At 70.4% G+C, this 56,312-nt stretch carries 51 protein-coding genes and 2 tRNA genes (1 of these 53 running past the window's edge); 34 read left to right on the top strand and 19 right to left on the bottom strand.

From position 1 onward, the window contains the following. From purL to CCR97_RS13680, 6 genes are all read left to right on the top strand, one after another. Positions 1-104: the 3' end of a phosphoribosylformylglycinamidine synthase subunit PurL gene (gene purL, locus CCR97_RS13705; protein ID WP_201159569.1), read on the top strand. 2,128 nt of this gene lie to the left of the window's left edge; only the last 104 of its 2,232 coding nucleotides appear in the window; its start codon lies beyond the left edge, outside the window; it ends in the stop codon at positions 102-104. Positions 105-171: 67 nt separating this feature from the next. Beyond that, entirely contained in the window at positions 172-411 is a 240-nt protein-coding gene (locus CCR97_RS13700; protein ID WP_111360591.1) for a BolA family protein, read from the top strand. A 299-nt stretch (positions 412-710) separates the two neighbouring features. Further along, positions 711-1,202: a RidA family protein gene (locus CCR97_RS13695; RefSeq protein ID WP_111358320.1), complete on the top strand. Its 492-nt coding sequence runs from the start codon at positions 711-713 to the stop codon at positions 1,200-1,202. Positions 1,203-1,330: 128 nt separating this feature from the next. Further along, on the top strand, positions 1,331-1,669 hold the full coding sequence (gene grxD / locus CCR97_RS13690) for a Grx4 family monothiol glutaredoxin (RefSeq protein WP_111358319.1): 339 nt from the start codon (positions 1,331-1,333) through the stop codon (positions 1,667-1,669). A gap of 158 nt (positions 1,670-1,827) precedes the next feature. After that, positions 1,828-2,439 (top strand): hypothetical protein, encoded by a 612-nt coding sequence (locus CCR97_RS13685; RefSeq protein ID WP_244670440.1) that lies wholly within the window; start codon positions 1,828-1,830, stop codon positions 2,437-2,439. Between the two features lie 93 nt (positions 2,440-2,532). After that, positions 2,533-2,793 (top strand): high potential iron sulfur protein, encoded by a 261-nt coding sequence (locus CCR97_RS13680; RefSeq protein WP_170145923.1) that lies wholly within the window; start codon positions 2,533-2,535, stop codon positions 2,791-2,793. Positions 2,794-2,890: 97 nt separating this feature from the next. Here CCR97_RS13680 and CCR97_RS13675 read toward each other — a convergent pair whose 3' ends face one another. The 4 genes from CCR97_RS13675 to CCR97_RS13660 all read right to left on the bottom strand — a co-directional run bounded on the left by CCR97_RS13675 (position 2,891) and on the right by CCR97_RS13660 (position 5,785). Beyond that, entirely contained in the window at positions 2,891-4,483 is a 1,593-nt protein-coding gene (locus CCR97_RS13675) for a glycosyltransferase family 39 protein (protein ID WP_170145922.1), read from the bottom strand. Between the two features lie 447 nt (positions 4,484-4,930). Beyond that, positions 4,931-5,005: transfer RNA gene (locus tag CCR97_RS13670), tRNA-Asn, on the bottom strand. 182 nt (positions 5,006-5,187) lie between these two features. After that, entirely contained in the window at positions 5,188-5,394 is a 207-nt protein-coding gene (locus tag CCR97_RS13665) for a hypothetical protein (protein ID WP_111358316.1), read from the bottom strand. 317 nt (positions 5,395-5,711) lie between these two features. Then, positions 5,712-5,785, bottom strand: a tRNA-Cys gene (locus tag CCR97_RS13660). Positions 5,786-6,151: 366 nt separating this feature from the next. On the opposite strand from CCR97_RS13660, the gene CCR97_RS13655 reads away from it, so the two are divergent. The 10 genes from CCR97_RS13655 to CCR97_RS13610 all read left to right on the top strand — a co-directional run bounded on the left by CCR97_RS13655 (position 6,152) and on the right by CCR97_RS13610 (position 16,908). Then, positions 6,152-6,652, top strand: a complete 501-nt coding sequence (locus CCR97_RS13655) for a (2Fe-2S)-binding protein (RefSeq protein ID WP_111358315.1) — start codon at positions 6,152-6,154, stop codon at positions 6,650-6,652. 88 nt (positions 6,653-6,740) lie between these two features. Beyond that, positions 6,741-9,137, top strand: coding sequence for a xanthine dehydrogenase family protein molybdopterin-binding subunit (locus CCR97_RS13650; protein ID WP_111358314.1), 2,397 nt, complete (start codon positions 6,741-6,743; stop codon positions 9,135-9,137). A 117-nt stretch (positions 9,138-9,254) separates the two neighbouring features. Further along, the gene (locus CCR97_RS13645; protein WP_111358313.1) at positions 9,255-10,055 is read left to right on the top strand and encodes an FAD binding domain-containing protein; all 801 of its coding nucleotides are present in this window, start codon (positions 9,255-9,257) and stop codon (positions 10,053-10,055) included. A gap of 244 nt (positions 10,056-10,299) precedes the next feature. Continuing rightward, entirely contained in the window at positions 10,300-11,214 is a 915-nt protein-coding gene (locus CCR97_RS13640; RefSeq protein WP_201159568.1) for an AAA family ATPase, read from the top strand. 106 nt (positions 11,215-11,320) lie between these two features. Continuing rightward, positions 11,321-12,562, top strand: coding sequence for a vWA domain-containing protein (locus CCR97_RS13635; protein ID WP_111358941.1), 1,242 nt, complete (start codon positions 11,321-11,323; stop codon positions 12,560-12,562). A 45-nt stretch (positions 12,563-12,607) separates the two neighbouring features. Next, positions 12,608-12,931, top strand: coding sequence for an XdhC family protein (locus tag CCR97_RS13630; RefSeq protein WP_111358940.1), 324 nt, complete (start codon positions 12,608-12,610; stop codon positions 12,929-12,931). Between the two features lie 7 nt (positions 12,932-12,938). Next, positions 12,939-13,664: an XdhC family protein gene (locus tag CCR97_RS13625; protein ID WP_111358939.1), complete on the top strand. Its 726-nt coding sequence runs from the start codon at positions 12,939-12,941 to the stop codon at positions 13,662-13,664. Then, complete coding sequence (locus tag CCR97_RS13620) at positions 13,661-15,283, top strand: NTP transferase domain-containing protein (RefSeq protein ID WP_111358938.1); 1,623 nt, start codon at positions 13,661-13,663, stop codon at positions 15,281-15,283. Before CCR97_RS13625 ends, CCR97_RS13620 begins: the two co-directional genes overlap by 4 nt. 219 nt (positions 15,284-15,502) lie before the next feature. Further along, on the top strand, positions 15,503-16,336 hold the full coding sequence (locus CCR97_RS13615) for an SDR family oxidoreductase (protein WP_111358937.1): 834 nt from the start codon (positions 15,503-15,505) through the stop codon (positions 16,334-16,336). A gap of 53 nt (positions 16,337-16,389) precedes the next feature. Further along, on the top strand, positions 16,390-16,908 hold the full coding sequence (locus CCR97_RS13610; protein ID WP_111358936.1) for a hypothetical protein: 519 nt from the start codon (positions 16,390-16,392) through the stop codon (positions 16,906-16,908). A gap of 42 nt (positions 16,909-16,950) precedes the next feature. Here CCR97_RS13610 and CCR97_RS13605 read toward each other — a convergent pair whose 3' ends face one another. The 8 genes from CCR97_RS13605 to CCR97_RS13570 all read right to left on the bottom strand — a co-directional run bounded on the left by CCR97_RS13605 (position 16,951) and on the right by CCR97_RS13570 (position 26,492). Then, positions 16,951-17,256 (bottom strand): hypothetical protein, encoded by a 306-nt coding sequence (locus tag CCR97_RS13605; protein WP_111358935.1) that lies wholly within the window; start codon positions 17,254-17,256, stop codon positions 16,951-16,953. Positions 17,257-17,442: 186 nt separating this feature from the next. Then, positions 17,443-18,429: an FAD:protein FMN transferase gene (locus tag CCR97_RS13600; protein WP_201159567.1), complete on the bottom strand. Its 987-nt coding sequence runs from the start codon at positions 18,427-18,429 to the stop codon at positions 17,443-17,445. 4 nt (positions 18,430-18,433) lie between these two features. Continuing rightward, a complete protein-coding gene (locus CCR97_RS13595) occupies positions 18,434-18,988 on the bottom strand; it encodes a nitrous oxide reductase accessory protein NosL (RefSeq protein ID WP_111359259.1) in 555 nt (184 codons plus the stop codon). 11 nt (positions 18,989-18,999) lie between these two features. Continuing rightward, entirely contained in the window at positions 19,000-19,830 is an 831-nt protein-coding gene (locus tag CCR97_RS13590; RefSeq protein ID WP_111359255.1) for an ABC transporter permease subunit, read from the bottom strand. Then, positions 19,827-20,741 (bottom strand): ABC transporter ATP-binding protein, encoded by a 915-nt coding sequence (locus CCR97_RS13585; RefSeq protein WP_111359256.1) that lies wholly within the window; start codon positions 20,739-20,741, stop codon positions 19,827-19,829. The genes CCR97_RS13590 and CCR97_RS13585 overlap by 4 nt, the downstream gene beginning before the upstream one ends. Further along, positions 20,738-22,138, bottom strand: coding sequence for a nitrous oxide reductase family maturation protein NosD (locus tag CCR97_RS13580; RefSeq protein ID WP_420826075.1), 1,401 nt, complete (start codon positions 22,136-22,138; stop codon positions 20,738-20,740). The genes CCR97_RS13585 and CCR97_RS13580 overlap by 4 nt, the downstream gene beginning before the upstream one ends. Further along, the gene (gene nosZ / locus CCR97_RS13575; protein ID WP_201159566.1) at positions 22,138-24,096 is read right to left on the bottom strand and encodes a TAT-dependent nitrous-oxide reductase; all 1,959 of its coding nucleotides are present in this window, start codon (positions 24,094-24,096) and stop codon (positions 22,138-22,140) included. The genes CCR97_RS13580 and nosZ overlap by 1 nt, the downstream gene beginning before the upstream one ends. 26 nt (positions 24,097-24,122) lie before the next feature. After that, positions 24,123-26,492 (bottom strand): NosR/NirI family protein, encoded by a 2,370-nt coding sequence (locus tag CCR97_RS13570; protein WP_111358085.1) that lies wholly within the window; start codon positions 26,490-26,492, stop codon positions 24,123-24,125. A gap of 504 nt (positions 26,493-26,996) precedes the next feature. On the opposite strand from CCR97_RS13570, the gene CCR97_RS13565 reads away from it, so the two are divergent. The 4 genes from CCR97_RS13565 to CCR97_RS13550 all read left to right on the top strand — a co-directional run bounded on the left by CCR97_RS13565 (position 26,997) and on the right by CCR97_RS13550 (position 32,115). Next, positions 26,997-27,839, top strand: coding sequence for a ferritin-like domain-containing protein (locus CCR97_RS13565; protein ID WP_170145910.1), 843 nt, complete (start codon positions 26,997-26,999; stop codon positions 27,837-27,839). A 259-nt stretch (positions 27,840-28,098) separates the two neighbouring features. Continuing rightward, on the top strand, positions 28,099-28,509 hold the full coding sequence (locus CCR97_RS13560; protein ID WP_244670439.1) for a DUF4189 domain-containing protein: 411 nt from the start codon (positions 28,099-28,101) through the stop codon (positions 28,507-28,509). Between the two features lie 529 nt (positions 28,510-29,038). Next, a complete protein-coding gene (locus CCR97_RS13555; protein ID WP_111358220.1) occupies positions 29,039-30,163 on the top strand; it encodes a linear amide C-N hydrolase in 1,125 nt (374 codons plus the stop codon). 299 nt (positions 30,164-30,462) lie between these two features. Beyond that, on the top strand, positions 30,463-32,115 hold the full coding sequence (locus CCR97_RS13550) for a TIR domain-containing protein (RefSeq protein ID WP_111358219.1): 1,653 nt from the start codon (positions 30,463-30,465) through the stop codon (positions 32,113-32,115). Between the two features lie 61 nt (positions 32,116-32,176). On the opposite strand, the gene CCR97_RS13545 is transcribed toward CCR97_RS13550, so the two are convergent. After that, positions 32,177-32,662: an HPP family protein gene (locus CCR97_RS13545; RefSeq protein WP_201159565.1), complete on the bottom strand. Its 486-nt coding sequence runs from the start codon at positions 32,660-32,662 to the stop codon at positions 32,177-32,179. Positions 32,663-33,118: 456 nt separating this feature from the next. Here CCR97_RS13545 and cysS point away from each other — a divergent pair, with 456 nt between their 5' ends. The 6 genes from cysS (at position 33,119) to CCR97_RS13515 (ending at position 38,746) form a co-directional block, all read left to right on the top strand. Continuing rightward, complete coding sequence (cysS, locus tag CCR97_RS13540) at positions 33,119-34,465, top strand: cysteine--tRNA ligase (protein ID WP_111358218.1); 1,347 nt, start codon at positions 33,119-33,121, stop codon at positions 34,463-34,465. Continuing rightward, on the top strand, positions 34,462-34,830 hold the full coding sequence (locus tag CCR97_RS13535) for an endonuclease domain-containing protein (RefSeq protein WP_111358217.1): 369 nt from the start codon (positions 34,462-34,464) through the stop codon (positions 34,828-34,830). Before cysS ends, CCR97_RS13535 begins: the two co-directional genes overlap by 4 nt. Then, positions 34,830-35,330 carry a GNAT family N-acetyltransferase gene (locus tag CCR97_RS13530; protein ID WP_111358216.1) on the top strand — a complete coding sequence of 167 codons (501 nt, stop codon included), beginning with the start codon at positions 34,830-34,832 and terminating at the stop codon, positions 35,328-35,330. Before CCR97_RS13535 ends, CCR97_RS13530 begins: the two co-directional genes overlap by 1 nt. A 204-nt stretch (positions 35,331-35,534) precedes the next feature. Continuing rightward, positions 35,535-37,133 (top strand): citramalate synthase, encoded by a 1,599-nt coding sequence (gene cimA, locus CCR97_RS13525; RefSeq protein ID WP_111358215.1) that lies wholly within the window; start codon positions 35,535-35,537, stop codon positions 37,131-37,133. Between the two features lie 474 nt (positions 37,134-37,607). Continuing rightward, positions 37,608-38,123, top strand: a complete 516-nt coding sequence (locus tag CCR97_RS13520; protein WP_111358214.1) for a hypothetical protein — start codon at positions 37,608-37,610, stop codon at positions 38,121-38,123. Between the two features lie 20 nt (positions 38,124-38,143). Next, complete coding sequence (locus CCR97_RS13515; protein WP_201159564.1) at positions 38,144-38,746, top strand: hypothetical protein; 603 nt, start codon at positions 38,144-38,146, stop codon at positions 38,744-38,746. A 9-nt stretch (positions 38,747-38,755) separates the two neighbouring features. Here CCR97_RS13515 and CCR97_RS13510 read toward each other — a convergent pair whose 3' ends face one another. Together CCR97_RS13510 and CCR97_RS13505 are read right to left on the bottom strand one after the other, a co-directional pair. Continuing rightward, positions 38,756-42,772: a chemotaxis protein CheB gene (locus CCR97_RS13510; RefSeq protein ID WP_111358763.1), complete on the bottom strand. Its 4,017-nt coding sequence runs from the start codon at positions 42,770-42,772 to the stop codon at positions 38,756-38,758. 516 nt (positions 42,773-43,288) lie between these two features. After that, the gene (locus tag CCR97_RS13505; protein WP_111358764.1) at positions 43,289-43,894 is read right to left on the bottom strand and encodes an LOG family protein; all 606 of its coding nucleotides are present in this window, start codon (positions 43,892-43,894) and stop codon (positions 43,289-43,291) included. Positions 43,895-44,125: 231 nt separating this feature from the next. Here CCR97_RS13505 and CCR97_RS13500 point away from each other — a divergent pair, with 231 nt between their 5' ends. The 4 genes from CCR97_RS13500 (at position 44,126) to pssA (ending at position 49,023) form a co-directional block, all read left to right on the top strand. Further along, positions 44,126-46,108 carry an ABCB family ABC transporter ATP-binding protein/permease gene (locus CCR97_RS13500; RefSeq protein WP_111358765.1) on the top strand — a complete coding sequence of 661 codons (1,983 nt, stop codon included), beginning with the start codon at positions 44,126-44,128 and terminating at the stop codon, positions 46,106-46,108. A 305-nt stretch (positions 46,109-46,413) separates the two neighbouring features. After that, positions 46,414-47,151 carry a phosphatidylserine decarboxylase gene (locus CCR97_RS13495; protein ID WP_274611518.1) on the top strand — a complete coding sequence of 246 codons (738 nt, stop codon included), beginning with the start codon at positions 46,414-46,416 and terminating at the stop codon, positions 47,149-47,151. A 483-nt stretch (positions 47,152-47,634) separates the two neighbouring features. Further along, complete coding sequence (locus CCR97_RS13490; protein WP_111358285.1) at positions 47,635-47,898, top strand: hypothetical protein; 264 nt, start codon at positions 47,635-47,637, stop codon at positions 47,896-47,898. A 117-nt stretch (positions 47,899-48,015) separates the two neighbouring features. Then, a complete protein-coding gene (pssA, locus tag CCR97_RS13485; RefSeq protein WP_420826074.1) occupies positions 48,016-49,023 on the top strand; it encodes a CDP-diacylglycerol--serine O-phosphatidyltransferase in 1,008 nt (335 codons plus the stop codon). Between the two features lie 70 nt (positions 49,024-49,093). Here the strand turns inward: pssA and CCR97_RS13480 are convergent, their stop codons facing one another. Then, positions 49,094-49,714 (bottom strand): response regulator transcription factor, encoded by a 621-nt coding sequence (locus CCR97_RS13480; protein WP_111358283.1) that lies wholly within the window; start codon positions 49,712-49,714, stop codon positions 49,094-49,096. Beyond that, a complete protein-coding gene (locus CCR97_RS13475; protein WP_146618799.1) occupies positions 49,707-51,344 on the bottom strand; it encodes an MASE1 domain-containing protein in 1,638 nt (545 codons plus the stop codon). The genes CCR97_RS13480 and CCR97_RS13475 overlap by 8 nt, the downstream gene beginning before the upstream one ends. 152 nt (positions 51,345-51,496) lie before the next feature. On the opposite strand from CCR97_RS13475, the gene CCR97_RS13470 reads away from it, so the two are divergent. The 4 genes from CCR97_RS13470 to CCR97_RS13455 all read left to right on the top strand — a co-directional run bounded on the left by CCR97_RS13470 (position 51,497) and on the right by CCR97_RS13455 (position 55,089). Continuing rightward, positions 51,497-51,976, top strand: coding sequence for a response regulator (locus CCR97_RS13470; RefSeq protein WP_201159563.1), 480 nt, complete (start codon positions 51,497-51,499; stop codon positions 51,974-51,976). A gap of 8 nt (positions 51,977-51,984) precedes the next feature. Then, positions 51,985-53,256 (top strand): putative Na+/H+ antiporter, encoded by a 1,272-nt coding sequence (locus CCR97_RS13465; protein WP_111358280.1) that lies wholly within the window; start codon positions 51,985-51,987, stop codon positions 53,254-53,256. 103 nt (positions 53,257-53,359) lie between these two features. Continuing rightward, on the top strand, positions 53,360-53,980 hold the full coding sequence (locus tag CCR97_RS13460) for a glutathione S-transferase family protein (RefSeq protein ID WP_111358279.1): 621 nt from the start codon (positions 53,360-53,362) through the stop codon (positions 53,978-53,980). A gap of 32 nt (positions 53,981-54,012) precedes the next feature. Then, positions 54,013-55,089: an Ntn hydrolase family protein gene (locus tag CCR97_RS13455; protein WP_201159562.1), complete on the top strand. Its 1,077-nt coding sequence runs from the start codon at positions 54,013-54,015 to the stop codon at positions 55,087-55,089. A gap of 123 nt (positions 55,090-55,212) precedes the next feature. Here the strand turns inward: CCR97_RS13455 and CCR97_RS13450 are convergent, their stop codons facing one another. Beyond that, positions 55,213-55,839, bottom strand: coding sequence for an HAD hydrolase-like protein (locus CCR97_RS13450; protein ID WP_111358277.1), 627 nt, complete (start codon positions 55,837-55,839; stop codon positions 55,213-55,215). Positions 55,840-56,061: 222 nt separating this feature from the next. Continuing rightward, positions 56,062-56,312: transposase (locus CCR97_RS13445; protein WP_201159561.1), on the bottom strand; the 251-nt coding region annotated here is incomplete at its 5' end.

Below are 56,312 nucleotides of genomic sequence, written 5' to 3'. Positions count from 1 at the left end.
GGCACGCACTTGCGATTTCCGGTGAACGCCCGCTTCAATTACAGGGTCTGACCGAGAGGTTCGAGCATTGGCTGCCCGCCTACATGGCGGGTGGCACGATGTGAGCCTGATCGTCCACACCGTCCCGCGTGACCGGGACCGCTGCTGCGACCGAAGGGTGCGAAGACCGCCATGCCGATGAATGCGCACGACATCGAGGCCCTGATCAAGCGCCACATCCCGGACGCCGAGGTGACGATCCGGGATCTGGCCGGCGACGGCGATCATTACGCCGCGACCGTGATCTCCGAGGTGTTTCGCGGGAAATCCCGGGTGCAGCAGCACCAACTCGTCTACCAGGCCCTCAAGGGCGAGATGGGCGGCGCCCTCCATGCGCTGGCGCTGCAGACGTCGGCGCCGCAGAAGGGGTGAGGCGCCACCATCGGTCGTGGGTCAGCCTGGCTGATCGACCAGGCCGCGGCCCGGTGCACGGCCGCGTGTCCCGGACAAGGCGCGTCAGGCCGTCGGCCTGATGCGCCGCAGAGCCGGGACCCAGGGGCGTCATCACGGGCGATTTCGAAACAGCAGCGGCAACCGCCGTCTCCGACGCCCTGGGTCCCGGCTCGCGGTGCGTTGCACCGCGTCCGGGACACGAGGCCGGTTGTTTGGCCCGTCGCTTGCCTGCTCGGGGGTGCGGCGTTCGCCGCATCGGAAAAACTCCCGGAGGTGACATGACCCGGACTGGCTTCGCCGCGGCTGCGGCGCTCGCACTCGCGTTCTCTTTTGGCCCGGCGGCTGCGCCCGCCGCGGTCCAGGATCTCTCTCCCAACGGCGTCAAGACGCTGGCGCCGGCCGGCGCGATCAAGACCACGGGCACCTGGGCGCTCGGCACGCGGGCGGGCGATTTCGTTTTCGTCGCCGGCATGCGCGGCATCGACGCCGCCTCGAACACGCTGGTCGCCGGCGACGAGGCGCGCATCCGCCAGGCCTTCATGAACATGAAGCTGATCGCCGAATCGGAAGGCGCGACGTTGCGCGACGCGGTGCGGCTCGTCGTCTACGTCACCGACATGTACCGGTTCCGGCCGCTGGTGAACAAGGTGCAGGAGGAGCTTTGGGGGAAGGGGCCGTACCCGCCTCGCACCATCGTCGAGGTCGACCGGCTGAACCAGGACGACATCTGCGAGGTCGAGGGCACGTTCTACGCCCCCGCGAAAAAGTGAACTGAAATCCAGCCATCGAATCGTCGCGGTCACGCCGAGGGGCTTGGTCGACCGGGCGATCTGCGATTACATAGGGCGATAAATCGGGTCCGGTCGCGCTTGGGTGGCCGGCCTCCAGGGACGCGACAATGGGCATCGAGCAATTCATCGAGAACGAGCTGAAGTCGAACGACGTCGTGTTGTTCATGAAGGGAACGCCGCAGTTTCCGATGTGCGGCTTCTCCGGCCAGGTGGTGCAGATCCTCGATTATCTGGGCGTGCCCTACAAGGGCCTGAACGTCCTGGAGAACGACGATCTCCGCCAGGGCATCAAGGAGTTCTCCAACTGGCCGACGATCCCGCAGCTCTACGTGAAGGGCGAGTTCGTCGGCGGCTGCGACATCGTCCGTGAGATGTTTCAGGCGAACGAGCTGCAGCAGTTCATGAAGGACAAGGGCATCGACGTGAAGGCGCCGGCGGCGAGCTGAGCCACGCCGACACGTCGGGCTTGGAACCGCGATCTCGCTGGAAAGGCCGGGGCCGACGGGCTCCGGCCTTTTTCGTCGGGAGGCGGGCTGCCAGGTCCGGCGGGCCGTGATCGGTCCCGGCGCGCCGTTCGTATCCGAGCGTCACGACCGGAGGACCCATGCGCGACCACTTGGCCCGCCTGCGCGCCTATGCGACCGTCGACGACCCGCTCGCCGGCGTCGGCGCCACGGTCGCCCTGGTCGTCGTCGGCAACCAGCCCTTCTATCCGCTCTATCTGCACGCCATCGCCGGGCTCGCCGCCTGGCCGGTCTGGCTGACGCTCCTGTCGATGCCGTTCTTCCTGGCCGTGCCGGCGGTGGCGCGCTGGAACTCGTTCACTGGACGGCTGCTGCTGCCGGTGGTCGGGGTCGCCAACACGCTGATCGCCGTGAAGGCGGTCGGCCGCGACAGCGGGCTCGAGCTCTTTCTCGTCCCCTGCGCGCTGCTCGCCGCCGCGCTGGTGCGGCCGCCCGAGCGGCTCCTGTCGCTGCCCGTGCTGGCGCTGCCCTTCGTCGCCTATTTCTGGCTCGTCGAGCGCCTCGGGCCGCCTTTGGTGACGTTCCCGGCCGATCAGCAGGCGAGCATGCTGGTCGTCAACGCCGTCAGCGTCGGCAGCCTCGTCACCTTGATCGGCGTGCTGGTGTCGCGGCTGGTCGTGCCGTCCGCGGCGGCGCCGGCCGGCCTCGCCGCCGAGGCCGCGGCCGCCGTGGCACCGCTCCAGCGGTATTAATACGCCACCCAGATTGGAAACGTTGTAAGGATCGTGTAAGGTCGCAGGCGCAGAGTGGAATAATTCCAATCACGCTCCGACTGGACGATTCTGATGCAAAAGCCGACCGATCTCGACCGCCGTCGTCTCCTCAAGACCGCCGCCACCGCGGCCGGTGCCGCCGCCGTTATCGGCGCCGGCGTGACGACTGCGTCCGCCAAGATGGCCCAGAAGGCCGTCGCCTATCAGGACACGCCGAAGGACGGCAAGCAGTGCGACAACTGCACCAACTGGCGTCCGCCGGATGGCTGCGCCACGGTCGACGGCAAGATCAGCCCGACCGCCTGGTGCCGCATCTACGTCGGCAAGAAGTGACCCGACGCCGGCCGCGCCGACGAGGCAGCTCAATTCGAAGGCCGTCCCGGTCCGGGGCGGCCTTCGTGATTCGTGGGGCAGCGGGGTGGTTCGATGCTCACCGCGCGTCGCCGGTCGCTTCCGGCGGGGCGAGCACCACGAACCACGAGTCGGACTGTCCGCGGACGCCGAACGCCGACCGCTCGGTCGTGATCTCCAAGGTCTCGGCGTACGGCCGCAGCGCCGTGACGGTCGCCACGCAGGCGCGGTCGGCCGCCACGCACACCGCGACGAAGCCGGTCGGCCCGAGTGCGTCTTTGGTCAGCCACGGCGTCAGCTCCGGGTGGCTGGCCGACAGGATCCGCGGGTTCTCCTGCATGTAGAAGGCCAGGTTGGCGGTTTCCTCGATCTCGCCGACCACCACGCGCAGCGGCGAGGTCGCGCGCTCGGCCCACAGGGCGTCCAGCTTGGCGGCGAGGACGTCGTGGCGCGCCGGCAGGGAGTCCGGCTCGAGCCACGCCTTCAGGACCGCCAGGCCCGGCGCGAGCAGCAGCGTCACGGCGGCGTAGATCACCGCGATGGCGAGCGCGCGCGGCACGGCCCGCAGTGGCACGGCGAGCCGTGGCGACGCCAGCACGGCGAGCGGGACCAGGGAGAACAGCGGAATCACCCAGTCGCTCTTGAGCCAGAACTCGAGGCCGATCGCCGCCAGCAGCGGCCCGACCGCCATCACCACGACCATCACCCTGAGCTGGGCGAGCCGTTCGCCCGCCGCGACGGTCGGCGCGGCGGCGGTGCGTCGGATCGGCGGCCAGCCGATCGCCAGCGCGGCCGCCACGAGGGTCGGCAGCAGCATCGCCAGGCCGTGCAGCTCGGCCCGCAGCCCCTGCAGGGTCGCGGTGGTGCGGCCCAACCCGACATACTGCGAGGCATAGCGCAGCGGCGCATAGGCGACGGCGTCGAGCCAGGCGAGATGCGGCGCGACCGCCAGGGCGAAGGTCGCCAGCGCGACGACCGGCATCGGCGACAGGAGCAGCGCCGTGCGGTCCCGCCGCAGCAGCGCCGCGACCGCCACGGCGACGAGCGGCCACGCGCCCCAGTACTTGGTGAGACAGGCGGCCGCGCCGGCGAGCCCGAGGGCGACGCCCCAGGCGGCGGTGCGCCGCTCGGCCGCGACCAGGTAGATCCAGACGATCGCGACGACGAGCGGCAGCTGCAGCACGTCGGGGTTCAGCTTGTATCCTTTGAAGGTGAGGATCGGGTAGACCATCGCCACCAGGGCGGCCAGCACGGCGCGGCGGCGATCGGTGACGAACCCGGCCAGCCCGCGAATGAGCAGGACGGTCGATCCCGTGACCGTCATGGCGAGGGCGTAGAGCGCCCAGTCGCGCGCCGGGAAGAGCACGAACCAGACATGCGTCACCCAGCCGGTGAACGGCGGGTGCTTGCCCGACCCCCAGGACGGGACCTGCCCCCAGAGGAACGCCTCGCTCGAATCGGAATGCAGCACCTGGCCGGACTTCAGGATCGCCAGCGTCACGGTCCACAGGATCGCGAAGGCGACCACCAGGCCGACCATCGCCGCAACGCCGCGACGCGGGTGAAGGAGGAGGGCGGAGACGCGTCGCAGCAGGTGCGGAACGGCAGACAGAAACGCGGGGCGCGGGCGGGCCGCAGCGGCGCGGCGCTCGTCGGTGACGGCGAGGGTCATGAACGTCCGGGGGTGATCGGCACTCGAAGGGGGGCCGAGGTTGGGGGGCAGCACGGAGACGAATCGCCGCCCGTCGGATCGCGTTCGGCCGGGTCGACACCAGGCTCGAACGCGCATCCTCGGACGGCGTCGTCACATTGGTCGAAACGAACAGAAATAAGGTTCGCCGATACTGTCTAGCCGGGCTCGCTTACAACCTCCTTACGAGGCGGTTCATTCGGACAAGGCGCGATGCGTGCGGACCGCCCGTGTGGTCGAGCGGACGTGCGAGGACGGGAGGCGCAAGGATTAGGAAGGCGCAAGAACAGGGAGTCGAAAGGATCGCGCGCCGGACGGAGGGCTCCCGCGGGAGCGTGAGGCCGTGCCGAATCGCCGGCCACCGCGGGTCTCACACGAGCGCGGCGGCTTCGCCGCGACGCGGGCGCCGAAGGTCAGCGCTGAGAAGAGTGGCTCCCCGGGCCGGATTCGAACCAGCGACCAACCGGTTAACAGCCGGTTGCTCTACCGCTGAGCTACCGGGGAACACGCGCCTCACGGCTCAGGCAGGTGGGCGTATAACAAAACCTCGGGGCGATTGCCAAGCCAATTCGGGTCGGCTGTGAACGATCTCGGAAACGGCCGAGGACCGGGGGCAGGGCGCCGAGGCAGGAACGCGGACCGGGGCGCCGCCGACGATGCGGCGAGCCCCTCGATCGAACAAGAGTTCAGCGCTTCGTCCAGCCGTGCACGGCGACGCGCGGCAGATCCTCGCGGGTCAGGCCGATCGCGGACAGCTCGCGATCCGTCTTTGTTTCCAAGGCCTTGTAGCGCGACACCAGCTCCAGTCCCTCGCCGACGGCCGCGGCAACCTCGCGCAGGAACGAGACGACACCACGCCGGGCGGCGTGCCCGGCCGAATACGTGATCGACATGTCTCACCTCTGATCTCTTCGTGCGGTTGATATAGCTCGGGTTTTCGCCTGGTCACAGCAGAATTGCTGCATGGCAGCATAACGTTGCCGCATGGCCCGGGACGGACGCGTTATCAGCGAATTAACCGATGCGTGTGCCGGCGGCGCTCGCTCGCGCAGGGTGGTCGCGTCGATCGTCCCGGATGCGTCTTCGAGGACGGCGCGAGTCGCGCTGGCGAATCGCCGCCGCGGTCTCGCGGCGCCGAGCGCGCGCAGCGGATGCATCGCGGGTGGACGACGTGGAGACGAGGCGCGTTCTGGAGGCGAGGAGAGATGAGTGGAGGCCACGGCCGGAATTGAACCGGCGTACACGGTTTTGCAGACCGTTGCGTAACCACTCCGCCACGTGGCCTTCGGGCGACCCGCCGCAAGGGCAGCCGCACCACCGCGCCCGGCGAGCCGGACTCGGCGGGCGCATGTTTAGCGCCCCTCGCTGAACATGCCAACCGCAATCGCGAGCCGGCCGGCGACGTGGACGAGAGGTGTGGCCGAGAGACGTGGCCGAGACCTGCACCGCCGGCGCAGTCCGGGAGCGGTGGGGCCTGCGCGACCGGAGGTCGCGCCCCCGCGGCGCTGCCTTGGAGCGATTCCGATCTCGCCCTTGACCATGACGGCGAGGGCGGGTCACACTCCGTAAAATTCCAGATACGTCGATGCGCGGTTCGGTGCCTCCGGGGCGCCGGCGGCCGCATCGGTCCGGGAGCGCGTCGGAGGTGCCATGCCTGTCGTGTCGATGACCGTGAACGGCAAGCCCGTGCAGGCCGAGGTCGATACCCGCACCCTTCTGGTGCAGTTCCTGCGCGAGACGCTGCGGCTGACCGGCACGCATGTCGGCTGCGACACCTCGCAGTGCGGCGCCTGCGTCGTGCATGTCGACGGGCTCGCGGTGAAGAGCTGCTCGATGCTGGCCGTGCAAGCAGAGGGCGCCGAGGTGCTGACCATCGAGGGCGTCGCGACCGGCGACACGCTGCATCCGATGCAGGAGGCGTTCCGCCAGAATCACGGACTCCAGTGCGGCTACTGCACGCCCGGGATGATCATGACGGCGCTCGATATCGTCCGCCGGAAGGGTCACGAGCTCGACGATCGCACCATTCGCGAGGAGCTCGAGGGCAATCTCTGCCGCTGCACCGGCTACCACAACATCGTCAAGTCGATCGCCGCCGGCGCCCGCGCCATGGCGGACGGTGATTCCACGCGCCAGGAAGCGGCCGAGTAGCCGCCCCGGCGCGTTTCACATCGCGTCGCCGGCCAAGGCTGCCGGAGAGCGGCCGCCCGGCGACGAGGACGCTCACGGGAGGACGCGCATGAGCGGAACCGGACAGACGCCGAGCGGCAGCAGCGCCACCGGGATCGGCGCCCCCGTGCGCCGCAAGGAGGACTTCCGCTTCGTCACCGGCAACGGCCGCTACACGGCCGACATCGACCGGCCGGGGCAGGCGATCCTGCACTTCCTGCGCTCGACCCATGCGCATGCCCGCATCGTCCGCATCCAGGCCGGTCACGCCTCGCGGCTGCCCGGCGTGCTCGCCGTGATCACGGGCCAGGACCTCGCGGCCGACAAGCTCGGGCCCTTGGTGTGCGGCTGGATGATCCACTCGACCGACGGCTCGCCGATGAAGATGGCGCCGCATCCGGCCCTGCCGGTCGACCGGGTCCGCTATGTCGGCGAGCCCGTGGTGGCGATCGTCGCGCAGACGATCGAGCAGGCGCGCGACGCCGCCGAGGCGGTCGTCATCGACTACGAGGAGCTGCCCGCCGTGGTCGATCCGGCGGCGGCGCAGCGCGACGGCGCGCCGGAGCTGCACGAGGTCGCGCCCAAGAACACGATCTTCCACTGGCAGCTCGGCGACGCCGCGGCGACCAGCGACGCCTTCGCGCGCGCCGCCAGCGTCACCAGCATCGATCTCGTCAACAACCGGCTGGTGCCGAACGCCATCGAGCCGCGCGGCGCGCTCGCCGAATGGGACCCGGGCAGCGACAGCTTCACGCTGTGGAACACGTCGCAGAACCCGCATGTGGCGCGGCTCGTGCTCTCCGCCTTCATCGGCATCGCGCCCGAGCACCGGCTGCGCGTCGTCGCGCCCGATGTCGGCGGCGGCTTCGGCTCGAAGATCTTCATCTATGCCGAGGAGGTGGTGGCGCTCGCCGCGGCCAAGCGCGTGCGCCGGCCGGTGCGCTGGATCTGCGATCGCTCGGAGGCGTTCGTCGCCGACGCGCATGGTCGTGATCACGTCACCCACGCTCAGATGGCGTTCGACCGCGACGGCAGGATCCTCGGCCTGCGGGTGCGGACGATCGCCAATCTCGGCGCCTACATGTCGACCTTCTCGTCGTCGATCCCGACCTATCTGTACGCGACGCTGCTGTCCGGCCAGTACGCCATTCCCGCGATCCACTGCACCGTGGATGCCGTCTACACCAACACGGTGCCGGTCGACGCCTATCGCGGGGCGGGGCGCCCCGAGGCGACCTATGTGATCGAGCGGCTGATGGAGGTCTCGGCCCGACGGCTTCGCATGGACCCGGCGGAGCTGCGCCGGCGGAACTTCGTGCAGAAGTTTCCGCATCAGACGCCGGTGATCATGAGCTACGACTGCGGCGACTACGCCGCCTCGCTCGACAAGGCCCTTCAGCTCGCCGACTATCAAGGCTTCGGTGGCCGCAGGCGCGAGTCCGAAGCGCGCGGAAGACTGCGCGGTATCGGCTTCTCGGCCTATATCGAGGCCTGCGGCATCGCGCCGAGCCAGGCGGTCGGCTCGCTCGGGGCGGGCGTGGGCTTGTGGGAATCCGCCGAGGTGCGGGTCAATCCGACCGGCACCGTCGAGGTGCTGACCGGCAGCCACAGCCACGGGCAGGGGCACGAGACGACCTTTGCGCAGCTCGTGTCGGACCGGCTCGGCATCCCGATCAACAACGTCTCGATCGTCCACGGCGACACCGACAAGGTGCAGTTCGGCATGGGCACGTATGGCTCGCGCTCCGGCGCGGTCGGCATGTCGGCGATCGTCAAGGCGCTCGACAAGGTCGAGGCCAAGGCCAAGAAGGTCGCGGCCCACATGCTGGAAGCGGCCGAGACCGACATCGTGTTCGAGGACGGCGCCTTCAAGGTCGCCGGCACCGACAAGGCGGCGACGTTCGGCGAGGTCGCGCTCAACGCCTATATCGCGCACAAGTTCTCCGGCGCCGAGCTGGAGCCGGGCCTGAAGGAGGGCGCCTTCTACGATCCGGTGAACTTCACGTTCCCGGCCGGCTGCCATGTCTGCGAGGTGGAGATCGATCCGGAGACCGGGCGCGTGAGCGTCGAGCGGTTCACGGCGGTCGACGACTTCGGCAACATCATCAATCCGATGATCGTCGAGGGGCAGGTCCATGGCGGGATCGCGCAGGGGATCGGCCAGGCCCTGATGGAGCAGGCCGTCTACGACGAATCCGGCCAGCTCGTCACCGGGTCCTACAACGACTATGTGATGCCGCGCGCCATCGACCTGCCGCCGCTCACCGTCGACACGACCGTGACGCCGTGCCCGGGCAATCCGCTTGGTATAAAGGGTTGCGGCGAGGCGGGCGCCATCGCGGCGCCGGCGGCCGTGATGAACGCCGTCACGGACGCGCTCGGCACCGAGGACGTGCCGATGCCGGCGAGCGCGCTGACGGTGTGGCGCGCGCTGCAGCGCCACCCGCGCGCCCAGGCGGCGGAGTAGGAGAGGGCGCCGAGCGAGGCGCTGGGCGCCGAGCGGGGCGCCGGTTTTTCCCTCTCCCCGCACGGCGGGGAGAGGTGAAAGACGAGATCGCCGCGAGGCGAAACGTGGAGAGGACGGATGTACGAATTCACCTATCACGGCGCGCGCGCGCTCGACGAGGCGACGGCGCTGCTCGCCGAGAACGGCGACGCCAAGCCGATCGCCGGCGGGCAGAGCCTGCTGCCGATGATGAAGTTCCGCCTCGCCTCGCCCTCCGATCTCGTCGACCTCAACAAGATCGCGGGGCTGAACGGCATCGCGATGGAGGGCGACCTGCTCGCGATCGGCGCGATGGCGCGCCACGCCGAGGTGCACGTGTCGCCGGTCGTCCAGCAGGCGATTCCGGCCCTCGCGGCGCTCGCCGGTCTGATCGGCGATCCCGCCGTGCGCCACCGCGGCACGCTCGGCGGCTCGCTCGCCAACAACGACCCCAACGCCGACTACCCGGCCGCGGCGCTGGCGCTCGGCGCCACCATCGTCACCACCAAGCGCGAGATCGCCGCCGACGACTTCTTCGCCGGCCTGTTCGAGACGGTGCTGGAGCCCGACGAGCTGATCACCAAGGCGCGCTTCCCGGTGCCGCAGAAGGCGGCGTACCAGAAGTTCCGCAACCCGGCGTCGCGCTACGCCATCGTCGGCGTGTTCGTCGCGACGTTCTCGGACGGCGTGCGCGTCGCCGTCACCGGGGCCGGCACCTCGGGGGCCTTCCGGCTGCCGGAGTTCGAGGCGGCGCTGACCGGGCGCTTCGAGCCGGCGGCCCTGGAGGGGATCTCGGTGCCGGAGGACGGCCTCGCCAGCGACATCCACGCCAGCGCCGAGTACCGGGCCCACCTGATCGGCGTGATGGCCCGCCGCGCCGTCGCCGCCGCGAACGGGTGAGGGCGGCGTCTCGCGTGCGGCTCTGGCCCGCGGCGCTCTCCGTGCACCTCTCCCCAGCGGGGAGAGGTCGGACTTCGCGCCGCAGGCGCGAAGTCCGGGTGAGGGGGGGGCCGAGCCATCCGACGGATGCCGTAGATCCTCACCCCGGTCGCGAGCAGCGCGCGCGCCCGACCCTCTCCCTGAGGGAGAGGGTTCGGGGCATACTCGGCGCCGCGTATCGTTGCCCACCGCGAAGGACGTTCCGTTGACCAAGCTGCCCGCGTCGATCGACGCGACCCAGGATCTTCTCGCGCAAGCCGACTACCTGGCCGACCGGTCGCTGGCGACCGTGCTGTTCCTGGCGCTCCGCATGGGCCGGCCGATCTTTCTGGAAGGCGAGGCCGGCGTCGGCAAGACGGAGATCGCCAAAGTCCTGTCGGCCACGCTCGGGCGAAAACTGATCCGGCTGCAGTGCTACGAGGGGCTCGACGTCGGCAGCGCCGTCTACGAGTGGAACTACGCGGCCCAGATGATCGCGATCCGGCTCGCCGAAGCGGAAGGCACGGTCGACCGGGCGCGGCTCACCCACGACATCTTCTCGGACGAGTTCCTGATCAAGCGGCCGCTTCTCCAGGCGCTGGAGCCGGACACCGGCGGCGCGCCGGTACTGCTCATCGACGAGCTCGACCGCACCGACGAGGCGTTCGAGGCCTTCCTGCTCGAGGTGCTGGCCGACTTCCAGGTGACGGTGCCGGAGATGGGCACCGTGAAGGCCGCGCATCCGCCCATCGTCGTGATCACGTCGAACCGCACGCGCGAGATCCACGACGCGCTCAAGCGCCGCTGCCTTTATCACTGGGTCGACTATCCAAGCGCCGAGCGCGAGGTCGCGATCGTCCGCACCAAGGTGCCGGGCATCTCGGCGACGCTGTCGGAGGAGATCGTGCGCTTCGTCCAGGCGCTGCGGCGCGAGGATCTGTTCAAGGCGCCGGGCGTCGCCGAGACGCTCGACTGGGCCGGCGCGCTGACCGAGCTCGACGCCGTCGCGCTCGATCCGGCGACCGTCTCGGACACGCTCGGCGTGCTGCTGAAGTACCAGGACGACATCGCGCGTTTGCAGGGGTCTCGCGCCGGCGAGCTGATCTCGCAGCTTCGCGCCGACATGACGGCGGCGGAGTGATGCGGGTGGCCGCAGCCCGTGCCTCGTCATGCCCGGGCTTGTCCCGGGCATCCACGCGGCGGCCTCGCCGGACGCCAGGACGTGGATGGCCGGGACGAGCCCGGCCATGACGGAGAGCGTGGACGCGCCTCGGGGCGCGACAGCCGGCGCAGAAGGCCGCCTCGCCGACAACATCGTGTACTTCGCCCGGGCGTTGCGCCGCGCCGGGCTGCCGGTCGGGCCGGGGGCCGTGATCGATGCCGTGGAGGCGTTGCGGGCGGCCGGCGTCGGCACCCGCGAGGACTTCTATTGGACCCTGCACGCCGTGCTGGTGAAGCGGCACGAGCACGCCGCCGTGTTCGAACAGGCGTTCCGGATCTTCTTCCGTCGGCGCGGATATCTCGAGCAGCTCATGAGCCTGATGATGCCGCAGGCGCCGGGCGGGGCGCCCGAGATGCCGCGGCCGGCGGCGGCGCGCGTCAACGACGCGCTGTTCGAGGGCGTCAAGAACAAGCTGAAGCCCGAGGTGCGCGAGACCGAGATCGTGGCCAAGCTGACGGCGAGCGACGCCGAGCTTCTGCAGACGAAGGACTTCGCCCAGATGAGCGCCGCCGAGATCGCGGCCGCGCAGGCCGCGATCCGCCGCATGGTGCTGCCGCTCGACGCCGTGAGGACGCGCCGGCTGGTGCCGGACCGCCGCGGCCGGCAGATCGACATGCGCCGCACCCTGCGGGCGAGCCTGAGCGCCGGCGGCGCCTTCGTCGACCTGAAGCGGCTCGGGCCGGGGGAGCGGACGCCGCCGCTCGTCGCGCTCCTCGACGTGTCGGGCTCGATGGGCGAGTACACGCGGCTGTTCCTGCACTTCCTCCACGCCGTCACGGACGCCCGCACGCGCGTGCACTCGTTCCTGTTCGGCACGCGGCTCACCAACGTGTCGCGGGCGCTGCGCACCAAGGATCCGGACGCCGCGCTCGCTGCCTGCTCGGCGGCCGTGCCGGACTGGTCGGGCGGCACCCGCATCGCCACCTCGCTCGCCGCCTTCAACAAGCGGTGGGCGCGCAGGGTGCTGGGGCAGGGCGCCGTGGTGCTGCTGATCACCGACGGGCTGGAGCGCGACACCGACGCGCGGCTCGCCTTCGAGATGGACCGGCTCCACCGGTCGTGCCGCCGGCTGGTCTGGCTCAACCCGTTGTTGCGGTTCGACGGCTTCGAGGCGAAGGCCCGCGGCATCCGCACCATGCTGCCGCATGTTGACGAATTCCGTCCGATCCACAATCTCGACAGCATGGCGGCGCTGGTGCAGGCCCTGTCCGCGCCGAGTGCGGCGTCGGGGCGGACCGGCGCCGGGCGCCGCGGTCTCGCGGCCTGACCGGACGACCACCGAGCGCGGCACGCCGAGCCAAGGAGCCGAAAGATGCTGGCACGCGACGAGGACATTCTCCAGGCCGCCGAGACCTGGCGGGCCGAAGGCAAGGGCGTGGCGCTCGCCACCGTGGTCGAGACCTGGGGCTCGGCGCCGCGGCCCATAGGCTCGAACCTGGTGATCGACGAGGACGGGCGCTTCCTCGGCTCGGTCTCGGGCGGCTGCGTCGAGGGCGCCGTGGTGTCCGAGGCGCTCGACGTGATCGAGAGCGGCGCGCCCAAGATGCTCGAGTTCGGCGTCGCCGACGAGACCGCCTGGAAGGTCGGCCTCTCCTGCGGCGGCACCATCCGGGTTTTCGTCGAGAAGGTGGAGTAGCGGCGCCGTGAAGCTCGAGATCCTCAAGAACCTGAACGCGGAGCGGACGGCGCGCCGGGCCGTGATCGTCGTCACCGACGTCGCGACCGGGGCGCAGCGGCTGGTGCGGGCCGCGGACGCGCCGGCCGATCCGCTCGCAGCGCTCCTCGACCAGCATCTGCGCACCGGCAAGAGCGGCATGGCGGAGACGCCGGAGGGCCGCGTCTTCCTCACCGTCCACGTGCCGCCGCCGCGGCTCGTCGTCACCGGCGCCGTCCATATCAGCCAGGCGCTCGCCCCGATGGCGAGGATGCTCGGCTACGACGTGACGATCGTCGACCCGCGCACCGCCTTCGCGAGCCCCGAGCGGTTCCCGGACGTGCCGCTCGTCGCCGAGTGGCCCGACACGGCGCTGCCGCCCCTCAACGTCGATCGCTACACGGCTTTCGTGGCGCTCACCCACGACCCGAAGATCGACGATCCGGCGCTCCTGCACGCGCTCGCGCGCGACTGCTTCTACATCGGCGCGCTCGGCTCGAAGAAGACGCATGCCCGGCGGATCGAGCGGCTCACGGCGGCGGGTCTCGACGCGGCGACGATCGCGCGCATCCACGCGCCGATCGGGCTCGCCATCGGGGCCGTGTCGCCGCCCGAGATCGCCGTGTCGATCCTGGCCGAGATCACGGCGCGGCTGCGCCTGCCGGCGAAGGCGGCCGACACGGCCGTGCCGGCCCGCGAGAAGGCCCCGTCATGAAATTCGGTCCGGTTCCGGTCGCCGAGGCGACGGGCGCCATCGTGGTGCACACGGTCCGCCGGGGCGGCCTCGTCCTGAAGAAAGGCACCGTGATCGGCGCGGCCGAGGCGGCTGCCCTGGAGGCGGCCGGCGTCGACGAGATCGTCGTCGCGCGGCTGCAGGCCGGCGACGTTCCCGAGGACGCGGCGGCGGGCGCCATCGCGGCAGCGGCCGCGGGGCCGGGCATCCGGGTCGACAAGGCGTTCACGGGCCGCGCCAACCTGTTCGCCGACGCGGCCGGCGTGCTGGTCGTCGACCGCGACGGCGTCGATCGCCTCAACGCCGTCGATCCCGACATCACCTTCGCGACGTTGCCGGCCTACGCACCGGTCGTCGTCGGCACCATGGTGGCGACCGCGAAGATCATCCCGTTCGCGGTCGACGGCGCGGCCCGCGACGCCGCGCTCGCGATCTCGTCCGGGCTGGTGCGGGTCGCGCCGTACCGGGTGAAGAAGGTCGCGGTCGTCTCGACGCTGCTGCCCGGCCTCGCCGACAAGGTGATCGAGAAGACGCTGCGGGTCACGGCCGAGCGCCTCGCGCCCGCCGGCGCCACCATCGTGGCCGAGCGCAAGGTCCCGCACGAGACCGAGGCGGTGACGCAGGCGATCGCGAGCGTGCTCGCCGACGGCGCCGAGCTCGTCATCGTGTTCGGCGCCTCGGCGATCGCCGACCGTCGCGACGTGATTCCGGCGGCCGTCGAAGCGGCTGGCGGCCACATCGCGCGCTTCGGCATGCCGGTCGATCCCGGCAACCTCCTGATGATCGCCGAGGTCGGCGGGCGGCCCGTGCTCGGCGCGCCGGGCTGCGCCCGCAGCCCCAAGGAGAACGGCTTCGACTGGGTCCTGGCGCGCCTGCTGTGCGGGCTGCCGGTGACGAGCGAGGACGTGGCCGGCATGGGCGTCGGCGGCCTCCTGATGGAGATCGTGACGCGGCCGCAACCGCGCGAGGAGCCGTCCGATCCCGCCGCCCCGCCGCACGGGACCAAGATCGCCGCCGTCGTGCTGGCGGCCGGCCGCTCGACCCGCATGGGCGGACCGAACAAGCTCCTGGCCGAGATCGGCGGACGGCCGCTGGTGCGCATCGTCGTCGATGCGGTCCTCGCCTCGCAGGCCGGGCCGATCGTCGTCGTCACGGGCCACCAGCGGGATCGTGTGCGTGCCGCGCTCGCCAACCTGCCGGTCAGCTTCGTGCACAATCCCGATTATGCCGAAGGGCTCTCGACCTCGGTGAAGGCCGGCATCGCGGCGCTGCCCGAGGAGGTCGACGGCGCCATCGTCTGCCTCGGCGACATGCCGCAGGTCGACCCGGATCTGATCGACCGGCTGATCGCCGCCTTCGATCCGGAGAAGGGCGCCCTGATCGTGATCCCGACGGTCGAGGGCAAGCGCGGCAATCCGGTCGTCTGGTCGCGCCGCTTCTTCGCGGAGCTCGGCCGGCTCACGGGCGACATCGGCGCCCGCAATTTGATCGCAACTTATCAGGAAGCCGTCGCCGAGGTTCCGGCCGCCGCCGCGGCGGCGACCGACGTCGACACGGCCGAGGCGCTCGCCGCCGTGAAGGCGGAGATCGAGGGCGGGTGATCATTCAACAGACTCTCGGGATATGAAGAATCCGGACCGGATCTGATCAGTTTCGGCACGCCGCGCCGTTTCTGATCGGTGACTGCTCGCGGTTCGCGACGACGTTCGCGTCGTCCGATGACGCGGCCGTGTTCGATCCGTTGATCCTGGTCAAGACTCGGTGGCCCCCGTATCGCCAGGAGGGAAGACTCTCCACCGACGATACCGAGGAGTGCTGTCATGCAGGTCGCAGAGCACTTTTGTGACAAGGGATGCGTGATCACCGGCGCGGCGTCCGGGATCGGGCTCGCTGTCGGCGAGGCGCTGCTCGCGGCGGGCGCCGCCGTCTTCATGGCGGACGTCGACGCGGCCGCGCTCGAGACCGCGGCGCACCGGCTCGCGGCCGCTCATCCCGGGCGCGTGCAGGCGATGCCGGTCGATGTCACGAAGGCGGACGACGTGCGGCGGATGGTCGAAGGCGCGGCGGCGCGGCACGGCCGGCTCGACGTGCTGTTCAACAATGCCGGCATCGGCGCCACCCAGCCGATCGAGACGGTGACACTCGATCACTGGCGCCGCATCGTCGATATCAACCTGTGGGGTGTCGTCCATGGCATCCACTTCGCGCTGCCGATCATGCGCCGGCAGGGCGGCGGCCACATCGTCAACACCGCGTCGATGGCCGGCCTGATGCCGTTCCCGTTCCAGGCCCTCTATTGCGCGACCAAGTTCGCGGTCGCCGGGCTGAGCGAGAGCCTGCGCTTCGAGCTCGCCGACGAGGGCATCCATGTCTCGGTCGTCTGCCCGGGACACGTGGCGAGCGCGATCTTCGGCAAGCCGCTCGCCGGCGGACTCGTCGATCTGCCGCTGCCGCCGGACGCGATTCCGGCCGACGAGGCGGCCGCGACGATCCTGGCCGGCGTCGCCGCGCGGGCCGGCATCATCGCGCTGCCGGAAGGCTCGCGCACACTCTGGCGCCGCTACTGGAGCGATCCGGAGAAGAGCGAGACCTGGATGCTCGACCTGGCGCGGCAGCGCCGCGAGGCGATCAGGACCAAGGGAACGTACTACTGACGCCCGGCACCAAGGCCGTCGTGCCGGCCTCGCCAGCGGGGAGGATCGGGACCGTGTCGCCCCTCCGGAACTTCATCAGGACGCAGGGCATCGCCTGTGCGGCCATCAATGCGGTCCTCAACCCGCTGCTCGCGTGGCTGATGAATCGCCACGTCGCGACCGTGTCGGTGCTCGGCGGCGACGGGATCCTGGCCGATACGGCGATCACCTGCGGGGTGATGTCGGTGCTGGTGGCGTCCTGCGTCTCGCCGGCCGTGCGGCGGGCGCGCGAGACGGGCGGTCTCGCTCCGGTCGAGGACGGAACCGTGGAGGCGAGCGTGCTGGCGCGGTTACCGCGAACGGCCGTCGGGCTCGGACTGGCGATCGGAGCCGCGACGGCGATCGTGGTCGGGCCGGCGATCGCCGCGGCGCTGCTGGCCGGCGGCGTGACGGCATTGTCGGTCGCCGGCTTCGCCATGCTGAAAATCGTCTACACGCCGGTCCTCGGCTACGCCGTCACCCGCTGGGTGATCCTGCGCCAGATGCTGCCGGCGCGCTCCGACGGCTCCCGGCGCCGCCGCGTCGCGGGATGAGGATCGGCTGGGTCTCGAATCGGTGGCGACGGTGGGCGGCCGTCAGCGCGAGCACTCGATGGCGACGTAGTCGTCGCAGGTGGCGCCGCGGCAGCCCGACGCCGCCGGCACCGAGCCGGTGATCTCGTCGCGTTCGACCTTGCGGAACGACACGGCCTGCTTGAAGTCGCGCTGCTTGCACAGCGCCGTCGCCATGGCGGTGCCGCAGCGGGCGCCCGAAGCGAGACACTGGTCGATGCCGTAGCCATCGGCATTGTGGCCGAGGATGAAGATCCGCTTCTCGGCCTGGGCGGCCGAGACGGCCGCCAGAAGGCTCACCACGAACGTGACCGTGAACAAGGGCCGCATCGGCGTGCTCGATCCATCAGAGAACGACGGGGCCTTCTCGCGGCAGGCCGACCCGGGCGCCGGAAGGCGACCCTTAAAATGCGGATGCAACCGTTAAGGCGGCGTTAATAAATCCGGCCGCCGGCCGCCTGAAGATGCGGCCGGTCGTTCGAGGCGTTCGCAGGCGCGCTTCTCGCGTTCGCTCGGCTAGTCGCCCCGCCACTGATGCAGCTCCACGGCGCTGCGCCGGGCGGTCTCGGCCATCGCGGCATCGTCCATCAGGCTGAACGCAGTGGACAGCGCGTCGGCGGTCGTCGCGGTCGCCGCGACGACGGTGATGCGCCGAGCCGGTGCCGCGCAGCGCCCGGTGCGCGGATCGAAGAGATGGTTGCAGCGGCCGCCGGCGTCGAACGCGAAGCCGGCCGCCGCCGACGTCGCGACAGCCCGGTCGGCGACCGGGACGACGTCCGGGGCGCGGGCGGCGGATCTCTCGAGCGCGACCTGCCACGGCCGGCCGGCCGGATGGTCGCCGAGGGCGTAAATCTCGCCCATGTCGACCAGCGCATGCGCCAGCCCGGCGTCGCGCAGCCGCGCCACCACGCGGTCGGTGACGAAGCCCTGGGCGATGCCGTTGAGGGTGAGCGCCATGCCGCGGGTCGCGAAGGCGACGCGGTCGCGGCCGAACCGCACCTTGTCCCAGCCGACCCGCGCCAGCGCGTCGCGCAGCGCGGCGGCGGGCGGCGGGCCGGCGTCGCGGCCGCGGGCGGAGAAATGTGTCGCGTGGCAGGCCCACAGCGGCTGCACGGTGGGATCGAAGACGCCGCCGGTCGCCTGCACCATCGCGTCGCAGGCGGCGAGCAGGTCGACCAGCTCGGTCGGCGGGGCGATCACCACGCCGGTGCGGTTGAGCTCGGAGAGCACCGAGTCCGGACGGTAGAGGCTGAAGATCGCCTCCAGCCGCGCCGTCTCGGCGACGGCGGCGCGGACGAGCCGCTCGGCCGTCGCGCGGTCGGGATAATGGATGGTCAGGCTCGCGACGGCGCCCAGCGCGACGCCTCGCCACGTCACCAGCGCGCCGTCGGTCGCCGCATCGGCGGACCCGAACGGCAGCAGCGGCAGACCCGCCGCCGCGGCCGCGATGGACAGGAAGCGGCGGCGGCTGGGGGGCGGGTGAGATGTCCGGATCCGTGCCATCGGTTCAGTGTCCATGCGCCGCCGACGCGTCGGTCGCGCCGGTCGGACGGACCGGCTCGGCCGGGCCGCCCAGGACGTAGTCGTGCGGGATCTCGGCGAGCCGCACGACGCGGCCGCCGTTCCGCTCGGTGAAGGCTTCGGCGGCGCTCCGCTCGCCGAACGGCACCGTCTCGGGCGCGCCCATGCCGCCGCGCAGCCGGCTGTCGATGACGAACCACGCCTTCGACACCTCGACCCAGTTGGTCGCGCCGGGGGTGTCCCAGCTCTCCGCGCGGGCCATGTCGGAGACGTAGACGGCGCGGATGTCGCGCGGCTCGTCCGGCATCAGCGTGAAGGCGACGGCGTCGCGCGCCGCCGAGAACCACACAGGGTCGATCCGGCTCGCCAGGAGGATCTGCCCCTTCGGCCCGGGATGCTCCAGCACGTTCATGCCGCAATAGTGGCCCATCGCCTCGGCGTTCAGGGCCTGCGGGGGCGGCGGCGGAGCGGCGGCCTGCTCGCTGCAGGCGGCGGGCGCGAGCAGGACCGGCAAAGCGAGCAGCGCGGCGAGCCGAAGCATCGGGCGCATCGTCAGATCTCCTTGCGGGCGAAGGCGGCCGTGGCGGCGGCGAGGGGCAGCACGGTCCAGGCGACCAGCGCCGCGACGAGCGTCGGCGCGGCGAGCGACACCGTGCCGGCGAGCCCCGCCATGCCGGAGAACAGGCTCACATTGGCGAAGCCGGTCAGGTTGAGGAGCCGGTAGGCGTCGGTCGGGTTGAGAAGCAGCACCGCCTCGATCGCGCCGGCGCCGAGATGGGCGCCCTGGTCGGCGACCAGAACGCCCAGCAAGGCGAGGTCGTAGACGACGACGAAGAGGAGCCACAGGCCGATCGCCACCGCGGCCGCCGCGCCGCGGCTGCGGGCGAGCGCGCTGACGCAGGCGCCGATCGCCAGGAAGGCGGCGCCGAGCAGCAGCGACGCGCCGATCATCGCGGCGAAGGCCGCCCAGCTCTCCGCCGCGATGTCGCGCACCGTGATCAGGATCGCCACGCCGGCGGCGCCGAAGCCGACCAGCGTCGCGATGGCGAGCACGATCATGTGGCCGACGAACTTGCCCAGCACGACCTGCCAGCGGGCGACCGGATAGCCGAGCAGCAGCAGCATGGTGCCGCGCTCCACCTCGCCCACCAGCGTGTCGTGCGAGATCAGGAGCGCGATCAGCGGCAGCAGCAGGATGGTCAGGCTCGACAGGCTGACGACGACGACGTCGAGCGCGTTCGCACCCGTCGTGCCGGTCGGCGCGCTGCCGAGCAGCGTCAGACTCAAGGCGAGAGCCCCGAGCAGCAGCGTCGCCGCCACGACCCAGCGGTTGCGCACGGCCTCGCGCAGCTCCTTGCCGGCGATCGCGGCGAGGTTGATCATCGGGCGTCTCCCGCGCGGAGGAAATGGGCGTAGAGATCGTCGAGTGTCGGCTCGGCGACCTCGATGTCGTCGATGGCGGCGCCGCTCTCGACGGCGCGGCGCAGCAGCGCCATCTTGCCGGCGGGCGTGCAGGTCAGGTCGAAGTGATGCCCGTTGAACGCCTCGCCGCTCTCGCGCAGCCAAGCCGGCGCCTCCGCCTGTGCGCCGGCGACCTTGACGCGCACCCGGATGGGCAGGCGGGCGAGACGGCGCAGCGCGCCGAGCGAGCCGTCGGCCAGGACCACGCCGCGGTCGAGGATGACGACCCGGTCGGCGACGCCCTCGAGCTCGCCGAGCGCGTGGGTGGAGATCAGCACCGTGGCGCCGCCGCGGACGAGATCGCGGATCAGCCCGTAGAGCTGGCCGCGCAACGCCGGATCGAGCCCGGTGGTCGGCTCGTCGAGCAGCAGGAGCGCGGGCTCGCCGAGCAGCGCCTGGGCGAGACCGAGCCGCTGGCGCATGCCCTTCGAATAGGTGCCGATGCGCCGGTCGGCGGCCGCGGCGAGGCCGACGCGGTCGAGCAGCGGCGCGACGACGCGCATCGGCTCGCGCTTCAGCCGCGCGTAGAACCGCAGCATCTCGGTCGCGGTGAGGGCCGGGTTGAAGGCGATGGTCTCGGGCAGGAAGCCGATGCGGCGCCGCACCGCGAACGCCCCCGCATCCGGATCCGATCCGAGCACGCGGACGCTGCCGCGGGTCGGATGCAGCAGGCCGAGCATCAGCTTCATCAGCGTGGTCTTGCCGGCGCCGTTGTGGCCGACCAGCGCGACGCACTCGCCCGCCGCCGCCGACAGCGACACGTCGCGCACCGCCTCGACCGTGCCGTAGCGCTTGGCGACGCCGTGCAGCGCGACGATCGGGGACCCGGTCATGGCGAACGTCTCCCGGTGGTGTCTCGGGCGCTTTGGGCGAGAGCCGGCGCCGCGGCCGCGGGAATGGCCGGCGCCGTCATCAGCGGGTGGCTGTCGATCACGCCGCCCGGATAGAGGGCCGGGAACTGCGCCTGCGCCCAGCGCAGGAGCTGCACGGCCGGGCTGGCGATCAGGATCTTCGCCGCCGGCGCGGTCCACAGCACCTTGTCGACGATGTCGTTCGGCCGGTAGGCGGTGTCGCCGACGCCGTCGCCGTCGAGATCGAAGGCGGGGTTGTCGCTCCAGAAGTTGCCGCGCCCGTCCTTCGACCAGTCGAGCGAGCGGGTGCCGACATACTTCACCTGGTGTCGGTTCTTCACGAAGGCGTTGCCGACGATCTCGTTCTTCTCCGAGCCGGCCGTGAAGTGAACGCCGATCTCGCAGCCCTCGAAGCGGTTTCCCGAGAAGCGGTTGGCGTTGGCGTTGTAGATGAACACGCATTTCTCCGGCCCGGCGCGCCGCACCGTCCCGGCGCTTTCGCGCGCGCGGGCCAGGAGTGCCGTGTGCTGGTCGTCGCCGCCGATGTCGGCCGTCGCTCCGACCGGCCCGCCGAGCACCACATTGCCCGTGATGGTGGAGCCGTTCGCGTAGTTGAGGAGGAGGCCGTGATCGCGGTCCCGCTCGGAGCGGTTGCCCGTGATGGTCAGCCGGCTCGAATACATGATCGCGTAGCCGACGTGATTGCCGACCGAGACGTTGCCGGTGACCGTCGAGTCGTTGGTGTACATGTAGTGGATGCCGAAGCGGAGCTCGGCGAACCGGTTGTCGGCGAAAGTGTTGTCGCGGCTGGTGATGACGAAGATGCCGTCGCGGCCGAACCGGATGTCGTTGCCGGTCACCCGGGCGCCCGGCGCGTTCCACATCGAGACGCCGTTGCCGGCCTCGCTGGTGCGTCCGCCCTTGCGCCCAAGGATCACGTTGCGCGTCACCGCCGCGCCGGCGGCGCCGTGCACATAGACGCCGAACAGGTTGCCCTCGAGGCGATTGCCCTCGACCACGGCGCGGCTCGCCGTGCGGGCGAGGAACACGCCCGAATCCATCTTCTCCAGATCGGAGCCGGAGCCGCGGATCACCAGCCCCGCGACCGCGGCATCGGGCGCCGTCACGGTGACGGCGCTGCCCTGGCCGGAGCCGGAGAGCACGGCCCCCGGCGCGCCCTCGAGCCGCAGCGCTCGCGACACGGTGACCGGTCCGCGGTGCGTCCCGGCGGCCAGCACCACGGTGTCGCCGTCGGAGGCCGCGTCGAGCGCCGCCTGCACGTCGCCGCCAGGCGTGACGGTGACGCGCGCGGCCTGCGACGCGACCGGAGCAGCGGCCCAGAGGGCCGCTGCCAGGAGCGTATGGTGCAGTCGAGCCATCATGCGTTACGCGGATGCACGAGCATGCGGCCCTTCATCTCCATGTGCATGGCGTGGCAGAACCATGTGCAGTAGTACCAGTAGACGCCGGGCCGGCTCGCCGTGAACGAGACCGACGCGGTCGCCTGCGGCGCCACCTCCATGCTGATGCCGTAGTTGACGATGGCGAAGCCGTGCGACAGGTCCTCGATGTCGTCGACATTGGTGACGTAGACGGTGACGTTGTCGCCCTGGTTCACCTCGAACTGCTCGAGCGCGAAGGCCGGAGCCGACGACGTCATGTAGACCCGCACCGTGCTGCCGTCGCGGATCACCTTGGCATCGGTCTCCAGCGTGATGCCGTCGGCCGCCGCCTGCTTGCGGGCGTCCTCGAAGAACGGATCGTCACGCTTCCAGACGTGCAGCGGGTTCACCTTGGAGCGATGCACGATGGTGGCGTCGTGCGGCTCGGCGAAGCTCGGGCCGTCGTGCACCACCACCATGCGATCGCCGGAGATGTCGATCAGCTGATCGTTCTCCGGCTTCAGCGGACCGACGTTCAGGAAGCGGTCCTTGGAGAACTTGTTGAGCGAGATGAGCCACTTTCCGTCCGCCTCCTTGGTCTGGCCCATGGAGGTGTGGTTGTGGCCGGGCTGGTAGTGGACGTCGAGCTTCTGGATGATCGGGTCGACCTTCTCGCCCTTGAAGGCGCGCTTCGCCGCCTCGATGTTCCACTTGCAGACCTGGCTGTCGAGGAACAGCGTCGTGTAGGCGTTGCCCTTGCCGTCGTAGGCCGTGTGCAGCGGGCCGAGGCCGAGCTCCGGCTCGGCGACCACCACGTCGCGCGGCTTGATCTTGTCGTCGAACAGGTCGTCGAACAGCCGCACGTCGAACACCGTGACGGTCGGCGACAGCTTGCCGTTGGCGACGACGTGGATGCCGTCCGGCGCCGTGTTGATGCCGTGCGGGCTGTTGGAGACCGGGACGTAGCGGGTGTAGGGCGAGCCCTTGCGGCCGTCGACGACGGGTACGCCGTTCATCATGGTGACGTCGCCCTTCTTCACCGCCTCCTCGATGCGCTTGATGTTGAAGATGACGACCCAATCCTGCTCGTTCGCCGACATCTCGGCGAGCGTCACGCCGCCTTCGGAGTTGTAGCAGGTGGCGAAGGCGTACTTGCCCTGATAGTCGGCGTCGACATTGTCGAGATTGCCGTCGACCCGCACCTGCCAGGCGACCTTCATGGTGTCGCCGTCGATGGCCGAGAAGATCGACCAGTACTGCTTGGGATCGTTCAGCACTTTGCCGTCGTTGGGCAGCGGCACGCCGTCCTCGCCGTTGGCGAACACGTAGCCGGTGCGAGGATACTTCTGCACCCGCAGCCCGTGGACCGTGTGCTGGTTGGGAAGCTGGATGATCTTGTCGCATTTCATGATGTCGCAGCGCACCCGGGCGACGCGGGTGTTCGCCTTGTCGTTCATGAACACGTAGCGGCCGTCGTAGGTGCCCTCCGTGAACGACATGTGCGGGTGGTGCAGGTCGCCGTTGAGATAGGTGCCGCCGTGGTCCTTCAGGAACGCCTTCGTCTCCGGCGTCAGCCCTTCGGTGAGCACCTTGAGGCTCTCGTTGGTCTGGCCCCAGCCGGTGGCGCTGCAACGGTTGAACACCGGCACCCGCATCAGCTCGCGCATCGACGGCAGGCCGACGATGCGCATCTCGCCGGACTGGCCCGAGGAGAAGAACACGTAGTACTCGTCGAGCTCACCGGGCTTCACCTCGTACTTGGCGGGGCCGCGGACCGGCGGCTGCGCGCGCTGCGGCGCCGGTGCGGGCGCCGGCGGACGCGGCTGCGCCGCGGCGGTGTCGAGCCCGGCCACGCCGGCGCCGGCGGCGACGCCGGCCACCCCGGCCACGGTCGCGGCCGCACCGGTCCTGATCAGGTCGCGTCGATTGAACGTCGAATGGTCGTCGGTGCTCATGGCGTCTCCTCTGGTGCGCGCGGGTTTCACGGCCCGGTCGACAGGCTGGGTTCGGGAACGGGGACCGGCTTGCCGCCGGCCGTGACGATCGGAGGAACGGGGCCCTTGCCGCCCCGCATCGACGGCGAGGTCAGCGCCTCGCGGCGCTCGCGCTTCAGCCGCACCTGGATCATGTGAGGGCAGCGCTTGTCGTCGAAGTAGAGCTCCTGGCAGTGCATGCAGTAGATGCACTCGTTGACGTTGATGTGCCCTTCCGGATGGATCGACTGCACCGGGCATTCGACGGCGCATCGCTGGCAGGGCGTGCCGCATTCCGGCCAGCGCCGCAGCCACTCGAAGGTGCGCAGGCGGCCGGGGATCGCGAGCGCGGCGCCGAGCGGGCACAGGTAGCGGCAGTAGAAGCGCTCGATGAACAGGCCGGCGACCAGCAGGGTCGCAGCGTAGAGAACGAACGGCCACTCGCGCGCGAACTTCAGCACGATCGCGGTCTTGAACGGCTCGACCTCGGCCATCTGCTCGGCGAACGCGACCGAGTAGAGCGACAGCCCGAACAGGCCGAGGAAGATCATGTACTTGATCGGCCACAGCCGCTCGTGCAGGCCCCAGGGCACGCGAATCTGCGGGACCTTCAGCGCCTTGGCGATCGTGTTGGTGAGCTCCTGCAGGGCGCCGAACGGGCACAGCCAGCCGCAGAACGGCCCGCGGCCCCAGAACAGCAGCGCCGCCGCCACGGCCGTCCACAGGATGAAGATCAGCGGCGCGGTCAGGAAGTAGTCCCACGAGAAGCCGGTGATCAGCGAGTTGACGAAGGTGAGGATGTTGACGACCGAAAGCTGGGCGTTGGCGTACCAGCCGAGCCACACCAGCACGAAGGCGAGGTAGGCCCGTCGCACCCAGGTGTAGAGGGCAGGGCGCCGCACCAGCACGTTCTGGAAGAAGAAGATCCCGGTGAGGAGCAGGATCGCCGCGCTGGCGATGGCGATCGACGGCACGTCGCGCCGCCACATCGTCTTCCACAGCGGCTCGTCCCGCGCGTCGAGCCCGTCCGCCGGCGGTGCCGCCGCCGGGCCGGCGGCCGGCGGGCTCGCGACAGGCGGCGCCGCGGCGACCGTGGGAGCCGCCTGCTCGCGCCGGACATAGGTCTCGGGCAGCGTGTAGCCGAGCTCGAAGGTGAGGAAGGCCTTGTCGCGCGCCCCGACCGCGCGCTGCACCATCAGCTCGAGCTGCCACGGCTCGGTCGGATCGAGGGCGAAGTCGTCCGGCATCACGAACAGGCCGATCTCGGGAAAGTCCGGCGTGCCCGCCGCCTCCAGGGCGCCGAGCCGTTCGTGATTGCGGTCGCGGAAGCGGGTGCCGGCGCCGTCCTGCAGGATCTGGATGCGGTCGAACACGCCGCCCCGCACATAGCCCGAGCCCTTGAACGAGTAGAGCCCGCGCCCCGCCACCACGATCGCCTGCTGGCCCGGCTTCAGCCGCTCCTTCAGCCGCGCCCAGCCGGTCTCGCCGAGCAGGCTCGCGCCGATGGTCGGCACGCTCACCAGCGCCGCGTAGAGATCGATGAAGGTCTCGTCGGGATCGCCGGGCTCCGGCCGTGCCGCGGCCGCGGCGTTGCCGGACTTGTCGAACGCGGCGTTGACGTCGCCGATCGAGAGATGCAGGCGGCGGACCGAGCCGTCGCCGAGCAGGCTCTCCCAGCTGAGGATCTCCCGCCTGTCGAGATCGACCGTCTTGGTCACGGCCGGCACGGCGGCGGCGGGCGCGGCCGCGCCGCCGACAGTGAGGCGGCCGCTGCGCACCAGCCGGACGGCGGAGCGCACCACGCTGTCGGCCATCACCAGCACCGTGACGGTGGCGCCGGAGACGATGTCGGGCTGCGGCGGCCGCTCGGCCCCGGAAACGATCGCCCCGATGCGGGTGCCGATCAGGGTGTTGACCGCGTCGACGACCTTCTTCTCCGGCACGCCGACCAGGACGATCGGCTCCTTGTGGTCGACCAGCTTCAGGCCAGTCACGACGGCATCGGGATCGATGCCGATCAGCATGTGGATCGGCTTGCCCGAATAGCCGATCGCCGTCGTCACGTCGGTATTGAGGTACACGAAGCCGCGCAGCCGGTCGCCGGCATAGACGGGGGCGAGCGGCGGCTCGCCCTGCGGCGGCCCGAACCGGTCGGCACCGGCGAAGAACTCCTGCGGGGTCGCCTTGGCGAGATGCTCGGCGAGGTGTGACGTCGCGAGGTGTGACGTCGACTGCGCCGATGCGGGTCCCGCCGCGAGCAGCAGCAGCAGCCAGGCCACGGCGAGCAGCGTCGCCGCGGCCGTGACACCGCGTCCGATGACGGCCCGCAGGCCGTGCGTCGACGTCGACAAGAATCGGCCGCGGCCGGATCGTGACATACGAACCCGCTCTCTACGTTACGATGAGATGTCGGAGTGCGTGACCGTGCCGACGGCGCTGTCGGTCCGGCTCTGTCCACGCTCGGCGCCGCGTCGCGCCTCACCGCCGAATTGAGACGGCGGGAGTCGTGCTGTCAACCACGCGACACCCAGCAGAAATCCGAACACTGCGCCGCGCCGGCATCGTCCTACCTCGTCTCGTCCGAACTCGCTCATTTGTGACTCGGACGGCTCCTCGTGCCGCGGTGCAGTGCCGGTCGGGCACGTCGCGGTGTGATAATGCTCTCGATCGCGCTCGGCCCGGCGACCCTGGGGCCGCCCGCCGTGATCATCGTTGTGCGAACGCAAACAGGGGCACGATCTGCGATCCGCAAGCGCCTCCGTCGTGGCGGCGGAGAAGGCGGCCGGCTATCGTGCGCGAGGTCGCCGCAGCGAGAAGGCGCGCCGAGGAATCTCACCATGTCACGTCCGCAGGCTGTCCCTCCGCCGGCTCCGGTCCGTACGATGGCCGACCTGTTCGCCGTCGCGCATGCGATGGAGGCCGACGCCGTCGCCTACTACACGCGTGTCGCCGCGGATGTCCGGGCGCAGGGCTCCGATGCGCTCGCGCGGCTGTTCGAGCGGCTGGCGACGATCGAGGCCGGCCATGTCGATCTGATCACGTCGTGGAGCGCCGAGGCGGGCGGAACGCCGCCGGCGCAGACGCCGCTGCCCTGGCCGGTGCCGGGGATGTTCGATGCGCCCGCCGAAGAGGTCGGGCAGTCGCGCCTGCTGACGCCGTACCGGGCGCTCGCCGCGGCGGTGCGTCAGGAGGAGCGCTCCTTCGCGTTCTGGACCTATGTGGCGGCGACGGCGCCTCGCGACGACGTCCGGGCCGCCGCGGAGCGCATGGCGCACGAGGAGCTCGATCACGTCGCGCTGCTGCGGCGCGAGCGTCGCACCGCGTTCCATCGGGCGCGCGGCGCGCAGACCGCGTCGCTGCGGACCTTGCGGATGGCGGATCTCGCGGGGCGCGAGCGGGCCTTGGCCGACCTGCTCGACTCAGCGGACGCCGGCGACGGGCGGCTCGGCACGCTCGCCGCCGAGGCCCGCGCGAACGCCGCGCGGCTCGATCGGGCCGGCGAGGGGGAGCTCGTGCTGGCCCTCGAGGGCGAGGCGGATGCCCAGGACCCGATCGCCGCGGCCGAGGTCCTGGTCGAGGCCTATCTGGCGACCGCCGATCTCGCCACGGATGCCGCGCTGGTCGCCACTGCCCAGAGCCTCGCCGCGACCGCGATCACGCGGCTCGCCGCGTTGCGGGCCGCAGCGCCGCCGGACACCCGCGGCGGTCCCGGTGCGGACGGCTGATGGCAGCCGCCGACGACGAGTCAGTCACCATGGCGTGGCTCCACACGGCGTCGAAGTCGGCGAATTCTCCAATGACAACGGGGCGGGCCGAAAGACCCGAGCCCGAGCGCGTCAACGCACCCGACGACATCAACGGTGACGGGCAATGGTGGCGCCACTGCCGCGCCGGCGATGCGGCGCCGCCCGGTCCCGCCGCATTTTCACCTTGCCGAAACCATTGCTTCATAACCTCCCGAAAATCCTGTGGGGGGAGGGACCTATGGCTCGAAACGTGCGGGCTCGCACGGTGCGGATCGTCGCCGCCACGGCGGCCATGCGCCTCGGAACCGCCGTCGTCGTGGCGGCGCTCGCCGCGCCCGCGGCGCAGGCCGCCGGTGCGATCGCCATCGGCGCCTGCGGGCATTACGGCTACGCCTACGACCTGAAGACCTTCGCCGAGGCCGAGACGGCGGCGTTGAAGCGCTGCGGGCGCCGCGACTGCCGGGTCGTCGCGACGGTGCGGCGCGGCTGCGTCGCCTTCGCGGTCGACGCCAAGAACATCTGCGGCCCGCACGGCTACGCGGTGGCGCCGCGGCTCGCCCGCGCCCAGAACAATGCGCTCCAGCAATGCTACGGCCACACCGGCAAGACCTGCGTCATCCGCGCCTTCGCCTGCGACGCGCGCCACTGAGCGACGTGATCACGTCCGAACGGGCTAGCCGAAAGTTGCGCCGACCCGGGCGCTCCGCCTTGCGACGGCGTTGCAGAATTGCTCCGTCGTCCCGGGGCGGCGCGCAAGCGCCGAACCCGGGACCCATAACCCCTGTCTGTCGTGAGCCACGTGTGCCGGGCGTATGGATCCCGGGCTCGCGGACCTGCGGTCCGCGCCTCGGGATGACGAATTCTGCAAAGCCATCGCCTTCGCGGAGCACGACAGAGGAAGTGCTTGAGATCGTGGATGCCGGGGACGAGTGCGGGCGTCACGAGTGCGAGCTGTAGACGCGCATTAGTCCGATCCGACACAGCTTCGTCGCGGCGTGGGAGTCTGATGGCTTTGCGGACATGCTCGCATCGCCCCGACTTTCACGACTTCGAAAAGTGCTTCGTTAATTGATTCAAATCATTTGCATCGCCGCCGCGCCCGAAGCCACGTTACGGGCACGGTGTCGTCGCGTATCCACCGGTCGTCGTTCCTTCCATTCTGCCCGAGAGGATTGCTCATGGTGTCGCGAAATGCCCGTATCGCCGTTTCGGCGCTCGTCTCCGGCGCGCTCGTCGTCGCGCCGCTCGCGCCCGCGCTCGCCTGCACGTCGGTGCTGCTGCCGGCCAAGGACGGCGGCTTCGTCTACGGCCGCACGCTCGAGTTCGGGCTATCGCTGAAGTCCCAGATCATCGTCGTGCCGCGCGGCCTCTCCGTCACGGGCACCGGCCCGGAGGGCGATGTCGGCAAGGGCGGTCTCGTCTGGACGACCAAGTACGCCGCGACCGGCGCCAACGCGCTCGGCCTTCCGATTCTGCTCGACGGCGTCAACGAGCGCGGCCTCGCCGGCGGCCTGTTCAACTTCCCGGGCTTCGCCGAGTTCCAGCCCGTGCCGCCCGGCAAGGGCGACCGCTCGATCGCCTCGTTCGAGCTTCTGAGCTACATTCTCACCAGCTTCGCCACCGTCGACGAGGTGAAGGCCGGCCTGCCGCAGATCATCGTGTCGGGCGTCAAGCTCGCCGCGTTCGGAAACATGGTGCCGCCCGTGCACGTCTCCGTGCACGACGCGACCGGCAAGAGCCTGGTGATCGAGTACACGCACGGCGGCAAGCTGAACCTGTACGACAATCCCACCCATGTGCTCACCAACGCGCCGGAGTTTCCATTTCATCTGAGGAACCTCGCGCAATACCAGTACGTCACGGCGGCCGTGATGCCGCCCTTGAAGGTCGGCACGACGTCGCTCGCCGCGGCGAGCTCGGGCGTCGGCATGAACGGGCTGCCGGGCGGTTTCCTCGCGACGGCGCGCTTCGTGCGCGCCTACTTCGCCCAGGCGAACGCGCCGCAGCTTCCGACCAGCGCCGAGACGGTCGGGCTCGCGTTCCACATCATGAATGGCTTCGACCTGCCGCCCGGATCGATCGGCACCTCGGCGGCGGCGGGCGGCGAGGGCGGTGGCGTCGACGGCTTCGAGACGACCGAGTGGACCTCGGCGATCGACCTGAAGAACCTGCGCTACCACATCCGCACCTACGAGAATCAGGACGTCCGCGTCGTCGACCTGAAGAAGGCGGCGGAGGGCCTGAAGGCGATCAGGTTCATCCCGCTCGACCAGAAGCCGGTGGTGCGCGAGCTCGTGCCCTGAGTCGAGCCGACCGGCGGCCGCGCGGTCGACCGATCGCGCCCTCGGCGCCGCCGCGGGCCGCCGGTGCAGGCCGAGCGCGGGCGGGCGGTGGACAGGCCATCAAGACTCGGTGATGGCGAAACCTGCGCGGGCCGTGTCACGGCCCGCGATCTCGTTCATCCGTCGACGGAAACCGGCCGCGCAAAGCAGTTCGCGTCGATGCAATCGAAGAGTGTATATACCGGTTAAAGACTCGTAAAGATTGCGCTTGGTGGTAGCATGCTCGCGGGAGAAGAGGACCGATCGGACCGGAGCCCGCCATGCCGAATCTTCACGTGTTCATCAGCTACGCCACCGAGGATGAGCCGATCGCCGCCGAGTTTTCCAAGCAGCTCAACCAGGTGTTCGGCATCGCCGGGATGGTCCAGCTCACCTTCGCGCCACAGTTCAGCCTCGGCACCGACTGGCGGCTCAAGATCGAGAAGGACCTCGACCGGGCAGATGTTCTCCTGCTGATCTCGACCGGGAGGAACAAGCCCAGCCACTCGTTCACCGGCTTCGAGGTTGGCTTCTTTCGCAACTCGGTGCTGCGCCGGCCCAAGATGACCGATTTCAAGGATCAGGATCGGCTGATCCTGTCGGTCGCCGTGTTCTCCGGTCTGCCGCAGACCGTCAACGGACTTCAGGGCCTGATGATCGATCCGGTGGTGGTCGACCGCGCCTGCCTGAAGGATCGGAGCCGGTTCATCGAAGTCATGCGGACCGAGAAGACCCACTCGATCCGCCGGGTGTTCAATCGCATCTGCGACATCCTGCGGACCAAGAACGTCATCAGCGACAGCCAGTGCGAGCAGCTCAGAGCCGGGATCGAAACGGCGACCGATGCGGTCCACGGCACGATCTTCGACCAGCTTCAGCGGCGCGAGCGCGAGACCACGGTTCCGGAGCGCAAGATCGTATTCCGTCTGCCGCACGCCTACCGGGTCGCCGGCGATCCGTGGCGCGAAGCGACCATCGAGTTCTGCTTCGAGGAGAAGTCCTTCAATCCGGTCGGCTTCGGGGCGTTTCCGCAGGGTCCGATGAGTTGGACGAGCTTTCTCGATCAGATCGCGGACACGCAGGTCAGGGCGTCGTGGCGCGACGCGATCGTCACGCTGGTGCGCGACGCGCTCAACGACGAGCCGACCGAGAACCGTCAGCAGATCACGCTGCCGGATCGCGATCGGGCCTACGGCACGTTCCTGGCGCGCGGCGTCCAGTATCTGAGTGGCATCGACGAGTTCGACATTTATCTCGTCGACATCGGGCCGGTGCGGCACGACAACTACGAGATGACGCGACTGGTCGCGGCGCTCTCGATCGGGTTGCGCTATCGCCAGATGTTCCTGTCGGGCAAGAACAGCAGCTACTCGGTGGAGAAGGTGAAGGCGGTTCTGATCGATCGTCTACAGCACCGCATCGGCAGCATGGTACGCGACCTCGATCTGCTGCTCTGGCAGAGCCAGGCGGCCGGCCTGATGGAGGAGGACTTCCTCGCCCAGATCCATGACCACATGCCGGGCTCGGCCGAGGACTTCGACTGCAAGATGGAGCGCTGGGGCCGGGCCAAGCAGATGCTCTATGGCGCCGCAAACATGGTCCTGGAAGCGAGAGGCGAGCCGGAGCTCACGGCCGCCAAGGCGAAGTTCCTCCCGGTGCTGAAGGATTTCTGCACTGAGACCGTGACCATGAACCGCGAGTTCGTCGGCGCCGTGTTCGGCGTGCTCAGCGATGTCGTCCGGTCCGGCGCCGATCTGTATCCAAACGCGGCGGCAGCGATCGTCCATGCGGGCCAGGCTCTGCACGGTCCGGCGGCGGCCGCCGAATGGGGAGCGTCGGTCGGCCCGACGGTCGCCCCGGTGTCGCTGGTTCCGCCCGTGCCCCCGGTGGCGCGCAACGGCGGCGGCCGCAACGGCCATCGCAAGCCGACGTGACGCAAGCCGACCCCGTGTAAGCCGGCGCGGGGCCGGGACGTGGGAGCGGACGTCGAGGCCCTCACCACCAGCGATGCGGCCAGTCGTAGCGCCGCACCCCGAGGTGCCAGCCCCAGGCGAAGAGAGCGAGCAGCACCGCCCCGGCGCCGACCGGGGCGACCAGATAGGTCCACGGCAGGCCGTTGGCGACCACCAGCAGCGGGTCGATGCCGGCGGGCGGGTGGAACGTGCGGGTGAGCTGCATCGCGACGATCGACAGGCCGACCGCGAGCGCGGCGGCCCACGGTCCCGGCCCGGTGATCGCCAGCACCATCAGCCCGACCAGGGTCGCCACCAGGTGGCCGCCGATCAGCGCGCGCGGCTGCGCCGGCTCGGCCTCGGGCGAGCCCATCACCAGCACGATCGAGGTCGCGAACGGCACCGCGAACAGCGGGAACGAGCCGAAGGCGGCGAACAGCTCCATCAGAGCGATCGCGACGGCGCCGCCGGCGGCGCCGGCCAGCATGGCCAGGATGGTGCGCTTGTCGGGGATCGGGGGCAGGGGCATCGCGGCGGTCTCGGATCGTCGGTGCCGGAGCCGTAGCACGTTCCGTGCCGCGCGGACCGGCCGTCGGCCCCGGCAGGGCCCGGGCATGCGCCGTCCGCAGGCTGCCCGCGGGAGGTGCCGGCGGGCGTCGTCGACCCGGCGCGATCGGTCCTTCGCCGCTCTTGACGGGGCGCCGCCGCTCGACCATGGTGCGCGCCCATGACCGGCCATTTCACCCATATCGGCATTTGCCGGGGGATTATTCGCTAGCGGCTCCCGCTGGCTACGGCCGTCTTGTCCTCTTCCCAAGACAAACAGACGCCGGGCCAGCGCGGGCCCGCGACGTGATTCGGTCGTGCTTCACGACGGGGTCGGCACGGGCGGGGGGCCGCCGGCCGGCACCGGATAGTCGCAGGACGATCGCGCGGGATGACCGCGCAGGCCAATGGCGCCGGGCGAGGGCGCAGGGGACAGGGTATGGAACTCCGGCTCTACGACACGCTCACGCGCGAGAAGCGGCCCTTCGTGCCGCTCGATCCGGCCCGCGTGCGCATGTATGTCTGCGGTCCGACCGTCTACGACTTCGCCCATATCGGCAATGCGCGGCCCGTCATCGTCTTCGACGTGCTATTCCGGCTGCTGCGCCACGTCTACGGCGCCGAGCACGTCGCTTACGTTCGCAACATCACCGACGTGGACGACAAGATCAACGCGCGGGCGGCCGAGCGCGGCATCTCGATCCGCGCGCTGACCGAGACGACCTATGCCGAGTTCAAGGCCGACGTGACGGCGCTGGGCTGCCTGCCGCCGACCGTCGAGCCGCGGGCGACTGAGCACGTCGCCGAGATGCGCGCCATCATCGAGCGGCTGGTCGCCTCCGGCCACGCCTATGTGGCCGAGGACCACGTGCTGTTCTCGGTGCCGTCGATGCCGGCCTATGGCGGCCTCTCCAAGCGGCCGCTCGACGAGATGATCGCCGGCGCCCGCGTCGACGTTGCGCCCTACAAGCGCGACGCCATGGACTTCGTGCTGTGGAAGCCCTCGAAGCCGGGAGAGCCGGGCTGGCCGTCGCCGTGCGGCATCGCGGCGGAGGGGCGTCCGGGCTGGCACATCGAGTGCTCGGCGATGAGCTGGAAGCACCTCGGCGAGACCTTCGACATCCACGGCGGCGGCATCGACCTCGTCTTCCCGCACCACGAGAACGAGATCGCCCAGTCGTGCTGCGCCTTCGGCACGCAGGCGATGGCGAACACCTGGATGCACAACGGCTTCCTGCAGGTGGAAGGCGAGAAGATGTCGAAGTCGCTCGGCAACTTCGTCACCATCCGCGAGGTGCTGAAGGACTGGCCGGGCGACGTCGCGCGCCTCGCCATGCTGTCGACCCACTATCGCCAGCCGATCAACTGGACCCTCAAGGGCCTCGAGGAGGCCCACAAGGCGCTGGCGTCGTTCTTCGACGCCGCCTCGGCCGATGCCGAGCCGCGCCCGGCGCCGGCCGTGCTGGAGGCGCTCGCCGACGACCTCAACACCCCGATGGCGCTCGCCGCCATGCACGGGCTGAAGAACGCCGCCGGCCGCAAGGCGCTGGCCGGCACGCTCGCCTTCTTCGGCTTCCGTCCGGAGGCGCTGAAGGCGTGGGAGGACGCGCACGCCCCGGCGCCGCCGATCCCGGCCGAGGAGATCGACGCCAAGGTCGCGGCTCGCATCGCCGCCCGCAAGGAGAAGAACTGGGCCGAGTCCGATCGCATCCGCGACGAGCTCCTGGCGCTCGGCATCGTGCTGAAGGACTCCAAGGACGGCACCACCTGGAGCGTCGCGCGATGAGCGAGGCGTCCGATCGCGACATGACCGAGGGCGAGCGGCTGTTGTGGCGCATGCTGCGCACCAAAAAGTTCGGCAGCGCCAAGTTCAAGCGCGACGTGCCGGTCGGGCCGTTTCGTGTCGCCTTCGCGTGCGACGGCGCGCCCGTGATCGTCGAGGTCGACGACAGCGCAACGACCGGCGTGCCGCGCGACGCCGAGCGCGACCAGTGGCTGTTCTGCCACGGCTACCGCGTGCTCCTGTTCCGCGCCGCGGACATCGCGGCGAGCCCGGACGGCATCCTGTCGATCATCGAGACCGAGGTGCAGGCGGCGCCGCGCCGGACCTCTCGCACCGTCGTTCCGCTGCGGGACGGGGAGGGCGCGTGATGGCGACGGCTCACCCGGAGTTCGCGCTGCGCCCCGTGCTGCCGGCCGACACGCCGCTGCTCGCCGAGATCTTCCGCGCCAGCGTCGAGGAGCTGACCGGCGACGACTACAGCGAGGCCCAGCAGGAGGCCTGGATGACGGCCGCCGCGGACGAGGCGGCGTTCGCCAAGCGCGTCACCGACGCGCTCGCGCTCGTCGTGACGTTGAACGGCACGCCGGTCGGCTTCGTCACGCTGGTCGGCGGCGAGACCATCGATCTCCTTTATGTGCATCCCGGTGTCGTCGGGATGGGCGCCGGCGCCATGCTGATCGACGCGATCGAGAAGCTCGCCGGCGCGCGCGGCGCCAAGACGCTCGTGGTCGACGCGAGCGACAATGCGCGCAATTTCTTCGAGAAGCGCGGCTACGTCGCGCAGCGCCGCAATACCGTGCTGCGCGGCGACGAGTGGCTCGCCAACACGACCATGGAAAAGGCGCTCGCCGGAAAGGTCGCGACGTGAAACGCCCCGACACCCCGTTCCCGCGCCATTGGATCTATTACATCCTGATCAAGCTGCTGGTGCTCGCCGGCGGCGTCGCATTCGTCTTGAAGTATCTGAACTATTGGTGATGCCGGAGCGCGGCGCCGCAGGCGCCCGCGCCGTTTCGAACAAGCGCGCTCGCCTTGCCGTCCCGCGCGCCGCGGGCGGCGACAGGACACGACCATGACGGAACGCCTGTATCTCTTCGACACGACGCTGCGCGATGGCGCGCAGACCAACGGCGTCGACTTCACGCTCGCCGACAAGCTGGTCATCGCCCGCATGCTGGCGGAGCTCGGCATCGACTACATCGAGGGCGGCTATCCGGGCGCCAACCCGACCGACACCGAGCTGTTCGCGCAGGACCGCGGCGTCAAGGCGACCTTCACGGCGTTCGGCATGACGCGGCGGCCGGGCCGCTCCGCCTCCAACGACCCCGGCCTCGCGATGCTGCTCGATGCGCATGCGGACGCGATCTGCTTCGTCGCTAAGTCGTGGGACTATCACGTTCGCGTCGCGCTGGAGACGACGCTGGAGGAGAACCTCGCCTCGATCCGCGATAGCGTGCAGGCGGCGCTCGGCCGCGGCCGCGAGGTGCTGGTCGATTGCGAGCATTTCTTCGACGGCTACAAGGCCAACCCCGACTACGCGCTCGCCTGCGCCGAGACGGCCTTCAAGGAGGGCGCCCGCTGGGTGGTGCTGTGCGACACCAACGGCGGCACGCTGCCGCACGAGATCGAACGCATCGTCGGCGAGGTGACGAAGAAGGTGCCGGGTGAGAGACTCGGCATCCACGCCCACAACGACACGGAGCAGGCCGTCGCCAACTCGCTCGCCGCCGTGCGGGCCGGCGTGCGCCAGATCCAGGGCACGCTCAACGGGCTCGGCGAGCGCTGCGGCAACGCCAACCTGATGTCGCTGATCCCGACCCTCAAGCTGAAGCGCGAGTATTCCGACAGGTTCGACGTCGGGGTGTCGGACGCCGGGCTCGCGAGCCTGACGCGGGTCTCGCGACGGCTCGACGAGATGCTCAACCGCGCGCCCGACCGCCACGCGCCCTATGTCGGTCCCAGCGCCTTCGTGACGAAGGCCGGCATCCATGCCTCGGCGATCCTCAAGGATCCGGCGACCTACGAGCATGTCCGCCCCGAGACGGTCGGCAACAGGCGTGACGTGCTGGTCTCCGACCAGGGCGGTCGCTCCAACGTGCTGGCCGAGCTCGCCCGCGTCGGCCTGGTGATCGACAAGGACGACCCGCGCATCGGCAGCCTGCTCGACGTGGTGAAGGAGCGCGAGGCGATCGGCTACGCCTACGAGTCGGCGCCGGCCTCCTTCGAGCTGCTGGCGCGGCGGATGCTCGGCACCGTTCCGGACTATGTCGAGGTGCTGAAGTTCGACGTGAACGTCGAGCACCGCATCAACGCGCTCGGCAAGCGCGTCACCGCCACGGTCGCGGTCGTGAAGGTGAAGGTCGGTGACGACGAGCCGCTGATCTCGGCCGCGGAAGGCATCGGCCCGGTGCACGCGCTCGATCTCGCGCTGCGCAAGGACCTCGGACGTTATCAGGACTACATCCGGAGCCTGAGCCTCACCGACTATCGGGTGCGCATCCTCAACGGCGGCACCGAGGCGGTGACGCGCGTCTTGATCGAGAGCACCGACGCCGACACGGGCGACACCTGGACCACGGTCGGCGTCTCGCCCAACATCATCGACGCCTCGTTCCAGGCCCTGATGGACTCGATCGTCTACAAGCTGATCCGCTCCGGCGCGCCGGGGTGAGGGAGACGCAACGGCGCTTCCGGACGGACGAACCGCGTCCCCGCATCGAGGTGGCGTGCCCCGGACAAGGCGCGTCAGGCCGCAGGCCTGATGCGCCGCAGAGCCGGGGCCCAGGGGCGGCACGGTCGGCGCTTCGGCAGGCGTTTCGCCAAAACGCCCTGGCTCCCGGGTCACGGCGCTGCGCGCGCGCCCGGGACACGAGGCCGCTGGAGTTCCAGAGCATCCCCTCCACCTTCGAATCTCTGTAATCCTGCAATAGATCGAAAAGCATCCCGCGACCCTCGACAGTCGAGGGGCCGCGACAATACTTGCGACATCGTCCCGACCGAGGAGGTGTCGCGTGTCCGATCGTCGTTCCCCCGAGCTGCGGCGGACAGCCGTCCGGCGCAATGCCCGCGCCGGCGGCGGCGCGGTCCCGAGCAGGGCCGCGCCGGCGATCGCGCTGCGGGGCGTGATCGCGAGGACGCAGCCGTGATGCGCTCCGTCACCGTCGATCCGACCCTGGAGGACGAGTCCCCGGTCGATCGCTTCGCCGCGCTCGACGTGGCCGAGCAGCTGGTCGTCTGGGGATGCCGCACCTGGGTCGTCGCAATGCGGGAGGGGCGCTGTCCGGTCGCGGTGCTGCGGCCGGCCTTCGACCGCGCCGGTGCGGGGGACGCGGCGTTGTCGCTCGACGCGCTCCTGCGGGTGACGGCCCGGATGGCGGTGCGCCGCTTCGAGGTGCGCTGCCGCAAGTGCCCGCAGCTCTCCGCCGACGAGCTGCGCCTCGTCGCGGCCGTGACGGCCGCCCAGCAGGACGACGTCGCCGGAACGCGGGCGCGCCTCGCCGGCTGGCTCGATCCCGAGGGCATCGCCTTCGCGCTCGCCCCGACGCGCGGGCTGGCGACGCTGTTCGCGCAGGCCGGCCTGATCCTGCCGGTGCGGCACGCGGTCGACGCGGTCCTGGCCGCGGCGGCGGCCGGCGCCGCGACCTCCTGCACCCTGCATTGAACGCCCCCGAGGAAGCCCGCATGAGCATCGCGCGAGAGACCGTGCCGGAGACGAAGCCCGAGACCGCGCCGGAGATCGTGGCGCCGTTTGACGGCGTTCCCGGCGAGCCGATCCGCTTCGATTTCGCCCGTGTCTGCGGCGCCTGCCGCGACTGCCGGGCGGTGTGCGGCGACGCCGGCGAGCAGCTCGCGCTGGCGCTCGTGCGGTACGTGTGCGCCGGCTACATGACGGCGAGTGCCGATTGCTGGGACGCCGCCTATGCCTGCGCCGAGCACGCCTTCGGGCCGGTCGACGGGCCATCCTTCGTCGGCCGCGCCGGGGCGCTGGTGCGGGCGCTGCGCACCGAGCGGCGCGGCGGCTTCGCCTTCTTCCCGGCGTCGTGCGCGCAGGTGTCGGGCGACGAGGCGGAGCTTCTCGGGCTCGTCCAGGCGGCCCGAGCCGGCGACGCCGCGGCGCTCGATCGCGCGCTGGCGCGGGTCGGGGGCGGCGGCCGCTGCCGCGGTGTGCTGACGGCCGCCCGCGCCCTCGCCGTGCTGCTCGACCGGCACGCGCGGCTGACCGCCGCCGGGCCGATCGGCCCGTCGGCCCGGACCGGGGGCGGCGGTCCCGGCGTCGTGAACTGATCCGCGGCCTCAGCTCCGGGCGGCGGTCCGGCGGCCGTTGCGGCCGTTGCGGGCCGGTCCCGCGGCGGCCGAGGTTCCGTTCGCCCCCCCGTCGCCGCCGGCGTCCGCATCGACGTCGCGGCGCGGGTCGCCGCCGTTCGTCGGCGGGCTTCCGTTCGTCGGCGACAGGCCGCCCGGCGCCGACAGGCTGCCCGGTGGCGACAGGCTGCTCGGCGGCAGCACCCGATCGGGCGGAAACCGCATCGTCACGGTGGTGCCCTTGCCGGGCGTGCTGGTGATGCTCAAGGTGCCGCCCATCGCCTTCATCAGCGCGATGCTGACCGGCAGGCCGAGGCCGCTGCCCTCGATGGCGCCGTCGCGCACGAAGCCGGTCGACACCGTCTCGGTGCCGATCTTCTCGATCGTCTGCGGCGCGATCCCGATGCCCTGGTCGGCGACCTCGACGGCGACGCCGCCGTCGTCGAGGGTGCGCACCGAGACGCGGATCTTGCCGGCGCGGTGCGAGAACTTGATCGCGTTGGAGAGCAGGTTGAGCAGCACCTGCCGCACCCGCAGCTCGTCGGCGCGCAGGCACACGACGCTCGCCGCGAAGTCGAACACCACGAGCACGCCGGCCTTGGCGGCCATCGGGCCGACGAAGCTGACCGCGCTGGAGACGAGCTTGACGAGATCGGAGGGGATCTCGTGGAGGCGCAGCACGCCGGCCTCCACCTTGGCGATGTCGAAGACGTCGTTGATCAGCCCGAGCAGATGCACGCCGGAGACGTGGATGTCCTTCACGTAGGACAGGTAACGCTCGTGCGGCAGCGGACCGTGGATCTCCGACAGGATCGCGTCCGAGAAGCCGACGATGGCGTTGAGCGGCGTGCGCAGCTCGTGGCTCATGCGGGTGAGGAAGTCGGTCTTGGCGCGGTTCGACTGTTCGGCCGTCTTCTTGGCGCGGGCGAGCGACTCGCGTGCCACGTGGAGCTCGGTGATTTCGCGCAGCGTGGCGGCCCGATAGACGTCGCCGCCGAGCGTGAACTCGTTCAGCACCACGTCGAAGTGGCGCACGACGCCGTGCCGCGACAGCGCGATCTCGAAGCGTTGCGCCGCCTCGTCCCGGCCGACGCCGAGCAGATGGGCGACCAGCGGCTCGGCGTCGCGGTCGCCGGCGATGAACAGGCCGCCAGCTGGCCGTCCGAGGATCCCGGCCTCGCTCACCTCCAGCAAGGCGCAGGCGGCCGGGTTGCACACATGCACCAGGCCGCGGTGGTCGGCGATGACGATGCCGTCGGTCGCGGTCTCGATCAGGATGCTGGCGCGGCGGCCCTGCTCCTCGGCGGTGCGCTGCGCGACGCGCAGCTCGGTCACGTCGGAGAGGCTCAGGATGGCGCCGCGGATCCGCCGCTCGACCCGATGCGGCGAGAGCTGCATCAGATAGAGCCGGTCCTGGATCTGGATCTCCTCGGTGTGCGGCGTGCCGGCCTTCAGCACCGCGTCGATCACCTTGCGGATGGACGGCATGCCGGCGGCGGTCGCCACGTCGAGCAGATGGTGCCGGGCGAGGTCGTTGCCGAGCCGCAGGATGCGGGCGGCGCGCTCGTTGCTGCGCACGACGTGGAACGTCGGGTCGACCAGCACGATTCCCTCGGCCGAGTTGGCCATGATGCCTTCCAGCTCGCCGTTGGCCTCGGCGAGGTCGCCGGTCTTCACCGACAGCTCGTCGTTGACCGTGGTCAGCTCCTCGTTGGTCGCCTGCAGCTCCTCGTTGGCGGTCTCCAGCTCCTCGTTCGAGGCCTGCAGCTCCTCGTTGGAGGCCTGCAGCTCCTCGTTGGTCGACTGCAGCTCCTCGTTGGAGGTCTCGAGCTCCTCGACGACGGTCTGCAGGTTCTCCTTGGTCGCCTTCAGCTCCTGCTCGAGCGCGGCGATCTGCTGGGAGGTCGCCTCGTCGGCATGCGCGGCCGCGACCTGCGGGCCGCGCGGCGCCGCCGCCTCGCGCTCCTCGAAGCAGATCAGGTAGAGGCGCTCGTCGTTATGCTGGCGGTCGAGCGCATGGGCGGCGAGGCGGATGCTGCGCTCGCCGTCGCGGATGTGATGATACTGGCCGTGGTGGGAGCCGTGGTCGCGCTGGCAGCGGTGCAGGAGAACACGCAACTCGCCGCGCAGCGTCGGCTCGATGATGTTCATCAGGTTGAGGTCGACCTTGCCGCTGCCGCTGCCGATCCGCACGAAGCGGCTGACGTCGCCGAAGAAGTGCAGCGGCTCGCCGTCGTGCGAGATCAAGATGCCGGGCGGACCGTAGCGCTCCACCATGATGTCGCGGCCGATCCGGCCGAAATCCCGCTCGGGCGGCTCCACGTTGCGCCGTGGCAGGTGGCCGATATCGGGCGTCGGCAGCACGCCCTCGACGCGCGGCACGTAGTAGGGCCGGATCGACACGTCGCGGCGGCGGAACAGCTTGTGGCGGGCGTCGACCGTGACGTAGAGACCCTTGCAGGTGCCGAGCGACTCCGACTTGCCGAGGAACAGGTGCCCGCCCGGCCGCAAGGCGTAGTGGAACATCTTGAAGAGATGCTCCTGCAGCGCCGGCTTGAAGTAGATCAGGAGGTTCCGGCAGCTGATCAGGTCGATGTTCTTGAAGGGGGGATCCTGCACCACGTCGTGGCGCGAGAACACCACGAGGTCGCGGACCGCCTTGTCGACGCGGAACAGCCGGCCGTTGTTGGTGAAGTGGTTGTGGCGCATGGCGGCGCCGAGATTGATGACGCTGCTCTCCGCGTATTCGCCGCGCCGGGCGTGGCTGGTCGCCGCCCCGTCGATGTCGGTGCCGAAGATCTGCACCTTGAGGGCGCCGATGCGGGCCGGCGACTTGCTGGCGAGGAGGAGGGCGATCGAATAGGCCTCCTCGCCGGTGGCGCAGCCCGGCACCCAGATCCGCAGCGGATCGCCGGGCCGCTTGTCACGCAGGATCTTGTCGAGCACCTTGCCGAGCGCCGTGAAGGACTCCTTGTCGCGGAAGAACGCCGTCACCGAGATCAGGAAGTTCTTGGCGAGCGTGTCGAGCTCGTCGCGGTGCTGGTCGATATAGGTGACGTAGTCCTTGAGGGTTCGGACCTGCAGGGCCGACATCCGCCGCGCGATCTGTCGGCGCAGCGTCGCCTCCTTGTACTTGCTGAAGTCGATGCCGGTGTGGTGGCGGATGTAGCGGATGATGTTCTGGAACGTGCCGCCGCCGTCGCCGTCGCCCTTCTCGGCGAGCCCGAGATGGAGGTCGTGGCCCTGGGCGACCACGTCGAGCTTGCCGGCGATCTCCTTGGGCGTCAGCACCAGGTCGGCGCCGCCGGTCGTGATGGCGGCGCGCGGCATGCTCTCGTATTTGGCCGAGGTCGGCTCCTGGGCGAACGTGATGCCGCCGTGCGCCTTGACGGCGCGCAGCCCGTTGGCGCCGTCCGAGCCGGTGCCCGACAGCACGATGGCGATGGCGCGCGGGCCGAGCCCGGCCGCGAGGCTGGTGAAGAAGTGGTCGATCGACGGCTTCGGGCCGACGCCCTCGAGCGGCGCGCGCAGGACGAGCTTGCCGTTGCGGTAGAACACATCGCTGTTGGGCGGCGCGATGTAGATCGTGTTGGGCTTCACCGTGACGCCGTTGTCGATGGCGACCACCGGGATCTTGGTCTCGCGGCCGAGCAGCTCGACCATCATGCTGCGGTGCTGCGGCGACAGATGCTGGGCGACCACGAAGCACAGGTTGGACGAGCGCGGCAGCGCGGCGACGAACGGGCGCAACGCCTCGAGGCCGCCCGCCGAGGCGCCGATGCCGACGACGTAGAGCCCGGTCTTCGCGTCCGTCGAGGCCGCGTCGTCCGCGGTGGCGGCGGGGCGCCGGCTGGCGCGCTTCGGCCGCGTGGCCGCCGGCGCGTCCGGCGCTGTCGCGGTGGCCGTCTCCGGCTCGGTCGTCGCGCGGCTCGATGTCTTGCGCGGGGCGTCGGAGCCGCCCGTCTTGTCGCGACCGGGGCGTCGCGTCGGCAGCGCACGTCGACTCATCGGGATCTCCCGCCGCGCCGGATTTCGACCAAACCGAGTTCGACCACAGGTGTGCAGAAGGAGCGCTGCACCATCCGCGCGACTAGTGCGCTTACTAGAACGAATGTTAATCGTGCAGAAAAATACCTTCTGACTAATGGCGTGTCCTACGTAAGTATGCGTATTTTAAGTAGCAATGCGTAGGATGAAAGGCCAAAAAATGTGGATTGTCCGGATGTTAGGCAGGATTTACTACCTCCCGACGGCTGTTGTGTAACGGCATGGTTATACAACCTGGGGGACGTTCGGCGTTCGCCGCGGCGGGCTTTCTGGTCGAGAGTCTGCCGTGCTTCCGATTCGCCGGTTCGTGCCGACGCTCAGGCCGTGGCGCGGATGCTTTACGGGCGATCGCCTCCGCTGCGAGGCCTCGCAGAATTGCGCCGTCGTCCCCGGGCGGCACGACGCGTCTCGCCCGAAACCGCGGTCTCTCGACGGCCACCCGCACAGCGCCCGAGAATGACTGCTGATGCGCAGTCCTCACATGCGGGCGACGGTCGCCGGATCGCCGGCCTTCTCGGCCTCGCTGACCGGGGCGACGGCGGCCGCGAGCGTCGGCAGGATGTCGTCGACGCGGTCGCACACCCGGTAGTTCATCAGGCCGCCGTTGTGGATGAAGCCGGCCGACCGCATGGTCTGCAGGACGGTGACCAGGGGCTGCCAGAAGCCGCCGATGTCGGCGAGCAGGATCGGCTTCTTGTGGCGGCCGAGCTGGGCCCAGGTGAGCTGCTCGACCAGCTCCTCAAGCGTGCCGATGCCGCCCGGCAGCGCCACGAAGGCGTCGGCCCGGTCGAACATGATCTGCTTGCGCTCGTGCATGTCGCGGGTGACGACCAGCTCGGTCGCGCGATCGAACTGGTTCTCCTTGGTGCGCAGGAACTCGGGGATGACCCCGACGACCTCGCCGCCGTGGTCGACCACCGCATTGGCGACCGCGCCCATCAGGCCGTTCGAGCCGCCGCCGTAGACGAGGCCGATGCGGTGCTCGGCCATCAGCCGGCCGAGCCGACGGGCGGCCGCGACATAGGCCGGGTCGGATCCCGGGCTGGAGCCACAATAGACGCAGATTCTTCGGATCTTGCTCATGCTTTGCATCTGGCCCCGGCGCCGGCGCGCGTCAAGGCCGCAGCGCCGGACGGTCCGGCCGGGAGAGGCGCGGCCGATCGGGGCCGGCCGGAGCGGCTGCACTTCGGGGCGGGAAGGCCTATATGGGAGACGGGCGGCGCCGGCCGCTCCTGCCGGTCGCGTCGCGCGTGGCCGTGCGACCTGCCATTCGACGGACGGGTTCCGGCCCGATCGCCCAGCAACCGAGCCTCGATGAGACATTCCGCGCCCGACTCCCGCGACGTGCCCGCCGACAGCGGGCGCCTGTTCGCCACCATCGTGGCGCTGTGGCCGTACATCTGGCCGTCCGACCGGGCCGACCTGAAGGCCCGCGTCGTCTGGGCCCTGGTGCTGCTGCTCGGCGCCAAGCTCGCCACCATCCTGATGCCGTTCACGTTCAAGTGGGCGACCGACGCGCTGACCGAGACCGGCGCGCCGGCCGGCACGGCGACGACGCTCGGCTGGGTGCTGGCGGCCCCGATCGCGCTCACCGTCGCCTACGGCGGCAGCCGCATCCTGATGGCGGTGCTGACCCAGGCGCGCGACGGCGTGTTCGCCAAGGTCGCCATGCACGCGGTGCGTCGTCTCGCGATCCTCACCTTCGAGCACATGCACAAGCTGTCGCTGCGCTTCCATCTGGAGCGCAAGACCGGCGGGCTCACCCGCGTGCTCGAGCGCGGCCGCAACGGGATCGAGACCATCGTGCGGATGGTCCTCCTGCAGCTGGTCCCGACCATCGTCGAGTTCGCCCTGATCATCGGCGTGCTGCTGTGGCAGTTCGACTGGCGCTACGTCGTCACCATCGTGGTCACGGTGGTGCTCTACATGGCCTACACCTACGTCGCGACCGAGTGGCGGATCGGCATCCGCCGCAAGATGAACGACAGCGACACCGAGGCCAACACCAAGGCGATCGACTCGCTGCTCAACTACGAGACCGTGAAGTACTTCTCGGCCGAGCAGCGCGAGGCCCAGCGCTACGACCGCTCGATGGCCCGCTACGAGGACGCGAGCGTCAAGGCCTACACGTCGCTCGCCGTGCTCAACGCCGGGCAGGCGGCGATCTTCTCCATCGGCCTCACGGTCGTGATGGCGATGTGCGCGATCGGGGTGAAGAACGGCACCCACACGATCGGCGACTTCGTCATGATCAACGCCATGATGATCCAGCTCTACCAGCCGCTCAACTTCATGGGCATGGTGTATCGCGAGATCAAGCAGGCGATCATCGACATCGAGCAGATGTTCCGCATCCTGAAGCGCGAGACCGAGATCGCCGACGCGCCGGGCGCGGCGCCGCTCACGGTCCCGGCCGGCACCATCCGGTTCGAGGACGTGCGCTTCTCCTACGATCCCGACCGGCCGATCCTGCAGGGCCTCTCCTTCGAGGTGCCGGCAGGCCGCACGGTCGCCATCGTCGGACCGTCGGGCGCCGGCAAGTCGACGATCTCGCGGCTGCTCTATCGCTTCTACGACGTCACCGGTGGCCGCATCACGATCGACGGCCAGGATGTCCGCGCGGTCACCCAGGCGTCGCTTCGCGAGAAGATCGGCATGGTCCCGCAGGACACCGTGCTGTTCAACGACACCATCCGCTACAACATCCGCTACGGCCGCTGGGAGGCGACCGACGCCGAGGTGGAGGAGGCGGCGAAGCTCGCCCAGATCGACGGCTTCATCCGGATGGCGCCGAAGGGTTACGAGACCGAGGTGGGCGAGCGCGGGCTCAAGCTCTCGGGCGGCGAGAAGCAGCGCGTCGCCATCGCCCGCACGATCCTGAAGGGGCCGCCGATCCTGCTGCTCGACGAGGCGACCTCGGCGCTCGACAGCCACACCGAGAAGGAGATCCAGGACGCGCTCCAGTTGGTGTCGAAGAACCGCACCACGCTGGTGATCGCACATCGCCTCTCCACCATCGTGGCGGCCGACGAGATCATCGTGCTCGACAAGGGCCGCATCGTCGAGCGCGGCACCCACGCGGCGCTGCTCGCCGCGGGCGGGCTCTACGCCTCGATGTGGAACCGCCAGCGCGAGGCCGAGGAGGCGCGCGAAAAGCTCGCCCAGACCGGCGAGGGCGAGGCGGGTTCGCCGGACGCGCCGAACCGCAATCCGCCGGCACCAGGCGAGGCGGAGGGGGACGACCACCCGGATGCGCCCGCCCCGCGCCCCGCCGACCGCGCGGAGGCCGCCGCCTGACCGGCCGCCGGCTCCGCAAGCCGGTTGTGCGCGGCCATGGACGCAGCCGCGCGACCGGTGCGGCAATGTGATAGGGAAGCACCCATCGACTCGCTCACTCCGTCACCCTGAGGTGGCCGCGCGCCCGCGCAAAGCGCGGGACTCGCGGCCCTCGAAGGGCGACGGCCCGGGCGTTCGAACGGGGCGCGCCGGACGTCCGGCCGGATCAGGCCGACCGCCGTCCCGGAGGCCGTCCGTCCTTCGAGGCTCGGGCTTCGCCCGAGCACCTCAGGACGACGGGGCACAGTTTCGGCCGGGGCGACTGCATGCTCCGGCGAGTTCAACCGGTTTCGAGAGCACTCATGTCCATCGTCGATTCGATCCGTTCCCAGCTCGTGCCCATCCATTCCGAGGGCTATCCGTTCGTCGGCGCGTTCGCGCTGGTCAGCCTGGTGCTGTTCTGGCTGTGGTCGCCGCTCGGCTGGATCGGCGTGGTGGCGACGCTGTGGTGCGCCTACTTCTTCCGCGATCCGCCGCGCGTCACGCCGCTGCGCGACGGCATCCTCGTCTCGCCGGCCGACGGGCGGGTGTCGCGGGTGACGCCGGCCGTGCCGCCGGCCGAGCTCGGGCTCGGCACCGCGCCGTTGCCGCGCGTCTCGATCTTCATGAGCGTCTTCGATGTCCACGTGAACCGCAGCCCGACGGCCGGCCGCATCGAGCGCATCGCCTACACGCCCGGCCTGTTCATCAACGCCGACCTCGACAAGGCGAGCGAGAACAACGAGCGCAACGGCTTCGTCATCGCCACACCGACGGGCGTCAAGATCGGCATGGTGCAGATCGCCGGGCTGATCGCGCGCCGCATCGTCACCTTCGTGCGCGAGGGCGCGATGGTCGGGGCCGGCGAGCGGGTCGGGCTGATCCGCTTCGGGTCGCGGGTCGACATCTACCTGCCCGAGGGCACGCGCCCGCTGGTCGCCGAGGGCCAGACCACGCTGGCCGGCGAGACCATCATCGCCGATCTCAAGACCGCCGATCCGGGCCGCACCTTCCGGGTCGGGTAGGGCAGGCCGGAGGTCCACGACGCAGCCGAGCCGTGCCCGGGACCGTTCCCGGGCGTCGCCCGCGGCGCTTCGCTCGGTCCGGCGAGAACGGACCGAGTCCGCCCGCGACGGGTCACCGTCATTCACTTTGGAATGTCTCCAAAGTGGCGGACGATTCCAGAGTCTCGCCCGACTACGGTATCGGGGTGAGTATTGCCAATCTGCTCCCGATGCCTGAGAACAAACCGGTGAGGCATCGGGGCGACTGCAAAAAACAATAATCAAGAGGCCGGTCGGCGGCGCGTCCAAGCACGGGCGTGGTCGGATCGGTTCGCGATCAAGACAAAACGAGACGTGACGACGATCCGCATCCGTCGAGATGTTCGGACGTGTCCGCTTGTTCGTTCCTGATCGCCGTGTGTTTGCGTTTTCATTGTACGCGGCCGCTCACTTGTGGCTGCGCCGGGTCCGGCGCGGCGGTGAACACTATTGCGAGGTTGGGCGATGACGCGCATGAAGTTCGATCACGACAGCTCTGTCGAAGTCCAGGCGCGGCGGCTGATCGAGGTGTTCGGGGCGCGCGCCTACGGCGTGGCGCGGCGCATGCAGCGGCGGAACTTTCGCAAGGCCGATCGCGCCCGCTACTGGGCCGCGGTCGCCCGCGCCATTCGTCATGCACGGACGGTCGAGCAGCGGTCGGGCGGGCCGCGCACCGGCGAGGCACGCTCGCGGATCCTCGCGGCGACCGGCGAGGCCGGCTCGGCGTAGGCCACGGTCAGCGTGGCGGTCGTCCCGTTCCGTCCGACCTCCGCCGACCCTGTGTCGGGGCGGCCGCGCCGCCGCCGACGAACCGTTCACCGCGACACCGCGTTGCGCCGCGCCGGCATGGCGGAACCCGTCGCACAGGTCTATAGTTCGTCCGCCATGTCCCTGTTTCCTCCCTTCGATCCCGATCGAGACCGGCGTGGGTCGCGGTTCCGCGACGTGCGCCTCCGCGAGGCCCGCTTCCGCCGGAATTTCCGGCCGATTCCGGTCCGCACCCTCGTGCCGAACGTGGTCACGCTGCTGTCGCTGTGCGCCGGCCTGACCGCCATCCGGCTCGCCGCCGAGCTCCGCTTCGAGCTCGCGCTCGCCGCCATCGTGTTCGCCGCCGTGCTGGACGGCGTCGACGGCCGCCTCGCCCGCATGCTGAAGGGCACGTCGCGCTTCGGCGCCGAGCTCGACAGCCTCGCCGACTTCGTCAATTTCGGCGTCGCGCCGGCCCTGATCCTGTGGTTCTGGGGCCTGTCCGACTACAAGAACGTCGGCTGGATCGTCGCCATCGTGTTCGCGATCTGCGCCGGGCTGCGACTGGCGCGGTTCAACGTCATGATCGACGACCCGAACCGCCCGGCCTGGGCCGGCAACTTCTTCACCGGCATCCCGGCGCCGGCCGGCGCCATCGTGGTGCTGCTGCCGATCTACCTGCAGTTCCTCGGCCTCGCCAAGTATCTGATCCCGATCCCGCTGGTGCTCGTCTACACGCTGGCGATCGGCCTCCTGATGATCTCCAAGCTGCCGGTGTGGTCGGGCAAGAAGCTCGGCACGCGGGTGTCGCCCGAGATGGTGCTGCCGGCGTTCCTCATCGCGGTCCTGTTCTTCGCGCTGCTGGTCAGCTTCCCCTGGGAGGTCCTGACCATCGGCACGCTGATCTATCTCGGCTGCCTGCCGCTCGGCTGGAAGGCGTATCGCCGTCTCGCCCGGGAGGACGCCGAGCGCGCCGCGACGGCCGAGCCGACCGCGGGATCGGCTGCAGCCTCCGAGCCTGCACCGGTCCCGGGCGCCGATACACCTCCGCCCGGCGCGACGTCCGCGGCCGCCGGCCAGAACGAACGGCCGAGCCGGCTCAATTAGCGGCCGGCCCGCTGGCGCCGAGGCCCGCGTCTCGCGTGCCTCGGCGGCCCTCGATGGCCGCCGACGACCGTCACGGGCCGGTCGGACGCAGCCGCATCGCCATGCGGACCAGCTCGGCGAGATTGCGGGCGCCCATCCGCTCCATCACCCAGGCGCGGTGAATCTCGACCGTGCGCGGGCTGATGCCGAGCCGCGCCGCGATCTCCTTGTTGGACAGGCCCTCGGTCGCCAGCGTCAGCACCTCGTGCTGGCGCTCGCTCAGCGACTCGAAGCGGGCCTGCAGGTCGGCCAGCGCCTCGGCGTCCTGCCGGCTGGCGCGTCGCTTCGCCACCGCCACGCCGATCGCCTCGAACAGGCGGGCCTCGTCGAACGGCTTCTCGATGAAGTCGAAGGCGCCGAGCTTGATGGCGGCGACCGCCATGTCGACGTCGCCGTGGCCGGTGATCAGGATCACGGGCGGCGCCGCGGGCCGCTCGGCGAGGTGCCGGACCAGGTCGAGGCCCGACAGGCCGGGCATGCGAACGTCGGCGACCACGCATTCGAACGCCGCCGCGTCCTCCCCGGCCGCCACCAGCGCGTTGGCCGACGCGAAGCGCGTCACCGTCAGGCCGCGCCGTTCGAGATAGAGGGCGAGCGCATCGAGCACGGCGGGATCGTCGTCGACCAGCGCGACGGGGCAGGGCTCAGGCATCGGACACCTTGGCGATCGGGACGGTGAAACGGACGAGCGCCCCGGCCGTGGGACGTTCCACGGTCAGGCGGCCGCCATGCGCCTCGACGATCGAGCGGCACAGCGACAGGCCGAAGCCGAGGCCGTCCGCCTTGCCGGACCCGAAGGTCGGGCTGTCGAGGCCGGGGAAGTCGGTCGGGAAGCCTGGCCCCGAATCGGCCACTACGACGCCCACCATGTCGCCCGCCGCCGTCGCCGTGACGACGATGCGGCCGCGCGGCTCGCCGGTCTCCTCGATCGCCTCGACGGCGTTGCGGATCAGATTGAGCAGCACCTGCTCGATCTGCAGGATGTCGACCATCACGGGCGGCAGGTCGTCGGCGATCTCGACCGTCGCCGTGACGCCGTGGCGGTCGAGCTCCGGATGCACGAGGTCGAGGGTCTCGCGCACGATGCGGGTCACCGCCACCGGGGCGCGGCCGGTCTGGTCGAGCCGGATCAGGGCGCGCAGCCGGCGCACCACGTCGGCGGCCCGCTGCACCTGGGCGGCCGCCTTCTCGGCCGTCTCGGTGACGGCGAGGTGGTTCGGGTCCTCGCGCAGCGTCTCGGCGACGAGCCGCGTATAGGTGCCGGCCGCGGTCAGCGGCTGGTTGATCTCGTGGGCGATCGCGGTGGCGAGCTCGCCCATGCTGCCGAGCCGCGCCAGACGGGCGAGCGAGTCCTGATGCAGGCGGAGCTGCATGGCAGTGCGACGGTTCTGGGTGACCAGGGCGCCGGCGACCAGCCCGGTCAGGGTCAGCACCAGCATCAGGGCCTGCAGCCCGGTGACGTCGATCTCCTCGCTCGGCAGCAGATGAACGCCGACGATCAGGCCGAGCTGGGTGAGCAGCACGCCGACCGTCACGGCCTCCAGGCCGCCGCGCACCGCCATCCAGATGATCGGCAGGAACAGGATGTAGAACAGCTGCGAGTGGTGACGCTCGGCGAATACGAAGACGAGGGCCAGCGCGACGAGGGTCGCGGCGATCTGCACGGCGGTCTCGACCGACACGCGCACGGAGCGGCCGCGGGTGAGCAGGATCAGGCCGAACGGGGCGACGATGGCGATGCCGATCATGTCGCCGACCCAGTACTGCACCATCGCGGCGGGGAGCTCGGCGAGCGGCAACAGGCCGGCCGCGACCGTGAAGCCGACATAGCCGAACGACACCGCGGCGGCGCTGGCGCCGGCGACGACGAGCAGCAGCATGAGATCCCGCATGGTGCCGAGCGTCGGATTGAACCGCAGCGCCGGCTGCAGCAGCACCAGGAGGCCGAGCGCGTAGCCGCCGCCGATCACGGCCGCGGTCCGCAGCTCGACGGTCCACGGCAGCGGCAGATGCCGCACCAGGAGATCGGCGAGGACCGGGGCGACGAACAGCAGCGGGATGGTGCGCTGACCGTACAGCAGCACCAGGACGAAGCTCAGCCCGGTCGGCGGATTCCACGGCGTGATGCCGAACGGCGCGAACGGGTGCAGGTAGCTGACCCAGTCGAGCAGGACGTAGCCGGCGAGATACGCCAGCGCCAGCACGGGCCACGGCAGCGAGAGCACCTTCGAGAGCGACATCGGCAACGGGCGACGCGACGGATCGGGACGGGTGATCTGCACGGTCGTACCGCCGTTCCTCGCGCAATGCCGCTAAGGGTGGATACCTAGGGATGGACCCCTCAGCATAGCACCCTAGGCCGACGTCACGAATTGCCGCGCGACCGCCGCCGTCGCATGCCGGATGCGAGATGGGCGAACAGGCGGAGCGGATCATGACCGGCAATGGCGCAGACCGAGAGGGTGCGGACCGCGACGGCGGGATCGTGATCCTCTGCACAGACGAGGGGACCCGCGATGTCCTCGCCTTCTGGTTCGAGTCGGCCGGGCACTGCGTGACGGTCGCCCGCGACGGTCACCAGGCGAGCCGGGCGCTACGCGACGGGCGCGGCCGGCTCCTCGTCACCGACCGCGTGCTGCCGCCCTGGCCGGGGCTCGACACGTTCCTGGCGCTGCGGGCGCGCGACCCCGGCCTCGGCATCGCCGTGGTCGAGACGGGTGACCTCGACGATCGCATCCTCGCCCGGGTGACGGGCGCCACGGCCCTGCTGCGCAAGCCGCTGTCGCGCACCGCCGTGCTCGCGCTCGTGCCGACCGCGGCGGGGCTGCAGCCGGAGGCCGGCGCCGACGCACGTGCGCCGGCGGATCCGTCGCGATCCGGGCTGTCTGCAGCGCGTCTGCGCACCGAGGGCTGAGGCCCGCGATGACCGACGTCGCCCCCAGCACGGTCGAGCTGGTCGCGTCCGGGCTGTTCGGGCTGGCGCTCGTGCATACCTTCATGGCCAGCCGCTTCGAGCGCCTCGCCCACGGTCCCTCGCCGCATGCCGGCCTGTGGCACCTGCTCGGCGAGGTCGAGGTCGTGTTCGGCTTCTGGGCCATGGTGCTGCTCGTCTTCATGGCGGCGTGGACGACGCCGCACGCCGCGCTCACCTATCTGGAGAGCCGGGTCTTCACCGAGCCGGCCTTCATCTTCGTCATCATGGTGATGGCGGCGAGCCGCCCGATCCTCGATCTCGCCGGCGCGCTGCTCCTGTGGATCGGCTGCAAGCTGCCGCTGCCGCATTCGGCCGCTTACTATCTCGCCGTCATGGTGTTCGGGCCGTTGCTCGGCTCCTTCATCACCGAGCCGGCCGCCATGACGTTGTCGGCCATGCTGCTGCGCCAGCGCTATTTCGGGCCGCACAGCAGCGAAGCCTTCCGTTACGGCACGCTCGGCGTCCTGTTCGTCAACGTCTCGATCGGCGGGACGCTGACGCCGTTCGCGGCCCCGCCCGTCCTGATGGTCGCGGAGCGGTGGGGCTGGGACCTCTCCTTCATGCTCCTGAACTTCGGGTGGAAGGCGGCGATCGCCGTCGTCTGCAACGCGGTCGGGGCGGCGATCGTGTTCCGCGCCGACCTGCGGGCGATTCCGTTCGAGGAGACGGCGCTGGCCAAGCTCGAGGTGCCGCGCAGCGTCATCGCCGTGCATCTCGCCTTCCTGATCGGCGTCATCGTCACGGCACATCATCCCGTTGTGTTCCTGGCGCTGTTCCTGTTCTTCCTCGGCTTCACCGAGGCGTATCGGCGCCACCAGAGCCGGCTGATTCTTCGCGAGGGTCTGCTTGTCGGCTTCTTCCTGGCCGGGCTGGTGGTGCTCGGGGGGATGCAGCGCTGGTGGCTGCAGCCGCTGCTGGAGGTGCTGGATTCGACCGCGCTGTACTACGGCGCGACCGTGCTGACCGCCTTCACGGACAATGCCGCGCTCACCTATCTCGGCTCGCTCGTCGACACCCTCGACGACGACTCCAAATACGCGCTGGTCGCCGGGGCCGTGACGGGCGGCGGCCTGACCGTCATCGCCAACGCGCCGAACCCGGCCGGCTACTCGCTGCTCAAGGGGAGCTTTCCGGAGGGCGGCATCAGCCCGGTGCGGCTGGCGACCGCGGCTTCGGTGCCGACCCTGGTGGCGATCGCGGCGTTCCGCCTGCTGCCGTGAGGGCGCGGCCCGGCGCGTCTTTCGGGCGAGATCCGGCCACGATTCTGGTACACACCGGGGGTTCCCGGCGGCCGTCGCGGCCGCGTACCCGAAACGGACCCCCATGGCGCTGATCCTCTATCACATCGCTCCGTCCCGCTCGTCGATCGTCCGCTGGATGCTGGAGGAGATCGGCCAGCCCTACGCGCTGCGCGTCCTCTCGATGAGCAAGGGCGAGAATCGCGACCCCGCCTATCTCGCCGTCAATCCGATGGGCAAGGTGCCGGCGCTCGACCACGACGGCGTGGTGATCACCGAGGTGTCAGCGATCTGCTGCTATCTCGCCGACGCCTTCCCGCAGGCCGGCCTCGCGCCGCCGATCGGCGACAAGCGCCGCGGGCCGTATCTCAAATGGCTGTTCTTCGGGCCGAGCTGCATCGAGCCGGCGATCATCGACCGCACCTTCAAGCGGGCCCAGGAGGCGCCGCGCGGCACGCTCGGCTACGGCGACTTCGACACCGTGATGGACGTCGTCTCGGGCGCCCTGACGGCGGGTCCGTACCTGCTCGGCGACACCTTCACGGCGGCCGACATCGTGATCGGCTCGCAGCTCCGCTGGGGCATGATGTTCGGCCTGATCCCGCCGCGGCCCGAGTTCGTCTCCTATGTGGAGCGGCTGAACGCCCGGCCGGCCCTCCAGAAGGCGACCGCGCTGGACGCCGAGCTGAAGGACAAGGCCGGTTGAACCGGCCGCGGCCGCGGCGCGACGACATCGCCATGCACGCGCCGACGCCACCCGACCTGCCACACATCCCCGTCGTCGACCTGCGCGACGGCGGGCTCGCTGCGCATGTGCGGCTCGATCCGGAGCGGGCGAGGGGACTGCGCGACGACTGCCTCGGCTTCTTTCCGCCCGGTATCGGCCTCGCGATCCCGGCCGGCGACGCGCTGGCGCGCCGCTGGCTCGCCCGCTCCGCCTCGCCCTATGTCGACGAGATCGCCGCCATGGCCGCGACGCTCGGCGTCTCCGGCGTCTGGGTGCTCAACGCCTCGTACCAGTGGGCGTGCACGGCGCTGGCGCGCGAGGAGGGCGGGGCGCCGTGGCTCGCCCGCACGCTCGACTGGCCGTTCCCTGGGCTCGGGCGCCGGGTCACGGTGGCCCGGCTCCCGGGGGCGGCCGGGGATTACTGGAGCGTCGGCTGGCCGGGCTTCGCCGGTGTGCTGACCGGCCTCGCGCCGGGGCGCTTCGCCGCGTCCATCAACCAGGCGCCGATGCGCCGCCGCACCCTGCATCCGTGGCTGCGCCTGTACGACATGGCGGCGAACGCGCTCGCCGCCTGGCCGGTCCGCCACCTGCCGCCCGACCATCTGCTGCGCCGGGTGTTCGAGACCGCGGCTGACTACGCGGTTGCGCGAAGAATGCTGGAGAACGTGCCGGTGTCGCGGCCCGTGATCTACACGCTGGTCGGCCCGCGGCCGGGCGAGCGTTGCGTGATCGAGCGGACCGAGGAGGGCGCGGCGATCCGCACCGACGACACCACGGCGGCCAACGACTGGTCGCCGCCGCGGCCGGCCTGGGAGGCCCGCATGCCGGCGAACGCCTTCCTGACGCGCTCCTTCGCCGAGGCGGCGGCGATGAGCCGCGTCCGGCAGGACCAGATCGCCGACTTCGACGGCGCGATCTCGAAGGATTTCGACTGGGTGGTGCCGCCGGTGCTCAATCCCTACACGCGCATCGGCGTGGCGATGTCGCCGGCGACCGGCGTGCTGCGCGTCGTCGGCTACGAGGCCGACGGAGCTGCGCTGCCGCGGCCCGTGACGGCGGTGCGGGAGGTGATTTGCGAGAGCGCATGACATGGTCCCGTCATTGCGGGGCGCGGGGCGGAGCCCCGCGAACCCGGAATCTAGCGGTGAATGCCGAGCTTCGGGGCTGGATTCCGGGTTCGGCGCTGCGCGCCGCCCCGGAATGACCGAGACTTATCCCAGCCGCTCCAGAATCTCCTCGAACCGCTCGAGCACCAGGTCCGGCGTTTTCGCGCGCAGTGCTTTCACGTCCGCGTAGCCCCAGGCGACCGCGGCGCAGGCGAGGCCGGCGGCACGGGCCGCCTCGATGTCGCGGCCCTCGTCGCCGATCGCGAGCGCCGCGTCGGGCGCGACGCCGGCGCGCCTCACGACGTCGCGGAACTTCTTCGCCTTCCCGAACAGCGAGGCGCCGCAGGCGAAGTGCGAGATGCGCGCGACGTTCGCCGGCCCGAGCGAGCGGCGGACATTCGCCTCCACGTCCGACGAGACGATGGCGAGCGTGGCGCCACGCGCCTGAAGCGCGGCGAGCGTTTCGTCGACGCCCGGGAACAGCGGGATGCGGTCGAGCTGTGCCGCCTTCAGCGCACGCATGTGGCGGATGATCATCGGCAGCTTCCAACGCGGCACCGCGAGCCGGTCGAGGATCTCGGCCGTGCCGGCGTTGCGCATCGACGTGACCTCGTCCGGGGCGGTGCGACGAAACCCGTAGCGGTCGGCGACGTCGTTGAGCACCGAGAGGAACCACGGGAACGAGTCGAGCAGCGTGCCGTCGATGTCGAAGATGATCAGCTGATAGCGCACGGGCCAGCCGTAGCGCGGGCAGCCGAAGGCGTCAATGCGACGGGCCGCGGACGTGGCTCTCCATGGGCCACCGGGGTGCGGCCGGAACAGAGTCGTGGCCGGGACATGCCCCATAGGCGCTAAGATAAAGTTGGGCATTGGGTCATCTGGAGGCGTCGTCGGCGGGACGGCTCGGTCGATTGGCGTTGGCGGCTGCGGATGATGTCGAGGATGGTTTCGAGATCAGGCGGCGGCGCGACGATCGCGAGCACGACGGCGCTGACGAGCGTCACCGTGCACCACATCGAGAGCTGACGACGGAGGCTCTCCGGAGGGGGAAAGTGCGCCGACCGCGGCGATCATGTCATCGACCAGCAGCGCCAGCAGAAGATGCGCATGGAGCCATGCGCGGGCGAGGTCGGGATCTTTGGCCGGCAGCCGGTCGATATGCAGGATCGACTTCAACCGCTTGAAGGCGAGCTCGATCTGCCATC

It is taken from the genome of Rhodoplanes elegans (genome assembly GCF_016653355.1).
In the GTDB taxonomy this organism is placed as follows: domain Bacteria; phylum Pseudomonadota; class Alphaproteobacteria; order Rhizobiales; family Xanthobacteraceae; genus Rhodoplanes; species Rhodoplanes elegans.
The sequence above is the reverse complement of the archived record's forward strand: the minus strand, read 5'-3'. Positions and strand labels throughout refer to the sequence as shown.

What these genes read in the sequence shown, in the direction of transcription:
- CCR97_RS13620 (WP_111358938.1), top strand. Translation starts at nt 13,661, where the DNA reads ATGAAATTCGGTCCGGTTCCGGTCGCCGAGGCGACGGGCGCCATCGTG.
- CCR97_RS13650 (WP_111358314.1), top strand. Translation starts at nt 6,741, where the DNA reads ATGAGCGGAACCGGACAGACGCCGAGCGGCAGCAGCGCCACCGGGATC.
- CCR97_RS13565 (WP_170145910.1), top strand. Translation starts at nt 26,997, where the DNA reads ATGGCCGACCTGTTCGCCGTCGCGCATGCGATGGAGGCCGACGCCGTC.
- CCR97_RS13520 (WP_111358214.1), top strand. Translation starts at nt 37,608, where the DNA reads ATGCGCTCCGTCACCGTCGATCCGACCCTGGAGGACGAGTCCCCGGTC.
- CCR97_RS13615 (WP_111358937.1), top strand. Translation starts at nt 15,503, where the DNA reads ATGCAGGTCGCAGAGCACTTTTGTGACAAGGGATGCGTGATCACCGGC.
- CCR97_RS13655 (WP_111358315.1), top strand. Translation starts at nt 6,152, where the DNA reads ATGCCTGTCGTGTCGATGACCGTGAACGGCAAGCCCGTGCAGGCCGAG.
- CCR97_RS13695 (WP_111358320.1), top strand. Translation starts at nt 711, where the DNA reads ATGACCCGGACTGGCTTCGCCGCGGCTGCGGCGCTCGCACTCGCGTTC.
- CCR97_RS13490 (WP_111358285.1), top strand. Translation starts at nt 47,635, where the DNA reads ATGACGCGCATGAAGTTCGATCACGACAGCTCTGTCGAAGTCCAGGCG.
- CCR97_RS13680 (WP_170145923.1), top strand. Translation starts at nt 2,533, where the DNA reads ATGCAAAAGCCGACCGATCTCGACCGCCGTCGTCTCCTCAAGACCGCC.
- cysS (WP_111358218.1), top strand. Translation starts at nt 33,119, where the DNA reads ATGGAACTCCGGCTCTACGACACGCTCACGCGCGAGAAGCGGCCCTTC.
- CCR97_RS13460 (WP_111358279.1), top strand. Translation starts at nt 53,360, where the DNA reads ATGGCGCTGATCCTCTATCACATCGCTCCGTCCCGCTCGTCGATCGTC.
- CCR97_RS13470 (WP_201159563.1), top strand. Translation starts at nt 51,497, where the DNA reads ATGACCGGCAATGGCGCAGACCGAGAGGGTGCGGACCGCGACGGCGGG.
- CCR97_RS13585 (WP_111359256.1), bottom strand. Translation starts at nt 20,741, where the DNA reads ATGACCGGGTCCCCGATCGTCGCGCTGCACGGCGTCGCCAAGCGCTAC.
- CCR97_RS13570 (WP_111358085.1), bottom strand. Translation starts at nt 26,492, where the DNA reads ATGTCACGATCCGGCCGCGGCCGATTCTTGTCGACGTCGACGCACGGC.
- CCR97_RS13600 (WP_201159567.1), bottom strand. Translation starts at nt 18,429, where the DNA reads ATGGCACGGATCCGGACATCTCACCCGCCCCCCAGCCGCCGCCGCTTC.
- CCR97_RS13580 (WP_420826075.1), bottom strand. Translation starts at nt 22,138, where the DNA reads ATGGCTCGACTGCACCATACGCTCCTGGCAGCGGCCCTCTGGGCCGCT.
- CCR97_RS13595 (WP_111359259.1), bottom strand. Translation starts at nt 18,988, where the DNA reads ATGCTTCGGCTCGCCGCGCTGCTCGCTTTGCCGGTCCTGCTCGCGCCC.
- CCR97_RS13535 (WP_111358217.1), top strand. Translation starts at nt 34,462, where the DNA reads ATGAGCGAGGCGTCCGATCGCGACATGACCGAGGGCGAGCGGCTGTTG.
- nosZ (WP_201159566.1), bottom strand. Translation starts at nt 24,096, where the DNA reads ATGAGCACCGACGACCATTCGACGTTCAATCGACGCGACCTGATCAGG.
- CCR97_RS13605 (WP_111358935.1), bottom strand. Translation starts at nt 17,256, where the DNA reads ATGCGGCCCTTGTTCACGGTCACGTTCGTGGTGAGCCTTCTGGCGGCC.
- CCR97_RS13590 (WP_111359255.1), bottom strand. Translation starts at nt 19,830, where the DNA reads ATGATCAACCTCGCCGCGATCGCCGGCAAGGAGCTGCGCGAGGCCGTG.
- CCR97_RS13500 (WP_111358765.1), top strand. Translation starts at nt 44,126, where the DNA reads ATGAGACATTCCGCGCCCGACTCCCGCGACGTGCCCGCCGACAGCGGG.
- pssA (WP_420826074.1), top strand. Translation starts at nt 48,016, where the DNA reads ATGGCGGAACCCGTCGCACAGGTCTATAGTTCGTCCGCCATGTCCCTG.
- CCR97_RS13665 (WP_111358316.1), bottom strand. Translation starts at nt 5,394, where the DNA reads ATGTCGATCACGTATTCGGCCGGGCACGCCGCCCGGCGTGGTGTCGTC.
- CCR97_RS13635 (WP_111358941.1), top strand. Translation starts at nt 11,321, where the DNA reads ATGACGGAGAGCGTGGACGCGCCTCGGGGCGCGACAGCCGGCGCAGAA.
- CCR97_RS13455 (WP_201159562.1), top strand. Translation starts at nt 54,013, where the DNA reads ATGCACGCGCCGACGCCACCCGACCTGCCACACATCCCCGTCGTCGAC.
- CCR97_RS13545 (WP_201159565.1), bottom strand. Translation starts at nt 32,662, where the DNA reads ATGCCCCTGCCCCCGATCCCCGACAAGCGCACCATCCTGGCCATGCTG.
- CCR97_RS13555 (WP_111358220.1), top strand. Translation starts at nt 29,039, where the DNA reads ATGGTGTCGCGAAATGCCCGTATCGCCGTTTCGGCGCTCGTCTCCGGC.
- CCR97_RS13530 (WP_111358216.1), top strand. Translation starts at nt 34,830, where the DNA reads ATGGCGACGGCTCACCCGGAGTTCGCGCTGCGCCCCGTGCTGCCGGCC.
- CCR97_RS13480 (WP_111358283.1), bottom strand. Translation starts at nt 49,714, where the DNA reads ATGCCTGAGCCCTGCCCCGTCGCGCTGGTCGACGACGATCCCGCCGTG.
- cimA (WP_111358215.1), top strand. Translation starts at nt 35,535, where the DNA reads ATGACGGAACGCCTGTATCTCTTCGACACGACGCTGCGCGATGGCGCG.
- CCR97_RS13645 (WP_111358313.1), top strand. Translation starts at nt 9,255, where the DNA reads ATGTACGAATTCACCTATCACGGCGCGCGCGCGCTCGACGAGGCGACG.
- CCR97_RS13465 (WP_111358280.1), top strand. Translation starts at nt 51,985, where the DNA reads ATGACCGACGTCGCCCCCAGCACGGTCGAGCTGGTCGCGTCCGGGCTG.
- grxD (WP_111358319.1), top strand. Translation starts at nt 1,331, where the DNA reads ATGGGCATCGAGCAATTCATCGAGAACGAGCTGAAGTCGAACGACGTC.
- CCR97_RS13630 (WP_111358940.1), top strand. Translation starts at nt 12,608, where the DNA reads ATGCTGGCACGCGACGAGGACATTCTCCAGGCCGCCGAGACCTGGCGG.
- CCR97_RS13560 (WP_244670439.1), top strand. Translation starts at nt 28,099, where the DNA reads ATGGCTCGAAACGTGCGGGCTCGCACGGTGCGGATCGTCGCCGCCACG.
- CCR97_RS13505 (WP_111358764.1), bottom strand. Translation starts at nt 43,894, where the DNA reads ATGAGCAAGATCCGAAGAATCTGCGTCTATTGTGGCTCCAGCCCGGGA.
- CCR97_RS13675 (WP_170145922.1), bottom strand. Translation starts at nt 4,483, where the DNA reads ATGACCCTCGCCGTCACCGACGAGCGCCGCGCCGCTGCGGCCCGCCCG.
- CCR97_RS13550 (WP_111358219.1), top strand. Translation starts at nt 30,463, where the DNA reads ATGCCGAATCTTCACGTGTTCATCAGCTACGCCACCGAGGATGAGCCG.
- CCR97_RS13510 (WP_111358763.1), bottom strand. Translation starts at nt 42,772, where the DNA reads ATGAGTCGACGTGCGCTGCCGACGCGACGCCCCGGTCGCGACAAGACG.
- CCR97_RS13495 (WP_274611518.1), top strand. Translation starts at nt 46,414, where the DNA reads ATGCTCCGGCGAGTTCAACCGGTTTCGAGAGCACTCATGTCCATCGTC.
- CCR97_RS13685 (WP_244670440.1), top strand. Translation starts at nt 1,828, where the DNA reads ATGCGCGACCACTTGGCCCGCCTGCGCGCCTATGCGACCGTCGACGAC.
- CCR97_RS13515 (WP_201159564.1), top strand. Translation starts at nt 38,144, where the DNA reads ATGAGCATCGCGCGAGAGACCGTGCCGGAGACGAAGCCCGAGACCGCG.
- CCR97_RS13700 (WP_111360591.1), top strand. Translation starts at nt 172, where the DNA reads ATGCCGATGAATGCGCACGACATCGAGGCCCTGATCAAGCGCCACATC.